50 protein-coding genes and 1 pseudogene (1 of these 51 cut by a window edge) are annotated in these 56,938 nt (G+C 73.9%); 21 read left to right on the top strand and 30 right to left on the bottom strand.

Annotated elements, in window-relative coordinates; translation table 11 throughout:
- A protein-coding gene (gene vanX / locus EKG83_RS05365) for a D-Ala-D-Ala dipeptidase VanX (protein ID WP_033430041.1) crosses the window boundary here: on the top strand, positions 1-58 show its 3' portion. 563 nt of this gene lie to the left of the window's left edge; 58 of the gene's 621 nt are visible here — the last part of the coding sequence; its start codon lies beyond the left edge, outside the window; it ends in the stop codon at positions 56-58.
- On the opposite strand, the gene EKG83_RS05370 is transcribed toward vanX, so the two are convergent.
- Positions 39-1,172: a sensor histidine kinase gene (locus EKG83_RS05370; protein ID WP_033430040.1), complete on the bottom strand. Its 1,134-nt coding sequence runs from the start codon at positions 1,170-1,172 to the stop codon at positions 39-41. The two genes, vanX and EKG83_RS05370, sit on opposite strands and share 20 nt — an antisense overlap.
- 7 nt (positions 1,173-1,179) lie before the next feature.
- A complete protein-coding gene (locus EKG83_RS05375; RefSeq protein ID WP_033430039.1) occupies positions 1,180-1,848 on the bottom strand; it encodes a response regulator transcription factor in 669 nt (222 codons plus the stop codon).
- Positions 1,849-2,011: 163 nt separating this feature from the next.
- Between EKG83_RS05375 and EKG83_RS05380 the strand changes: the two genes are divergently transcribed.
- On the top strand, positions 2,012-2,269 hold the full coding sequence (locus EKG83_RS05380; protein WP_051765346.1) for a WGxxGxxG family protein: 258 nt from the start codon (positions 2,012-2,014) through the stop codon (positions 2,267-2,269).
- A 171-nt stretch (positions 2,270-2,440) separates the two neighbouring features.
- Here EKG83_RS05380 and EKG83_RS05385 read toward each other — a convergent pair whose 3' ends face one another.
- Positions 2,441-3,667 (bottom strand): cytochrome P450, encoded by a 1,227-nt coding sequence (locus tag EKG83_RS05385; protein WP_033430038.1) that lies wholly within the window; start codon positions 3,665-3,667, stop codon positions 2,441-2,443.
- 141 nt (positions 3,668-3,808) lie between these two features.
- Between EKG83_RS05385 and EKG83_RS05390 the strand changes: the two genes are divergently transcribed.
- Both EKG83_RS05390 and EKG83_RS05395 read left to right on the top strand, forming a co-directional pair.
- Positions 3,809-4,732 (top strand): ATP-binding cassette domain-containing protein, encoded by a 924-nt coding sequence (locus EKG83_RS05390; RefSeq protein ID WP_033430124.1) that lies wholly within the window; start codon positions 3,809-3,811, stop codon positions 4,730-4,732.
- Positions 4,733-4,755: 23 nt separating this feature from the next.
- Complete coding sequence (locus EKG83_RS05395) at positions 4,756-5,478, top strand: ABC transporter permease (RefSeq protein WP_033430123.1); 723 nt, start codon at positions 4,756-4,758, stop codon at positions 5,476-5,478.
- On the opposite strand, the gene EKG83_RS05400 is transcribed toward EKG83_RS05395, so the two are convergent.
- Complete coding sequence (locus tag EKG83_RS05400; RefSeq protein ID WP_033430037.1) at positions 5,462-8,575, bottom strand: BTAD domain-containing putative transcriptional regulator; 3,114 nt, start codon at positions 8,573-8,575, stop codon at positions 5,462-5,464. The two genes, EKG83_RS05395 and EKG83_RS05400, sit on opposite strands and share 17 nt — an antisense overlap.
- A gap of 175 nt (positions 8,576-8,750) precedes the next feature.
- On the opposite strand from EKG83_RS05400, the gene EKG83_RS05405 reads away from it, so the two are divergent.
- Genes EKG83_RS05405 through EKG83_RS05420 form a run of 4 tightly spaced genes read left to right on the top strand, consistent with a single transcriptional unit; the run spans position 8,751 to position 14,678 of the window.
- Positions 8,751-9,341 (top strand): TIR domain-containing protein, encoded by a 591-nt coding sequence (locus EKG83_RS05405; protein WP_033430122.1) that lies wholly within the window; start codon positions 8,751-8,753, stop codon positions 9,339-9,341.
- Positions 9,341-10,969: a tyrosine-protein kinase family protein gene (locus EKG83_RS05410; protein WP_033430036.1), complete on the top strand. Its 1,629-nt coding sequence runs from the start codon at positions 9,341-9,343 to the stop codon at positions 10,967-10,969. The genes EKG83_RS05405 and EKG83_RS05410 overlap by 1 nt, the downstream gene beginning before the upstream one ends.
- Positions 10,970-10,980: 11 nt before the next feature.
- Positions 10,981-11,589, top strand: a complete 609-nt coding sequence (locus EKG83_RS05415) for a hypothetical protein (protein WP_033430035.1) — start codon at positions 10,981-10,983, stop codon at positions 11,587-11,589.
- Positions 11,586-14,678, top strand: a complete 3,093-nt coding sequence (locus EKG83_RS05420) for an ATP-binding protein (protein WP_033430034.1) — start codon at positions 11,586-11,588, stop codon at positions 14,676-14,678. Before EKG83_RS05415 ends, EKG83_RS05420 begins: the two co-directional genes overlap by 4 nt.
- Positions 14,679-14,741: 63 nt before the next feature.
- On the opposite strand, the gene EKG83_RS05425 is transcribed toward EKG83_RS05420, so the two are convergent.
- On the bottom strand, positions 14,742-15,638 hold the full coding sequence (locus EKG83_RS05425; protein WP_033430033.1) for a toll/interleukin-1 receptor domain-containing protein: 897 nt from the start codon (positions 15,636-15,638) through the stop codon (positions 14,742-14,744).
- A 243-nt stretch (positions 15,639-15,881) separates the two neighbouring features.
- Between EKG83_RS05425 and EKG83_RS05430 the strand changes: the two genes are divergently transcribed.
- On the top strand, positions 15,882-16,055 hold the full coding sequence (locus EKG83_RS05430) for a hypothetical protein (protein WP_153277893.1): 174 nt from the start codon (positions 15,882-15,884) through the stop codon (positions 16,053-16,055).
- A 111-nt stretch (positions 16,056-16,166) separates the two neighbouring features.
- Positions 16,167-17,390 (top strand): helix-turn-helix domain-containing protein, encoded by a 1,224-nt coding sequence (locus tag EKG83_RS05435; RefSeq protein WP_033430032.1) that lies wholly within the window; start codon positions 16,167-16,169, stop codon positions 17,388-17,390.
- 43 nt (positions 17,391-17,433) lie between these two features.
- On the opposite strand, the gene EKG83_RS05440 is transcribed toward EKG83_RS05435, so the two are convergent.
- Positions 17,434-20,364, bottom strand: coding sequence for an AfsR/SARP family transcriptional regulator (locus tag EKG83_RS05440; protein WP_033430031.1), 2,931 nt, complete (start codon positions 20,362-20,364; stop codon positions 17,434-17,436).
- Between the two features lie 162 nt (positions 20,365-20,526).
- Between EKG83_RS05440 and EKG83_RS05445 the strand changes: the two genes are divergently transcribed.
- The gene (locus EKG83_RS05445; protein WP_033430030.1) at positions 20,527-21,108 is read left to right on the top strand and encodes a vWA domain-containing protein; all 582 of its coding nucleotides are present in this window, start codon (positions 20,527-20,529) and stop codon (positions 21,106-21,108) included.
- Between the two features lie 61 nt (positions 21,109-21,169).
- Positions 21,170-22,090 (top strand): hypothetical protein, encoded by a 921-nt coding sequence (locus tag EKG83_RS05450; protein ID WP_051765344.1) that lies wholly within the window; start codon positions 21,170-21,172, stop codon positions 22,088-22,090.
- 22 nt (positions 22,091-22,112) lie between these two features.
- On the opposite strand, the gene EKG83_RS05455 is transcribed toward EKG83_RS05450, so the two are convergent.
- Together EKG83_RS05455 and EKG83_RS05460 are read right to left on the bottom strand one after the other, a co-directional pair.
- Positions 22,113-22,757: a response regulator transcription factor gene (locus EKG83_RS05455; protein ID WP_033430029.1), complete on the bottom strand. Its 645-nt coding sequence runs from the start codon at positions 22,755-22,757 to the stop codon at positions 22,113-22,115.
- Positions 22,754-23,869, bottom strand: a complete 1,116-nt coding sequence (locus EKG83_RS05460; protein WP_051765342.1) for a sensor histidine kinase — start codon at positions 23,867-23,869, stop codon at positions 22,754-22,756. The genes EKG83_RS05455 and EKG83_RS05460 overlap by 4 nt, the downstream gene beginning before the upstream one ends.
- Before the next feature lie 153 nt (positions 23,870-24,022).
- Between EKG83_RS05460 and EKG83_RS46735 the strand changes: the two genes are divergently transcribed.
- On the top strand, positions 24,023-24,556 hold the full coding sequence (locus EKG83_RS46735; RefSeq protein WP_170191803.1) for a VanZ family protein: 534 nt from the start codon (positions 24,023-24,025) through the stop codon (positions 24,554-24,556).
- Here the strand turns inward: EKG83_RS46735 and EKG83_RS05470 are convergent.
- From EKG83_RS05470 to EKG83_RS05525, 12 genes are all read right to left on the bottom strand, one after another.
- On the bottom strand, positions 24,504-25,649 hold the full coding sequence (locus EKG83_RS05470) for an HAAS signaling domain-containing protein (RefSeq protein ID WP_051765338.1): 1,146 nt from the start codon (positions 25,647-25,649) through the stop codon (positions 24,504-24,506). The two genes, EKG83_RS46735 and EKG83_RS05470, sit on opposite strands and share 53 nt — an antisense overlap.
- On the bottom strand, positions 25,646-25,969 hold the full coding sequence (locus EKG83_RS05475) for a PadR family transcriptional regulator (RefSeq protein ID WP_033430028.1): 324 nt from the start codon (positions 25,967-25,969) through the stop codon (positions 25,646-25,648). Before EKG83_RS05475 ends, EKG83_RS05470 begins: the two co-directional genes overlap by 4 nt.
- A gap of 202 nt (positions 25,970-26,171) precedes the next feature.
- Complete coding sequence (locus EKG83_RS05480) at positions 26,172-27,275, bottom strand: hypothetical protein (RefSeq protein ID WP_033430027.1); 1,104 nt, start codon at positions 27,273-27,275, stop codon at positions 26,172-26,174.
- Positions 27,272-29,560 carry a hypothetical protein gene (locus EKG83_RS05485; protein ID WP_033430026.1) on the bottom strand — a complete coding sequence of 763 codons (2,289 nt, stop codon included), beginning with the start codon at positions 29,558-29,560 and terminating at the stop codon, positions 27,272-27,274. Before EKG83_RS05485 ends, EKG83_RS05480 begins: the two co-directional genes overlap by 4 nt.
- Complete coding sequence (locus tag EKG83_RS05490) at positions 29,557-30,270, bottom strand: hypothetical protein (protein WP_153277894.1); 714 nt, start codon at positions 30,268-30,270, stop codon at positions 29,557-29,559. Before EKG83_RS05490 ends, EKG83_RS05485 begins: the two co-directional genes overlap by 4 nt.
- Positions 30,271-30,312: 42 nt before the next feature.
- Positions 30,313-31,095 (bottom strand): protein DA1, encoded by a 783-nt coding sequence (locus EKG83_RS05495; RefSeq protein ID WP_033430025.1) that lies wholly within the window; start codon positions 31,093-31,095, stop codon positions 30,313-30,315.
- A complete protein-coding gene (locus tag EKG83_RS05500; protein ID WP_033430024.1) occupies positions 31,020-31,994 on the bottom strand; it encodes a hypothetical protein in 975 nt (324 codons plus the stop codon). Before EKG83_RS05500 ends, EKG83_RS05495 begins: the two co-directional genes overlap by 76 nt.
- Entirely contained in the window at positions 31,991-32,986 is a 996-nt protein-coding gene (locus EKG83_RS05505) for a protein phosphatase 2C domain-containing protein (protein ID WP_033430023.1), read from the bottom strand. The genes EKG83_RS05500 and EKG83_RS05505 overlap by 4 nt, the downstream gene beginning before the upstream one ends.
- Positions 32,986-33,699, bottom strand: coding sequence for a vWA domain-containing protein (locus EKG83_RS05510; protein ID WP_033430022.1), 714 nt, complete (start codon positions 33,697-33,699; stop codon positions 32,986-32,988). Before EKG83_RS05510 ends, EKG83_RS05505 begins: the two co-directional genes overlap by 1 nt.
- A gap of 14 nt (positions 33,700-33,713) precedes the next feature.
- Positions 33,714-35,207, bottom strand: coding sequence for a DUF4407 domain-containing protein (locus EKG83_RS05515; RefSeq protein ID WP_051765332.1), 1,494 nt, complete (start codon positions 35,205-35,207; stop codon positions 33,714-33,716).
- Entirely contained in the window at positions 35,204-36,595 is a 1,392-nt protein-coding gene (locus EKG83_RS05520) for a protein kinase family protein (RefSeq protein WP_033430021.1), read from the bottom strand. The genes EKG83_RS05515 and EKG83_RS05520 overlap by 4 nt, the downstream gene beginning before the upstream one ends.
- 639 nt (positions 36,596-37,234) lie before the next feature.
- Positions 37,235-37,858 carry a GTP cyclohydrolase II gene (locus tag EKG83_RS05525; RefSeq protein WP_033430020.1) on the bottom strand — a complete coding sequence of 208 codons (624 nt, stop codon included), beginning with the start codon at positions 37,856-37,858 and terminating at the stop codon, positions 37,235-37,237.
- A gap of 92 nt (positions 37,859-37,950) precedes the next feature.
- Here EKG83_RS05525 and EKG83_RS05530 point away from each other — a divergent pair, with 92 nt between their 5' ends.
- The 4 genes and pseudogenes from EKG83_RS05530 to EKG83_RS47460 form a co-directional block, all read left to right on the top strand.
- A complete protein-coding gene (locus EKG83_RS05530) occupies positions 37,951-38,349 on the top strand; it encodes a 6-pyruvoyl trahydropterin synthase family protein (protein WP_033430115.1) in 399 nt (132 codons plus the stop codon).
- On the top strand, positions 38,346-39,308 hold the full coding sequence (locus tag EKG83_RS05535; protein ID WP_033430019.1) for a glycosyltransferase family 4 protein: 963 nt from the start codon (positions 38,346-38,348) through the stop codon (positions 39,306-39,308). The genes EKG83_RS05530 and EKG83_RS05535 overlap by 4 nt, the downstream gene beginning before the upstream one ends.
- Entirely contained in the window at positions 39,305-40,069 is a 765-nt protein-coding gene (locus EKG83_RS05540; protein WP_033430018.1) for a class I SAM-dependent methyltransferase, read from the top strand. The genes EKG83_RS05535 and EKG83_RS05540 overlap by 4 nt, the downstream gene beginning before the upstream one ends.
- A 41-nt stretch (positions 40,070-40,110) precedes the next feature.
- A pseudogene (locus EKG83_RS47460) lies at positions 40,111-40,467 on the top strand (lysylphosphatidylglycerol synthase domain-containing protein); the annotation flags it as partial.
- 387 nt (positions 40,468-40,854) lie between these two features.
- On the opposite strand, the gene EKG83_RS46745 reads toward EKG83_RS47460, so the two are convergent.
- A complete protein-coding gene (locus tag EKG83_RS46745; protein ID WP_033430114.1) occupies positions 40,855-41,538 on the bottom strand; it encodes a creatininase family protein in 684 nt (227 codons plus the stop codon).
- Between the two features lie 29 nt (positions 41,539-41,567).
- Positions 41,568-42,530, bottom strand: a complete 963-nt coding sequence (locus EKG83_RS05550) for a zinc-dependent alcohol dehydrogenase (protein ID WP_033430016.1) — start codon at positions 42,528-42,530, stop codon at positions 41,568-41,570.
- Between the two features lie 45 nt (positions 42,531-42,575).
- Here EKG83_RS05550 and EKG83_RS05555 point away from each other — a divergent pair, with 45 nt between their 5' ends.
- Together EKG83_RS05555 and EKG83_RS05560 are read left to right on the top strand one after the other, a co-directional pair.
- Entirely contained in the window at positions 42,576-43,289 is a 714-nt protein-coding gene (locus EKG83_RS05555; protein ID WP_033430015.1) for a CDP-alcohol phosphatidyltransferase family protein, read from the top strand.
- The gene (locus EKG83_RS05560; RefSeq protein ID WP_051765330.1) at positions 43,274-43,669 is read left to right on the top strand and encodes a DoxX family protein; all 396 of its coding nucleotides are present in this window, start codon (positions 43,274-43,276) and stop codon (positions 43,667-43,669) included. Before EKG83_RS05555 ends, EKG83_RS05560 begins: the two co-directional genes overlap by 16 nt.
- On the opposite strand, the gene EKG83_RS05565 is transcribed toward EKG83_RS05560, so the two are convergent.
- Positions 43,651-44,319, bottom strand: a complete 669-nt coding sequence (locus EKG83_RS05565) for a RibD family protein (protein WP_033430014.1) — start codon at positions 44,317-44,319, stop codon at positions 43,651-43,653. The two genes, EKG83_RS05560 and EKG83_RS05565, sit on opposite strands and share 19 nt — an antisense overlap.
- Between EKG83_RS05565 and EKG83_RS05570 the strand changes: the two genes are divergently transcribed.
- Positions 44,305-45,858, top strand: coding sequence for a sulfatase-like hydrolase/transferase (locus EKG83_RS05570; RefSeq protein ID WP_033430013.1), 1,554 nt, complete (start codon positions 44,305-44,307; stop codon positions 45,856-45,858). The two genes, EKG83_RS05565 and EKG83_RS05570, sit on opposite strands and share 15 nt — an antisense overlap.
- Before the next feature lie 97 nt (positions 45,859-45,955).
- Positions 45,956-47,350 carry a serine hydrolase gene (locus tag EKG83_RS05575; RefSeq protein WP_033430012.1) on the top strand — a complete coding sequence of 465 codons (1,395 nt, stop codon included), beginning with the start codon at positions 45,956-45,958 and terminating at the stop codon, positions 47,348-47,350.
- Between the two features lie 240 nt (positions 47,351-47,590).
- Here EKG83_RS05575 and EKG83_RS05580 read toward each other — a convergent pair whose 3' ends face one another.
- The 7 genes from EKG83_RS05580 to EKG83_RS05610 form a co-directional block, all read right to left on the bottom strand.
- The gene (locus EKG83_RS05580; RefSeq protein ID WP_033430011.1) at positions 47,591-48,139 is read right to left on the bottom strand and encodes a nuclear transport factor 2 family protein; all 549 of its coding nucleotides are present in this window, start codon (positions 48,137-48,139) and stop codon (positions 47,591-47,593) included.
- Between the two features lie 103 nt (positions 48,140-48,242).
- Positions 48,243-50,378 (bottom strand): 1,4-alpha-glucan branching protein GlgB, encoded by a 2,136-nt coding sequence (gene glgB / locus EKG83_RS05585; RefSeq protein WP_153277895.1) that lies wholly within the window; start codon positions 50,376-50,378, stop codon positions 48,243-48,245.
- The gene (locus EKG83_RS05590; RefSeq protein WP_033436054.1) at positions 50,375-51,772 is read right to left on the bottom strand and encodes a maltokinase N-terminal cap-like domain-containing protein; all 1,398 of its coding nucleotides are present in this window, start codon (positions 51,770-51,772) and stop codon (positions 50,375-50,377) included. The genes glgB and EKG83_RS05590 overlap by 4 nt, the downstream gene beginning before the upstream one ends.
- Positions 51,769-53,460, bottom strand: coding sequence for a maltose alpha-D-glucosyltransferase (treS, locus tag EKG83_RS05595; RefSeq protein ID WP_228122511.1), 1,692 nt, complete (start codon positions 53,458-53,460; stop codon positions 51,769-51,771). Before treS ends, EKG83_RS05590 begins: the two co-directional genes overlap by 4 nt.
- A complete protein-coding gene (locus EKG83_RS05600) occupies positions 53,457-55,412 on the bottom strand; it encodes a maltotransferase domain-containing protein (RefSeq protein WP_033435610.1) in 1,956 nt (651 codons plus the stop codon). Before EKG83_RS05600 ends, treS begins: the two co-directional genes overlap by 4 nt.
- A gap of 31 nt (positions 55,413-55,443) precedes the next feature.
- Positions 55,444-56,319 carry an ankyrin repeat domain-containing protein gene (locus EKG83_RS05605; protein WP_051767005.1) on the bottom strand — a complete coding sequence of 292 codons (876 nt, stop codon included), beginning with the start codon at positions 56,317-56,319 and terminating at the stop codon, positions 55,444-55,446.
- 156 nt (positions 56,320-56,475) lie between these two features.
- The gene (locus EKG83_RS05610; RefSeq protein WP_033435611.1) at positions 56,476-56,916 is read right to left on the bottom strand and encodes a nuclear transport factor 2 family protein; all 441 of its coding nucleotides are present in this window, start codon (positions 56,914-56,916) and stop codon (positions 56,476-56,478) included.
- Positions 56,917-56,938 lie beyond the last annotated feature (22 nt).

Below are 56,938 nucleotides of genomic sequence, written 5' to 3' on the forward strand. Positions count from 1 at the left end.
GGGTGAACCGCACCCGGACTCGTACTTCGACTTCCCGATCACGTGGTCGGGTCCGTGAGGCGCGTGGGCGGTGGTGCGGCGGGTAGCCGCACCACGGCGCGGAGGCCGCCGTCGGGGCGTGGGGTGAGGGTGAGGGTGCCGTCGTGCGCTTCGGTGATGCTCCTGGCGATCGCCAGGCCCAGGCCGACGCCCGGGTGACCGGTGCGCGTGCGCGCGCTGCCGCGTTGGAACGGTTCGGTGAGGGTGGCGACCAGTTGCGGGGTGAGTTTCTCGCCGGTGTTCTCCACGGTGAGGACCACGGTCCCGGGGTCCGCGCTGGTCGTGACCCACACGGTGCCCTGGTCGGGCAGGTTGTGGACGATCGCGTTGTGCACGAGGTTCGTCGTCAGTTGCAGCAGCAGCGCGTGCGAGCCGACGGTGGGGGCGATGTCGCCGGAGGTCTCCACGGTGAGGCCGCGCTTCTCCGCCAGGGGGAGGAGCGTTTCCGTCGCCTCCTCCGCCGCGAGGGACAGGTCCACGTGCTCCCTGGCGAACGACCGCTGGTTGGCGCGGCTGAGCAGGAGCAGCGCCTCGATGAGGTCGATGGCCCGGGTGTTGACGAAGTGGAGGCGGTCGACGAGTTCGCCGGTGTCGCGGTCCAGGTCGTTGCGGGCCACTTCGAGGAGGGTCTGGGTGATCGCCAGCGGGGTGCGCAGTTCGTGGGCGGCGTTGGCCGCGAACCTGCGTTGTTCCGCGTCGTGCGCTTCGAGGCGCGCCAGCATGGTGTCGAAGGCGTCGGCCAGCTCGCGGAACTCGTCCTCGCGGCCCTCCAACTGGATGCGGTGGGCGAGCGAGCCGTTGGCGGCGAGCCTGGTGGCGTTGGTGATCCGGGTCAGGGGCGCGAGCATGCTCCCCGCCAGGACCCAGCCCCCCACCAGGCCGAACAGCAGCAGGAACCCCAGCATCGCGGTTGCCTTCGGGGCGAAGGCCCGCCACAGCTCGAAGCGGTCGGGGATGTAGATCGGGACGTCACCGGGGCCCGGCCGGCCCGGCGTGGTGGCGATCACCTCGGGCACGTAGCGCAGCAGGAACACCCACACGACCGCGAGCAGCAGGGCGCCCGCGAGCATGAGGAACCCCAGGTAGCTGAGGGTGAGCTTGGAGCGGGCGCTCAGGCCGGGCTGCCTGTCCACGGGCCCCTTACCCGCGCCCGGCGTCGATGCGGTAGCCGACACCGGCCACGGTGGCGATGACCCACGGTTCGCCCAGGCGCTTGCGCAGGGCCGAGACGGTGATGCGCACGGCGTTGGTGAAGGGGTCGGCGTTCTCGTCCCACGCCCGTTCCAGCAGCTCCTCGGCGCTGACGACACCGCCTTCGGCGCCGACGAGGACTTCGAGCACGGCGAACTGCTTGCGGGTGAGCGGGACGTAGCGGCCGTCCCGGTACACCTCGCGGCGGAACGGGTCGAGCCGCAGGCCCGCGATCTCCCGCACGGGCGGCCTGTGGTGGGCGCGCCTGCGGTCGAGCGCCCTGAGCCTGAGCACCAGCTCCCGCAGCTCGAACGGCTTGGTGAGGTAGTCGTCGGCGCCCAGGCCGAACCCGGTGACCTTGTCGTCCAGGCGGTCGGCGGCGGTGAGCATGAGGATCGGCATGCCGCTGCCGGAGGCGACGATGTGCTCCGCGATCTCGTCACCGGTGGGTCCGGGGACGTCCCGGTCGAGCACGGCGATGTCGTAGGCGTTCACGCCCAGCAGCTCCAGGGCGGTGTCGCCGTCACCGGCGATGTCCGCGGCGATCGCTTCCAGGCGCAGGCCGTCGCGGATGGCCTCCGCCATGTAGGGCTCGTCCTCGACGATCAGCACGCGCATCCCCCGATGCTATGAGCCGGTGCATATCGCCGGCATATCGGAATTCGGGTGCGTGCCGGGCGTGGGTGTCACTCGAACGTGTTGGGTTTGCCGGTCGGTGCGTGAACGGTCGCCCAGGCGGTACCCGTGACGTCCTGAACGACGACTGTCCGGAGGTAACGTCGTGGGTACCGCCAAGCGCCTCATGGCATCGCTCGTCCTCGGTGCGTCCCTCGTCGGTGTGCCGGCGGCTTCGGCCGCCACCGACGAGGCCGCCCCGCGCGTCACGACCGCGGTGACCGCCCAGGACGACAACAACGACAACGACGACAGCAGCAGCGGCAACTGGGGGCTGCTCGGCCTCCTCGGCCTGCTTGGCCTGGCCGGTCTGGCGGGTCGGAAGAGGAACCAGGTCACCGACCACCGCACCGCGGGGCGGTGACGCGGACGGGGAACCCGGGGGTCGGTCGTGCGCCCGGGCGGCACCGGGGTCGAGTTCCTCGGCGGTCGCGCGGGGTGCCTGACGATGCTGGTGGTCTCGGTGCTGTTGTCGGTCCTGCTCACCGTCCTGCTGAACGTCCTGCTCTGACGCCGGTGCGGCGCGACCGGCGGCCTACGGCGCGGTTCCCGCCCAGGTGACCGGCAGTGCGTGGACGCCGTAGATGTTCATGTCGGTCTTGAGCTCCACCTCGTCGGCGGGGACGGCCAGGGCGAGGCTCGGGAAGCGGCGCAGCAGGCCGGTGAAGCCGGCGCGCATCTCGATCCGGGCCAGCTGCTGGCCGAGGCACTGGTGGACGCCGTGGCCGAAGGACAGGTGGCCGCGGGACCTCCGGTGGACGTCCAGGGTGTCCGGGGCGTCGAAGCGCGCGGGGTCGTGGTTGGCGGCCAGCAGGGAGACGACGACCGTCGAGCCCGCGGGGATCGTCTCGCCGGCCAGCTCGACGTCCTCGGTGGCGTAGCGGTAGAAGATGTCCGCGATGGTCAGGTAGCGCATGAGTTCTTCGACGGCGTCGGGCAGCAGGCCGGGGTCGGCGCGCAGCTCGGCGAGCTGCTCCGGGTGCTCCAGGAGCGCGAAGGTGCCCAGGGCCAGCATGTTCGCGGTGGTCTCGTGGCCGGCGAGCAGCAGCAGGAACGAGATGCCGGTCAGCTCCTCGACGGTGAGGTCGTCGTGGCGGGCCAGGTCGGACAGCAGGTCGTCGTCGGGGGTGGCGCGCTTGCGCGTGACCAGTTCGGCCAGGTAGCCGGTGATCGCGCCGTACGCGGCCATCTTCTCGTCCAGCTCCACGTCCTTCTCCAGGAACTTCGCGGAGTTGACCTGGAAGGTCTCCCGGTCGGCGTAGGGGACGCCGAGCAGTTCGCAGATCACCAGCGAGGGCACCGGCAGCGCGAAGTGCTCGACCAGGTCGACCGGCGGCGCGAGGCGCGTCATCTCCTCCAGCTGCCGCTCGACGACCTCGACGATGTGCTCTTCGAGCTGCCTCATCCGCTTGACCGTGAAGGCGCCGGTGAGCTTGCGCCGCAGCCGGGTGTGGTCCGGCGGGTCCATGGCGATGAACAGGCCCGGGATCTGCGGTGACGGTTCGGTGGCCGCGGGCATGCCGGGGGTCTCGTAGGGCACGTGGAGGACGCCGAGGTCCTGGCGGGAGCTGAACCGGGTGTCGGCCAGGAGCTGCCGGACGGCGTCGTAGCCGGTGACGACCCAGCCCTCGTGGCCGTCGGGGAAGGTCAGCGGGCTGACCGGGCGGGTCTCGCGCAGCCGGGTGATCGCGCTGGGCGGGTTGAAGGGGCCGGCGTCGCGCTCGGTGGGCAGGCCCTGCGGGAACTGGACGGTCTCGGTCACCGGGTTTCCTCTCTCGGGGTTCGTGGTGACCACGATCGGCGGCGGGCCTGACACGCCCCTGACACGGCCCTGACACCGGCCGCGCGACGGGGGCGGCGGCCGGTCGGGGACGTGTCAGGGGCCGCGTCGACAGTGGTGGCCATGACAACGGCGATCGAGGTTTCCGGGCTGCGGAAGGCTTACGGGGACAAGGTCGTGCTCGACGGCATCGACCTGGATGTCCGCGCGGGTTCGATCTTCTCCCTGCTCGGCCCGAACGGGGCGGGCAAGACGACGACGGTGAACGTGCTGACCACCCTGGCGGAGGCCGACGGCGGGACGGTGCGGGTCGCCGGGCACGACATCGCCACCGACGCCGGGGCGGTGCGCGCGGCGATCGGGGTGACCGGCCAGTTCGCGGCGGTGGACGACCTGCTGACCGGGCAGGAGAACCTGCGGCTCGTGGTCGACCTCAAGCGCGCGGACCGGCGGGTGGTCGCGGAGCTGCTGGAGCGGTTCGACCTGGTGGAGTCGGCGCGCGAGCCCGTGTCCACCTACTCCGGGGGCATGAGGCGGAAGCTGGACCTGGCGATGACGCTGGTCGGCGCCCCGCGGGTCGTCTTCCTGGACGAGCCGACGACCGGGCTGGACCCGCGCAGCCGCCGCACCACGTGGTCGGTCATCCGGGACCTGGTGGCCGACGGGGTGACCGTCTTCCTCACCACCCAGTACCTGGAGGAGGCCGACCGGCTCGCCGACCGCGTCGCGGTGCTCGACCGGGGACGCCTGGTCGCCCAGGGCACCCCCGACGAGCTCAAGCGCCGGGTCCCCGGCACCCACGTCCGGCTCCGGTTCGCCACCGCCGCCGAGCTCGACGCGGCCGCGCGGGTGCTCACCGACTCCGCGCGGGACGACGAGCCGCTGGTCCTGCGGGTCCCCGGCGACGGCGGGACCAGGTCGTTGCGCGCCCTGCTGGACCGGCTCGACGAGTACTCGATCGGCGCCGAAGAGCTCTCCGTCCGCACGCCGGACCTCGATGACGTCTTCCTCGCCCTGACGGGCCGCACCCCGGAGGTCGCGCGGTGAACGCCCGGTCCCACTCGGTGGTCATGCTGCGCCGCAACTTCACGCACCTCGCCCGGAACCCGACGTCGGTGTTCAACGCGGTCCTGATGCCCGTCATCGTCATGCTGATGTTCGTCTACATGATGGGCGACGCCTTCGACGTCGGCGTCGACTACATCGACTACGCGACGCCGGGGTTGATCCTGCCGGCCGTCTGCTACGGGCTGGGCGCCACCGCCACGGCGGTGAACTCCGACATGACCAAGGGCATCATCAACCGGTTCAAGGTCATGGACGTCTCCCGCGGCGCGGTGCTGACCGGGCACGTCGTCGCCGGCGTGCTGACCAACCTGGTCGCCGTCGCGGCCCTGCTCGGGGTGGCCTTCCTGCTGGGGTTCAGCCCGGCGGCGGGGCCGGCCGGGTGGCTGGGCGTGGTCGGTGTGGTGCTGCTGCTGGGCTTCGCGGCCGGCTGGTTCACCACCGCCCTGGGCCTGGCGGCGAAGTCGCCGGAGACGGCGGGCATGGCCGCGGTGCCGCTGGTCATGCTGCCGTTCTTCAGCAGCGCCATCGTGCCGGCCGAGAAGATGGGGCCGGGCCTGCGGGAGTTCGCGCGGTACCAGCCCTTCACGCCGGTCATCGAGACCATCCGCGGGCTGCTGTCCGGCGCGCCGGACGGCGGTGACGCGGCCGCCGCCGTCGCCTGGTGCGCCGGGATCGCCCTGGTCGGGTACCTGTGGTCGGCCGCCTCGTTCAGGAAGCGAGCGTGACCTCGACCAGCCGCTCCCAGCCCGTTCCCGCGCCCTCCCGGGCCGCCTCGGCGAACCCCTGGTCGCCGAGGCGGTCCCGCGCCGCCCGCTCGACCCGGGCCGCGTCCGGGTGGGCGCGGTCCGGCAGGCCGCGCACGGCGGTGCCCGCCGCGAGCAGCCGGGCGGCCTGGTCGTGCCGGTCGAGGCGCAGGGCCAGGTCCGCGACGCCGACGAGGACCTGCGCGACCACGGGCGCGTGCCCCGCCTCGGCCGCCGCCCGGCACGCCGCCCCGCGGTGGGCGCGGGCCTCGTCGAGGTCGTCGGCGAGGTAGCCGAGCAGGTCGTGCGTCATCGCGCGGACGTTCGGCTGCCCCGCCTCGTCGCCCAGCGCGGCGGTCGCGACGCCGAGCTGCCGGCGCGCTTCGGCGGCGTCGCCGTTCCAGCGGGCGAGTTCCGCCTTCGTGAAGGCCGTCGCGGCCAGCGTGCCCGGCCAGGTGACCCGTTCCGCGTGGCGCTGCGCCTCGGCCATGGCGGCGGCACTGGCGTCCTCGTCGCCCGTGAGCCAGTACAGCTGGGCCTGCCGGGCGCGCAGCCGGATGACGTCGTCGACGGCGCCGATCTCGGTGAGGACCGCGATCGCCTGCTCGCAGTGCTCGACCGCGCCGGCGAAGTCGCCGCGCGTGGCGATCCGGTCCGCCAGCTCGGTCCGGGCGAACGAGATCCCGAACCGCTCGCCGACCGCCCGGAACTCCGCGAGCGCCCCCTCCAGGAACGCCTCCGCCCCGTCCCGGCCCAGCATGATCCGCATCTTGCCCAGGTGCAGCCGGGCCAGCGCGCGGACCCACGGGTCCTCGCTGCCCAGCAGCGGCTCCCACGCGGACAGCGACGCGCCCGGCTCGTCCAGCATGCGCACCATCGGGACGACCAGCTCCAGCAGCGGGTTGCGCAGCCGGCCGCGTTGGCCGATCCGGTACGCCCTGCGGTACCACTGCGCCGCCTGGTGCTCGTCGCCCGGTCCGGAGCTGACGAACACCGAGATCAGGGCGTACACCATCGCGCGGACCTCGTCGGGCACCTCGCCGGGCAGTTCGGCGGCGGCGGTGATCAGCTCCATGCCCTCGGCCTTGTGCCCGCCCAGCCACCAGTACCAGCCGGCGCCCGCCGCGAGCCGCATCGCCGCGCGGGCCTCGCCGGCCGCGAGCGCGCCGCGCATCGCGGCACCGATGTTGTCGTGCTCGGCGTTGAGCACGGCGAGCCACTCCACCTGCTCGGCACGGCGCAGGTGCGGTTCCGCGGTCTCGGCCAGCTCGGTGAAGTGGGCCAGGTGCGCGTGGCGCGCCAGGTCCGACTCGCCCGCCTCCGCGAGCCGGTGCGCGGCGTACTCCCCGATCGTGCCGAGCATCCGGTAGCGCGGCGCGCCGTCACCCCCGGCGACCAGCAGCGACTTCTCGGTCAGCGAGGTGAGCAGTTCGAGCACCTCGTCCGGCTCGACCCCGTCGCCCGCGCAGACCCGCTCGGCCGCCTCCAGGCCCGCCCCGCCCGAGAACACCGACAGCCTGCGCAGGACCACCCGCTCGGCGTCGGTGAGCAGTTCCCAGCTCCAGTCGACCACCGCGCGCAGCGTCTTGTGCCGCGGCAACGCGGTGCGGCTGCCGCCGGTGAGCAGGCGGAACCGGTCGTCGAGCCGGTGGGCGAGCTGGTCCGGGGACATGGTGCGCAACCTGGCCGCGGCCAGCTCGATCGCCAGCGGCATCCCGTCCAGCGCCCGGCAGACGCGCGCCATCGTCGCCAACGCGCGGTCGTCGACCACGAGGTCCTTGCGCACCGCGGCCGCCCGGTCCCGCAGCAGCCGGACGGCGGGCGCGGCCCCGACCTCCTCGGGGGAGGCGTCCGCCGCGGGCAGGGCCAGCGGCGCGACCGGCCACAGCGCCTCGCCCGTGATGCCCAGCGGTTCCCGGCTCGTCGCCAGGACCCGCAGCCGCCGGCACTCGCCGAGCAGCCGGTGCGCGAGCGCCGCCGCCGCCTCGATCACGTGCTCGCAGTTGTCCAGCACCAGCAGCGCGTCCCGCTCGCGGATCGCGGCGACGAGCCGGTCCGCGGGCTCCGCGCTGGGCGCCTCGCCGAGCAGGGTGTCCCGCAGGCCCAGCCCGGCGAGCGTCGCCTGCGCCACGTCGCCGTCCGCGCCGATGGCCGCCAGCTCGACCAGCCAGGCACCGTCCGGCAGGTCGTCGAGCAGCGTGCGCGCCGTCTCCGCGGCCAGCCTGGTCTTGCCCGAGCCGCCCGGCCCGATCAGCGTGGTGAGCCGGTGCCCGGCGACGAGGTCGCGGACCGCGGCGACGTCGGCGTCCTTGCCCACGAAGCTGGTCAGCTCGGCGCGCAGGTTGGTCCTCCGGCCCTCCGGCCGCCCCAGCTCGCCCCGCAGCAGGGCGACGTGCAGCTCGGACAGCTCCGGTGAGGGGTCGACGCCCAGCGCGTCGGCCAGGGCCTCCCGCGCGCGCTGGTACACCAGCAGCGCCTCGGTGTTGCGGCCGGCCGCGGCGAGGGCGCGCATCAGCGCGGCGACCAGCCGTTCCCGCAACGGGTTCGCGGCCACCAGGTCGGTCAGCTCGGTGACCAGCTCCGCGCCGCGGCCGGCCTCCGCGTCGAACAGGTCCTCGGCGGCGGTCAGGCGCAGTCCTTCGAGCCGGGTGGCGGCGGCGTCGAACGCCTCGCTGTCCTGCAGGCCGACGTCCTGCATGGCCGTGCCGCGCCACAGGGCGAGGGCTTCGCGCAGCAGGCGCGGGTTCTTGGTGGCGCGGGCCCGGTCGAGGAGGCGTTCGAAGCGCGTGGCGTCGACGGCGTCGGGGGGCAGGGTCAGGCGGTAGCCGTCGGTCAGGCCCTCGACCGACTTCTCCGGCAGCGCTTTTCGCAGGCGGGAGACGAGGCGTTGCAGGGCGTTCGTCGCGTCGGCGGGCGGGTGCTCGCCCCAGATCCAGTCGACGAGCGCGGCCTTGGGGACCACGTGACCCGGTTTGAGGGCGAGGGCGATCAGCAGGCCGCGCAGCCGCGCGCCCGGCACGTCGACGGTGGTGCCGCCGTCCGCGCGGACTTCGAACGGGCCCAGCACCGTGATCTGCACCCGGCCGATTTTGCCACGGGTAGTCGGTGCGTTCGGGGCGATCGGAGGCACCCGGTCGACCGGCCCGCGCCACCGCGGCGCCGCACCCGGATTTGTCCACTTTTTGGCCCGTAGCGCTCCGATTGCCCACTTTTTTGTCTTTTTTGCCCTGTCTCCGGTGCATATTATCGGCCGCGTGTCCGGTTACCAGTTCGATTTGTTCATCAGCTACGCCCGTCGTGGCAGCGTGCAGAAATGGCTGTTGAACCACTTTCACCAGAAACTTCTGGAGTGCCTGGCAGACCAGTTGGCGCCGACGCCGAAGGTGTACGTCGACAGGACGATGCCGCGCGCTGTGCACTGGCCCTCCAACCTGCGAGACGCCCTGCGGCACAGCAAGATCATGATTCAGCTGCTCACGCCGCACTACTTCCAGTCGCAGTGGTGCAGGGCCGAGTGGTACAGCATGTTGGAGCGGGAGAGGATGCTCGGGCTGGCCAGTTCGGGGAGTTCGCAGGGGCTGGTCTACCCGATCCTGTACTCGGATTCGGACAACTTCCCGCCGGAAGGGAAATTGCGCTCCTGGCTTGACTTCAAGGAGTTCGCCCACCCGGATCCGCCGTACCAGCAGACCAGCCACTTCGTCCTCTTCCACCGCGAGGTCAACAAGGTCGCCGCCGACCTCGTCCAACTGATCCAGCAGGCGCCTCCCTGGCAACCCGACTGGCCGGAGGTGGACCCGCCCGACCCCGTGCTCCCCCCGACACCTCCACTGCCGAGGTTCTGATGACACCCGGGACAGTCGTCACGTTCTACTCCTACAAGGGCGGGGTGGGGCGGAGTTTCACGCTGGCCAACGTCGCCGTGCTGCTGGCCCGCTGGGGCTACCGCGTGCTCACCGTCGACTGGGACCTGGAGGCACCCGGCCTGCACCACTACTTCAGGTCGGTGATGTCCGAGGAACCAGAGGGCGGCGTGATCGACCTCGCCCACGACTTCCTCGCGGGTGCGGAAGGCCCCCGTCCGCACGCCGTGCGGGTCGACGTCGAGGGCAACACCCTCGCGCTCCTGGCCGCGGGCCGGGTCGACGGCTCCTACACGGAGCGGATGCAGCGCATCGACTGGGAAGACCTCTACCGGCGCGGGTTCGCCGACTTCCTGGAGCGCTGCCGGGAGGAGTGGACCGAGGACTACGACTTCGTGCTGATCGACAGCCGGACCGGGATCTCGGACATCGCCGGCATCTGCACCGCGCAGCTGCCCGACCGGCTGGTCGTCCTGTTCACCGCCAACGAGCAGAACCTCAAGGACGTGGTGGACGTCGTGCGGCGCGCGGACATCGCCCGGGACCGGCTGCCCTACGACCGGCCCCGGCACCTCGTGCTGCCGATCCTGTCCCGCCTGGACACCCGGGTGGAGTACGAGCGGGCCGAGCAGTGGCGCGGCAGGTGCGCCGAGGTCGTCGCGCCGCTGTTCGGCAACTGGCTGGTCAAGACCGTGCCGGAGGACCTGATGCTGCGGCACCTGACGGTGCCCTACATCTCGTACTGGAGCTTCGGCGAGCAGCTTTCCGTGCTGGAGGAGCACGTCCCGTCGGCGGACCAGGTCTCGTTCGCCCTGGAGACGGTGGCGGCCGTGATCGCGCAGCAGTTCGACCGCACCGACCTGCTCGCCGACAACCGGGACGCCTACGTGGCGTCGGCACGCGACCGCCATCGGGACTTCGCCCTGGACCTGCTGGTGTCCAGTCCGCGGTCCGCACTGCGCATCGCGGACCAGCTGATCGAGGAACTGCGCGCCCTGGACGTGCGGGTCGAGCGGTCCTCGTCCGGTGACCCGGAAATCCTGGAGCAGGCCAGCGAGCTGGCCGAGCACCTGTGCCTGGTGGTCGACGGCGGCCTGAGCCGCTGGCAGGTCACCGAGGTGGAGCGCTTCCTGCGCCACACGATCGGCCCGGACGGCGGTCAGCGGCGGCTGTTCTGCGTGCTGACCGGCGACACCGACCAGAGGAGTCTGCCGGGCTTCCTGCGCAACCTGCGCCACCTGCGGTTCGAGCCGGGCGTGCGCCCCGCCGGCGTGGCCCGGGAACTGCACGACCTCATCACCGGCACGCCCGCCGGTGAGGTGGACCGGGACCTGGAAGCCCTGCGGAACACGGCGTCCGCGTTGCGCGCCGTGCCGGACCGGGTGCCCTCCGCCGGGCGGTTGTCGCTGGTCGAGCAGACCGTGCGCGGCATGTACGCCGCGTTGGACAACGGCGACCTCGCCGCGTTGCGGGACCTGTCGGTGGACCTCGACGTGCTGTCCAAGTCCCACTCGAACGGCACCGGGTTCAGCCTGTCGCCCGGCCTGCTCACCGACGTCCACACCCTCCTCGACCGGATCGACCGTCGGATCGACGCGTCCACGAACTGAAAGGCGGCGCAATGCCGGAGCAATTCGCGAACGACGAACGGGCAGCGCTCATCGTGCTGATGCTGGAGAACCGGGATGTGCGCAACAAGGAGCTGACCGAAGACCTCAAGACCAGGCTCGGCAAGCAGGGCCGTGAGCGGTTGAACGATCTCGGGCTGCTCCATTCGTGGAAAGAGAAGAGCGGGATCGTGCACCGGATCACCGATGAGGGGATCACCTGGTGCCTGAAGGACTTGGTGGCGGGTGGACCGCCGACGAGGTCGGGTTCCCTGTCCCGGGCGCACTTCGCGGTGCTGAGGACCTTCATCCAGTACCACCAGCGGCAGGGCACCCTGGCCGAGGTGATCCGCTCCGGCGCGGACCTGGAGTCGGTCATCCGGGCCGCCTACCTGGAACTCTCGGCCAAGCCGCAGGACTGGGTCCGGCTGGCCAGGCTCCGCCCCCGGCTCAACGGCGCCGACCGGGACGAGGTCGACGCGGTCCTGCTGGAGATGGTGCGGACCGGCACGGTCCACCTGGCCCCGGACTCCAACCGCAAGGTGCTGACCGAGGCCGACCACGCCGCCGCGATCCGGATCGCCGGCGAGGACAACCACCTGGTGGCGATCGAGGAATCATGACCGAGCAGCAGCGCAAGGCACTGGCCACGCTCCGCTTCAACTCCGCCGAGACGCCGGACGACGTGTGGCAGACCTCGCCGTCGCACGTGGACGGGTTGCACGCCAGGGCGGAGGAGCGGATCCGGGCCGGTATCGCGGATGCCAGGGCCAGCACCGGTCCCAGCCCCATCGGCCTGGTGCTCCAGGGCCGGAAGGGGGTCGGCAAGACCCACCTGCTGGGGTCGGTGCGCCGCATGGTGCAGCGCGAGGGCGGCTACTTCTTCCTGGTCGAGCTGACCACGGGCCAGGAGTTCTGGGCCGACGTCGCCGAGGCGATGCGCAGCGAGCTGCGCCGGACCACGGACGACGGCGAGCTCCAGCTCACCGTGCTGCTCCGGCAGCTGTGCGACATGGCGGGCGTGCCCGCGACGGTGGCGGGGGCGATCACCGGCACGGCGGCGTTGACCCCTCACCACCTGGACGTGTTCCTGAACCACCTGCGCGAGGTGGACGGCCGGATAGCGTTCGAGTGCGGGGACACGATCCGGGCGCTGGTGCTCTACGCGTCCGAGCACGCGGACGTCGGCATGGCCCACCTCCTCGGCCTGGGGGAGGGAAGCCGGGAGTGGGGCCTGCTGCCCATGGCGAAGCAGCCGCTGACGCTGGTGCGGGACATCTCGCGCGTCCTCGCCATGACCGGCCCGTGCGTGATCGCCGTCGACCAGCTGGACACCCTCGTCGGTCTGAGCCAGGACGAGTTCGACGCGGAGGTGAGGAGCGCCGAGGTGAGCCGGGAGCTCTCGCTCATCGCCGACGGGTTGATGAAGCTCCGGGAGAAGACCAGGCGGACGCTGTCGATCGTGGCCTGCCTGCCGAACACCTGGAAGATGCTGCACTCCATCGTGAGCGACACGGTCACCGACCGGTTCACCGAAACCCCGATCCTGGGTTCGATCGTCGACCCGGCGATGGGACGCGCGCTGGTGGAGCGGTGGCTCGGGGCGGTGTACCGGCGCAACGACGTGACACCGCCGCACCCGACCTGGCCCGTGGCGCCCGGCGCCTTCACCGACGGGTGGGTCTCGCGGACGCCGCGCCAGTTGCTCAGGAGCATCCACGCGCACGCCGAGTCGTGCCTGCACGGTGAGATCCGGGAGCTGCTCTCCTTCGACGAGAAGCCCGTCGAGGCGCCCCCGCCCGCACCCGTGCCCGAGGGACCGGAACCCGAGTACCTCCAGGAGTTCGACGCCCAGTTCCAGCGGCTGCGTGAGAAGGCGGAGATCTCCGCCGCCGCGTTGCAGCGGCACAACGAGGACGACGTGATGCCGGCGCTGCTGCTGGCCGGGCTGAAGTCGTGGATCAACGAGGTCGGCAACGACGACCTGGCGTGGAAGGCCGAACAGCTCCAGGGCGGGAGCGACGCGCACGCCCAACTGCTCCACACCGTGAACGAGGACCTGGACACCGACGAGCGCTGGGGGTTCCGCCTCATCGCGAGCGCCCACGGCAACCACGTGTTGCGCCGAATGCGCAGGGTTCGCGATGCGGCCCGCTTCGGCACGCACAACCGGCACCTGGTCCTGCTCCGCAACGGCGACGACGGGTGGCAGGGGGCGAAGACCAAGGAGGAGCTCGCCGAGCTGGAGCAGTCGGGAACGCGGCGGGTCGAGATCTCGGACGACGACCTGCGGACGTTCAGCGCGCTCAAGGAGATGCTGCCCACCCAGACGCACCAGCTGCTGGCCTGGCTGGTGGCGCGGAAGCCGGCCAGCCGGGGGACGTTCCTGCGGGAGGTCCTGCCCGGGCCGGAGCGGGCCGCGGTCGGGCACCAGGAGACCCGGCCGCCGCCGGCGGGGGGACCGGCCGCACCGACCGCACCGCCCTCGCCGACCGAGGTCGTGCTCGGCATGGACGGGGAGATCCGCATCGAACTGGAGTCGCTGCGCAAGCACGCCATCGTGTTCGCGGGTTCCGGCAGCGGGAAGACCGTGCTGCTGCGGCGGATCGTCGAGGAGTGCGCCCTGCGGGGGGTGTCGGCGATCGTGCTGGACCCGAACAACGACCTGGCGCGGCTGGGTGACGCGTGGCCGCGGCCACCGGCCGACTGGCTGCCCGGTGACGAGGGCCACGCCGCCGAGTACCTGGCGAACACCGAGGTGGTGGTGTGGACGCCCGGCCGCGCGGGTGGGCGGCCGCTCAGCTTCCACCCGCTGCCGGACTTCGCCGAGGTGCTCGAGGACGTCGACGAGTTCACCGCCTCGGTCGAGGCGGCGGTGGCCCGCCTCATCCCGCACGCCAGGGTCGGCGGCGGTTCGAAGGGCGCCGTCCGCGGCCAGGCCGTGCTGCGGGAGGCCCTGACGCATTACGCGCGCAAGGGCGGGCGGGACCTGGCGGAGTTCATCGAGGTGCTGGACGACCTGCCCGAGGGGGTGAGCAAGCTCAGCACCGCCCGGGCGACGGCGGCGGACCTGGCGGAGACGCTGCGGGCCGCGATGGTCAACGACCCGCTGCTCGGCGGTGCGGGTGAACCCACCGACCCGGCCGTGCTGCTGACCCCCGCGCCGGGCAAGCGGGCGCGGATCTCGGTGATCAGCTTCGTCGGGCTGCCGTCGGAGGTGCAGAAGCAGGGGTTCGTCAGCCAGCTCCAGCTGGAGGTGTTCGCCTGGGCCAAGCGCAACCCGGCGGTGGACCGGCCGCTCGGCGGCCTGGTCGTGATGGACGAGGCGCAGACGATCGCGCCGTCCACCGGCTGGACGGTGAGCACGCAGAGCACGATCCTGCTGGCCTCGCAGGCCCGCAAGTACGGGTTGGGCCTGCTGCTGGCCACCCAGGCGCCGAAGGGCGTGCACAACCAGGTCGTCGGCAACGCGACGACGCAGTTCTACGGCAGGCTGAACACCTCGGCGCAGATCGCCGCGGCGACCGAGATGGCCAAGGCCAAGGGCAGCTCGGTGGGTGACATCGCGCGGTTGGAGCGCGGGCAGTTCTACGTCACCGGGGAGACCTTCGGGTTCCGCCGGATGCGGACGCCGCTGTGCCTGAGCCACCACCCGTCGAGCCCGCTGCGCCTGGAGGAAGTGCTCGACCGGGCGCGCAACGGCCGGCACTGATCCCCGGCACGGCGAAACGCGCCCCCCACCCGGGAACGGTGGGGGGCGCGCTTCGCCGCGCGGTCAGCCGACGGTCGACGCGAGCGTCGCGTCGATCCGCTCCCAGAGCGCGGTGAACAGCTCCTCCCGGCGGTACGCGCGCGGCGCGGCACCGCCGCCGAGCACCGAGAAGTCGTGCACCTCCAGCACGGCCGCGCCCGCGTCGGTGTCGTAGACCGGGCGCGCCCAGCCGTTGGTGAGGGGGCCGCTCCCGTCGTTCCGACCGACCACGAAGTTGACCGTCTCGTCACCGCCGATCCCGCCGCGCTGGACGTCGAGCGCGTACACGGTGTCGCCCGCCCGCTCGACCCGCACGGCGATCCGCGTCTCGCCGACGTGCGCGGTGCCGACGAACCCGCGCCGCTCCAGCCGCGGGAGGGCCGCGGCGAACTGCTCGCCCAGGTAGCGCAGCGTCGCGTCCTGCTCGGCGTAGCGGCTGAAGGTGGCGGGCACGACCGGCTCCGCCTCCTCCGCCGACGCGAGCCCCTTGACCCCGCCGACCACCTCGGTGACCGGCGTGAACGCCTGCCCGACCGCCTCCGCGGCCTCGACCCGGGCAGCCAGCGCCTCGGTGAGCCGGTCCGCCCGGTCCGCCGTGCCGCGCACGTAGGCCACGTGCGGGTGCAGCAGGTCCGGGGGCACGCTCACGTCGCCGAGCAGCACGGGCAGCACGTGCTCGTCCCCGGCCTTGACCGCGCGCAGCGCGGCCGTGGTGAAGTCGTCCACCGCCGACACGAACGGCACGAAGAACCGCACCCGCGCGTCCGGCAGGTCGCCGCCCTCCTTGTGGGACCACCACTCGTGGGTCAGCTCGGGCCCGTGCAGCACGGTCAGCCCGCGCTGCTCGAACGCCTCGACCACCTTCCCGACGGCGGAGCGCTGCTCCTCGCTGAACGACACGGCGACGTCGTACTCGCTCACAACCGAACCTCCTGTCCACACCGGCGCGGCCGCCGGCTGTCCTGTGTGCGCGCAGCGTCCCGGCCGCGTGTCGACCGGAGGTGGACCAGGAGTGGATGCCCCGCCGTCCCCCGTTGCCGCACCCGACGGGAAACGGGCAACACCTGGTCGGGCACCGCACGGTGATGAATCATTGTTGGTACGGGCGAAACGAACGGTCAAATGCCCGGAACGAATTCATCGATTTCCTGTGGAGGATTCGCCGTGTTCAAGTCCATGCCTTCTTTCGCGGCCAGGGTCGGCGCGTTGCTCGCCGGTTCGTGCGCCATCATCGCGGTGTTCGCGTCCGGTAGCGGCGCCGCCGCCGCGTCGTTCGACGAGTGCCCGCCGCCCGTCACCGTCACCGTCGGCCCCGACGGCAACCCGTGGCACGGCTGACCGCGCCGCAAATGCGCGCCCGACCGTTCGCGGTATTCCGCGGTCGGTCGGGCGATTGCGCCGGACCGGGCGCGGTGGTGTACTCGAAGTCGGCCGGATCAGGAGGTTCGGGTGGGTGGGTCGTTCGGTGAATTACTGCGTGAATGCCGGGTCGCCGCGGGGCTGTCGATAGGCCAGCTGGCCAAGCGCGTGCACTACAGCAAGGGCTACCTCAGCAAGGTCGAGAACGACCTGAAGCTGCCGCACGAGACCATGGCGCGGCTGTGCGACGGCGTGCTGGACGCGGGCGGCAGCCTCATCGAGGCGGCCCGCTCGGCGCGCGACCGGGTCGTCGACCGGGCCGCGGACGCCGGGCTCGCGCTCGACCGCCGCCAGGTGCTGGTCGCGGGCACGGGCACGGTGCTCGGCATGGCGCTCGCGGGCGGGCCGCGGCCGGTGCCGGACGAGCGGGTGGTCGTCGGGATGCGGACCTCGTTCGAGCACCTGCGCACCCTCGGCATGCAGACGAGCCCCGTGGTGGTCCTCGAACCACTGGTCGCCCTGGTGCGCACGGTGCACGCGCTCGCACAGGAGAACCCCGAGCCCATCAGGGCGCGGCTGCTGCTGCTCGCCGCCCGGGTCGCCGAGTACACGGGGTGGATGAACCAGGAGGCGGGCGACGGGCAGGGCGCGCTGTCGTGGACGCGGCACGCCTCGGAGCTGGCACGCGCGGGCGGCGACCGGGAGATCGTGAGCTACGCGTTCGTCCGGGAAGCCGGGCTCGCGCTCTACCGCCAGGACGCGGTGGGCACCGTCGAACTGGCCCGACAGGCCCAGCGGGTCGACCGGGCGAGCCCGCGGACCCTCGCCCTGGCCGCCCGGCGGGAGGCCCAGGGGCACGCCCTGGCCGGCGACCGCGACTCCTTCGACCGCGCGCTGGACCGCGCCGTCCACCTCCTCGACGCCTCCGCCCCGGACACCCGGGCCTACCCCCTGCTCGGCTCGACCGCGCCCGACCCCGCCGAACTGGCCAGGGGGTGGTCGCTGTGCGACCTCGGGCGGACGGCCGAGTCGGCGGAGGTCCTGGACCGGGAGCTGGCCCGGCTGCCGGTCGCCTCCCGCCGCTCGCGGGCCCGGTTCGGCGCCCGCCGCTCGCTCGCCCACGCGCTCGCGGGCGAGGTCGACCAGAGCTGCGCCACCCTGGTCGGCACGCTCGACGACGCGGCGCACGTCGACTCGGAGACCGTGCGCACGGACCTGCGGGAGCTGGCCAGGACGCTGGGCCGGTGGCACAACCACGGCGCGGTCCGGGAGGTCTACCCCGAGCTGCGGCGCGTGCTGCGGCAGCGGTACTGACCGGGGTGCCCGGCGGGTGGCCACCGCGACCCGCCGGGCCGGTTCAGCGGCACGCGCAGGTCAGGGCCGAGTGCTCGGCCCTGACCTGGTCGGCCTCGGGCTGGCCGAGCGCGGCGAACCCGGACTCCGCCGCGTCCCAGTGCCCGGCGGCGTTGGTGTGCTGCCCCAGCGCGTGCAGCACCCGCGCGACGCCGCGGTGGGCGTGCGCGCCGTGGCCGCGGTTCCCGGTGCCGGTCGCCAGGTCCAGCGCCGCCCGGTACGAGTGCAACGCACCCGCCCGGTCGCCGCCGGCCTGCGCGGTCGCGGCCCGGTCGAGGTAGAGGCGCGTGTGCAGGTCGGGGTCGGACACCTCGGCCGCCACCACCCTGGCCCGCTCCTGGCAGTGCACGGCCTCGGCCAGCCTGCCCCGCGACCGGTGCGCGTTGCCGGCGTAGTTCAGCGCGTAGGCCGCCAGGCAGTCGTCGCCCAACCCGACGGCCAGCTCGTGGGCCTCCTCGTGGGCGGCCAGCGCCTCGTCCACGAGGCCGAGCCGCTGCTGCACCGAGCCCAGGTTGTTCAACGCGTGGGCCAGCCCCTGCACGTGGCCGACCTCGCGCAGCATCGGCACCGCGGCCCGGTGGCGGCGCAGGGCGGCGTCGAGGTCGCCGCGCTCCTCGTCGAGCACGCCGAGCATGCTCAACGCGTGCGCCTGGCCGCGCGGGTCACCGCACCGCTCGTACTTCTCCAGCGCGGCCCCGAAGTGCCCGATCGCCTCGTCGTGCCTGCCCAGTTCCATCAGCGGGATGGCGATCGCGCACAGCGTGGCCGCCTCGCCGGGCACGTCGCCGAGCCGCCGCCACGCCGCCAGCGCGCGGGTGGCCAGCTCCAGCGCGTCCTCCAGCCGCCCGAGCCGGTCGTAGGCGGTGGCCAGCCGGAGCAGCACGTGTGCCCTGCCGTAGTCGTCGTCCAGGTCGGCGCAGACGAGCCCGCGGGCCAGCTCCATGGTCTCGACCCAGTCCTCGAACCGGCTCGTGGTGTGGAAGTGGCGCCAGATCAGCACGGCCAGCCGCCACGCGTGGTCGGGCAGGTCGTGCTCGGCGGCGTAGCGGATGGCGGCCACCAGGTTGTCCCGCTCGGCGGCGATCCACGCCCTCGCCTCGTGCTCGTCCCCGAAGACGGGGACCACCCGGCTGGTGCGGTGCAGCGCGGGCAGCTGCGCGCGGTCGAAGGGGTAGGCGGTGCCCACCGCCTCGGCCAGGCCCACCAGGTAGAAGTCGAGCAGCCGCAGCAGGGCGTCCGCGCGCTCGGTCGGCGTGGTGGGCGACGGCTCCGCGGCGGCGAACTCCTTGAGCGGGTCCAGCATCCGGTAGCGCTCCGGCGCGACCTCCTCCAGCAGGCACACCTCGTGCAGGTCGTCGAGCACCACGCGGACCCCGGCGACGTCGCGGTCCGCCAGCGCCGCCGCGCCGACCACGTCGAGGTCCGGCCCCGGCAGGTGGCCCAGCAGCCGGAACACCTCCCGCTGCGGCACGTCGAGCTGCTCGTAGGACACCCGCACCGCGGCGGCGCCCGCCACGTCGTCGGTGTCCGCGCGCCACGGCCCGCTCTCCTCCAGCAGCCGCAGCAGGTGCTCCAGCGGCCACCGGTCGTGCCTGCGGAACAGCGCCGCGGCCACCCGGATCGGCATCGGCAGGTACCCGCACCGCTTCACCACCCCGGCCACCTCGGCCGACCTGCCGCGCAGGCGCGGTGACCCGGCCAGCGCGCGGAACAGCGCGAGGGCGTCGTCCGGCGGTAGCGGGGACAGCCGGACGTGCTCGCCGGTGTCCGGGTCGCCCACCCGCCTGCTGGTCACCACGGCCAGGCAGCCCGACGCCTCCGGCAGCAGCGGCCGCACCTGCTCCGGCGAGTGCGCGTTGTCCAGCACCACCAGCGTCCGGGTGCCGTACAGCTCGGTCTGGTACAGCGTGAACTTCCGGTTCACCGAGGCCGGGATCTGCTCGGGCGGCACGCCCAGCTCGACCAGGAGCTGGGTGAGCGCGTCGGAGACGGTCACCGGGGACAGGTTCGGCGTGTACCCGTTGAGCCGCACCAGCAGCTGCCCGTCGGGGAACCGGTCCCGCAGCCGGTGCGCCGCCTCGACGGCCAGGCCGGTCTTGCCCACGCCCGGCGCGCCGCTGACCCACACCGCGCGGCGCTCGCCCGGCGCCGCGGCGACCGCCTCGATCGCGCCCAGCTCCGCGCCGCGGCCGGTGAACCCGCCCGGCCGGGACGGCAGCGAGCTGGCCGGTTCGCCGCGCTCCGCCCGCGCGACGAGCTTGCGCAGCAACGGCCCCGGCTCCACGCCCTCCTCGGCGAGCGCGGCCGCGGTGCCGTGGAAGACCCGGACCGCGCCGACCCGGTCACCGCACGCGAGCAGCGCCCGCATGAGCAGTTCGGCGTGCCTCTGCCGGGCCGGGTCGGTGCGCACCACCGGGCGCAGCCGGTCCCGCGCCGACCGGTGGTCGCCCGCGTTCAGCTCCAGCTCGGCCAGGTCCCCGACCGCGTCGTAGTAGCCCTCCTCCGGGGACGTCACCCCGGTGCCGCCGACCCGGTCGACGTCGATGTCCTCCAGGAACCGCCCGCGCCACAGGTCGACCGCGGCGCGCAGCAGCCCGATGGCCCGGTGCGGGTCCTCCGCCCGCACGGCCTCCTCGCGCAGCCGCTCGAACCGGGCGGTGTCGAGCTGGTCCTCGTCGACCTGCAGCAGGTAACCCGTCGGTGTGGTCTCGATCGACACGTCGTCGGCTTCGCGGAACGCGTTGCGCAGCTTGTTGATGTAACCGCGCACGAGGGACCGGCGCTCCGGGTTGCCGCCCCAGACGATCTCCGTCAACCTCTCGGTGGACACCGGCCTGTTCGCGTGCAGCAGGAGCACCACGAGGACGAACCGCTGCTGCTGGTCGCCCAGCGGCACCCGGGTACCGCCGTGCCACGCCTCCAACGGACCGAGCATCCGAAATTCCACGCTGCCTCCCGGATCGCGAGCTTGATGTCTGCGGCAGATGTCGCACAAGCGGCCGTCTGTGTGTCGGAATCCGCTTTGGATCCACCTTCGGTAGACAAACACCGGCCACGCTCCGACTTGTCCGCAAAAGGCGTGAGAAGGAGGAGTCGAATGGGTTCCGATGTGCTGCCGTGTTACGTGGTGTGCGACGTGTCGCCGTCGATGACCGACCACATCGACGAGGTGAACGCGGGCCTGCGCGAGTTCCGCGGCGCCGTCCACGCCGACCCGTCGGCCGCCACGCGGATCAGGGTTTGCGTGGTCGGGTTCGCGGCGGCACCCACCGTGTTGCAACCGTTGCGCCCCGCGACGGAACCCGTCGAGCTGAGCGCGTCGGGAACCCGCGCGGGAACCAATTTCGCCCCCGCGTTCACCCTGCTGCGCGAGCTCATCGCCGACGACGTCCGCACCCTGAAGGCCCACCGCCTCCGGGTCCACCGCCCGGTCGTGTTCTTCACCTCCGACGGCCGGTCGGCCGACCCGGCGACCTGGCCCCGGGCCTTCGCCGCGCTGGCGGACCCCGCGTGGCCGGCCCGCCCGACCGTGGTCGCCTTCGGCCTCGGCGCCGCCGACCGCGGCACGCTGGACCGCATCGGCACGTCCCGCGTCTTCCTCGGCCAGGACGGCATCCGCCTGGGCACCGCCCTGGCGGTGTCGGTGACGTGGACGGCGCGGAGTTCCGACCGCGTCTAGGCCATCCACAACGTGTCCACTTCCGCTCCACGGGCCGGCCGCACCCTCCCGGGAGAACACCGTGGAGATCGACGGGGGTGAGCCGATGAACGCGTACGCGGAGCTGGTCCGGGAGCTGAAGTCGCTCCGCAAGGGCCGCGGCGTGCTGGCCGGCCGGATCGGGGACCGGGTGGGGCCGACGCTGCGCGCCACCTGCGGGGTGACCGAGGGCGACGAGCCGGGCGCGATCCGCCGGAAGGTGTCCGCCCGGCTCGCCGAGCTGGCCGGGCGGCTGCCGGCGGACCTGCGCCTGGCCACGCTGGCGGCCTTCGCCATCGACGACGACGCCCGGCAGCTGCCCCTCTACCAGGACCGGGTGCACTGGGCCGCGGTCCGGATGGACCGCGACCCGCGCACGGTCCGCCGCCGCGTCGACGAGGCCATCAACCACCTCGCCGAACTGGCCGCCGACGCACCCCGCGACCAGCCGCCCGGGCGGGCGGGCGGCTGGCGCACCACCGGGCTGCACGCGGTGCTGACCCTGGACCGGCCCCGGCCCGAGGTGATCGAGCGGCACCAGGTCGTCGCCGACGGGGACGGCCTGCGCGAACTGCCCCTGACGCCCCCGCTCCCGCTGGACCGGTCCGACCTCGACGCCAGGGTGCTGTACGGCGGGACCCTCGCCGGCCCGACCCTGGTCCTGCCGGTCCCGGTCCGCGAGGGCCACCCCCACGACTTCGCGGTCCGCTTCCGCCCGCCGACCGCGGACGCGATGCGGTCCCACCTCGTCTACGTGCCGCGGCACCCGTGCGACCTGCTCGACCTGAGGGTCCGCTTCGGCCGCACCACCGCCCCGCCGCGCGTGTGGGCGCTGCACGGCGCGGACCGCCACGACGGCGCCCACCCCGGCCGGCGGTACCCGGTGGACCAGGCCGGTGAGGTCCACCTGCGGTTCCGGCACCTCGCCCCGGGCCTGGCCTACGGGGTGCGGTGGGAGGTGTAGGCGGTGGCGCGCCCGCCCCGTCCTACCGCTCGCCGCCCAGCAGGCCGGATTCCCAGGCCCAGGCGGCGATCTCGACGCGGTTGCGGGCGCCCAGCTTGCCCTGGACGCTCGCCAGGTGCGTCTTGACCGTGCCGACGGTGACGTGCAGGGCGCTCGCCACCTCCGCGTTCGTCCGCCCGCGCGCCACCAGCAGGACCACGTCCAGTTCCCGCGGTGACAGGGGGACGTCGCGGGGGGCGGGGCGGCGGGCGGTCAGGCCGCGCAGCATCCGCACCGTGATGGCCGGGCTCACCAGGGCCTCGCCGGACGCCGCCGCTCGGATGGCCTCCACCAGGAGCGTCGCGCCGGAGGTCTTGAGCACGAAGCCGCAGGCGCCGTGGTCCAGGGCCTCGCGCACGTGCTCGTCGTCGTCGAAGGTGGTGACCACGACCACCTTCGGGCCGCCGGTGGGGCGGGTGATGCGGCGCAGTGCCGCCAGGCCGTCCAGGCGGGGCATGCGGATGTCCATGAGCACGACGTCGGGGTCCAGGTCGCGGGCGGCGGTGACCGCCTCCACGCCGTCGACCGCTTCGCCCACCACCTCGATGTCCGGTTCCGCCGACAGGATCATGCGGAAGCCCGTGCGGACCATCGCCTGGTCGTCGGCGATGAGCACCCTGATCGTCATGGGCCCTTCCCCGCGGGCAGGGTCGCCTCGACCGCCCAGCCGCCGTCGGGGGTCGGGCCCGCCGTCATGGTGCCGCCGGCGGCTGTGACGCGTTCTCGCAGGCCCAGCAGGCCGAAGCCGGTCGAGGGGGCGGTCCGGGGGTGCCCGTCGTCGGTCACGCGGACCTCGACGTGGGTGTCGGTGCGGTGTACCGACACGGTGACGGCGGTGGCGTCGTGCGCGTGCTTGCGCGCGTTGGTCAGGGCCTCCATCACCACGCGGTAGGCCGCGGCGGAGGTCGTGGGGTGGGTGTCGGTGAAGGGGCCGTGCACCGTCAGGGTGGTGGGGAACGGCGCGGTGCGGCGGAAGCGCTCCACCAGGTCCGGGATCTCGGGGATGCCGGGGGCGGGGTCGTCCTCGGGGCGGCGCAGCAGGCCCACCGCGCGGCGCATCGCGTCGACCGCCTCGACGCCGGCCCGCTCGATCTCGCGGAGCGCGGGGAGCACCAGTTCCGGGTGGGTCGGGGCGACCGCGGCCGCGCCCTGGGCCCGCACCACCATGCCCGTGACGTGGTGGGCGACGAAGTCGTGCAGGTCGCGGGCGAACTCGGCGCGTTGCGCGGCGCGGGCGCGTTCCGCCTGCCTGGTCCGGGCGGCGGCGGTGTGGCGGACCGCGAGGCCCGCGCTCGTCGCCACGGCGACGCCCAGCGCCAGCACCAGGACGCCGACCAGGGGGCGCGGGCCGTCCAGGTCGCCGCGCAGCGGCTGGAGGAGGACGGCGGCGGCCAGGGGTGGGGCGGTGAACGCGGCCCAGCGCGGGTTTTCCCGCCACACCAGCAGGCCGAGGGTGGTCAGGAGCGCCGCGGTGGCGGAGAGGGTGAACGGGAGGCCGACCGTCGGGTCGTGCCTGGTCGCCCACCACGCCACCGCGGCGCCGAGTGCCTGGAGGACGGCCGGGACGTGCGGGCGGCCCGGCCGGAGCGCGACCGCGCAGGCGGCCACCGCCCACGACAGGCGCGCGGGGCCGTCGGCGCCGCTGAACTCGCCCAGCCACAGGTCGACCAGGCCGAGCGTGGCCAGCGCGCACGCGGTGACCAGCCAGAGGACCGCGGTTGGGGTGGAGGACGGGCGCACGTCGCCAGCGTAGGTGGGGTGGCGGTGCCGCCGGATCCCTCGCCCGGGGGTCTGCCGAAAGGAGGAGGCGGGTGGGCGGGACCCGTCCCCGGGCGGAGGTCCGACCGGTGCCCGGGGGCGCACGCTGCCCCGGTCGAACCGAGGAGGTCGCTGGTGTGGGATGACGTGGGTTACGCGGGCATCGGGGTCGAGTCGTGGTACGTCCTGGGGCCCGCGCTCCTGCTGTACGCGGTGGTGTGGTGGCGCGGGCCGCACCTGGTGGTGAAGGGCGTGGCCGCGCTGTACGCCGCGGGGGTGCTGCACTTCACGCTGTTCCCCATCGACGTGCAACGCGGCCCCTACGCCAACCGGACGCCGTGGTACGAGCAGGTCAACTTCGTGCCGCTGCTCACCGCGGACGTGGTCACCTTCGGGCTCAACGTGGTCATGCTCGTGCCGTTCGGGGTGTTCCTGGCCACCCGGCCGACGAGCGCGGCGCGGGTGGCCCTGTGGTCGCTGGCGTTCAGCGCGTCGATCGAGCTGGCGCAGCTGCTGGTCTACGTGCTCGCCCGCAGCGCGCGCAGCGTCGACGTCAACGACCTGGTCGCGAACACCCTGGGCGGCGTCCTGGGCTTCCTGGCCGCCCGCGCCGCGCTCAGGTGGTGGGCACGACGGTCACCGTCGAGGACGGCGGCGGGGTGCTCGTGACCGGGGGCGCGGTGGTGGTGGTCGGCGCGGTGGTCGTGGACCCCGTGGTGCTCGCGGGGGCGGTGCTCGGGATCACCACCGCGAACGGGGCGCCGCGGACCTCCTCGCAGCCGTTCTCGCCCTGCGAGACGCGGGGCTTGGGGTACTGGTTGTCCGGGCGGCCGCGGTTCTCGCCGCAGCCGTACCACGGCGAGTCGAGCGGGCGCCCGTTCTCGTCGTAGAGGTACACGTCCGTCAGCGGCTTGCCGTCCTTGTCGAACACGTAGACGTTGTCCGGCAGTTGCGGCTGCGGGTTGTAGGACACCTGGGTGGGCGCGGCGGAGCGGAACAGCACCGAGCCGACGAGGGCCAGCAGGAAGCCGATGACGATGCCGGTCGCGGGCAGGGTGATCCACAGCCACCGCCGGTCCGTCCTGGCCTTGACGCCGGCCACCAGCGACAGGGCGGCGAGCGCGAGGGACACCAGCAGGACGACCGGCGAGCCGGACAGCAGCACGCCCAGCGCCGCGATGACCACCGCCCGGACCAGCCACCAGACCGGCTGCAGCGCGCGCAGCGGGGCCACGGCGCGGCCCGCGTCGGACTGCGCGACGCGCCGGAGACCGTCCCGCAGCGCCACCGCCTCCGGCAGCGCCGTGACCTCCCCGACCAGCGGGCGGTGCGCGAACACCAGTCCGGCGGCCACGGCGCCGACCAGGCAGGCGAGCACGAACAGCTCCATGCCGTCGTGGTCGCGGGTGATCGGCACGGCGAGCGCGACCAGGGTGCAGGCGACCAGGGCCCACAGCGTGAACCGGGGCGCCAGCGCCGCGGTGCCGCTCGGCCGCTCGGCGGTGAGCACCGGGTAGCCCGCGGCGGTGAGCACCGGGTAGCCCGCGGCGGCGCGCAGCTCCCGCGCGTACGCCTCCGGCGTGCCCAGCCGCCCGGTCAGTGCGGCGGCGGAGAACTCGTCGCCCATCTCCTCGGCGACCTCGGCCACGTGCGCGCCGGCGTCGTCCACGATCTCGCCCACCTCGGCGGCGGGCAGGTCGGACAGCTCCTCGCGCATCCGGTCCAGGTAGGCCCGCACCGCGGGGTCCAGCTCCGGGCTCATGCTTCCTCCCCCACCAGGTCGTCGAGCGTCCGCGCGAACGACCTCCAGATCCGACCCGATTCGAGCAGCCGCGCGCGGCCCGGCTCGTTGAGGCTGTAGTACTTGCGGTGCGGTCCCTCTTCGCTGGGCACGACGTAGGACGTGAGCAGGCCGGCGTTGTAGAGCCGGCGCAGGGTGCCGTAGACCGACGCGTCGCCGACGTCGCCCAGGCCGCCCTGTCGCAGCCTGCGCAGCACGTCGTAGCCGTAGCCGTCCTCCTTGCGCAGGACCGCGAGGACGGCGAGGTCCAGCACCCCCTTGAGCAGTTGACTGGTGTCCATGGGCTCCCCTTGGTGGTGTGCCGTGAACACTACTACGGAATACGCAGTACTGTGTAGGAGGGGGTAGTTGATCGCGGTTGCCCGGCGGCCCCGCCGAGGCGCGGTGGAGGGGGCGGGAACCGGGACGGCCCCGGCTGCGTGCGTGGTGACGTCGTCGGCGGGCCGGCGATCCGGCGGGCCGCCGACGACGTCACCACGCACATCACTGCCAGTCGTCTTCGTCGTCCTCGTCGAACTCCTCGTCGAACCGCAGCGGGTCGAGCGGCCGCGCCGGGGCGTCGGCCACGACCTCCGCGGTGAGGGGTTCGTCGGTCCGGTTGCCCGGGAGGGGCAGCGAGGCGGGGGCCGGGGTGAGCCGGACGGGTGCCTCGGCCATGCTGTCGGTGATCACCGAGGTCGCGTTGTCGATGATGCCCGCCACGTCGCTGCGGTTGACCAGACCGTGTTCGAGCATGGTGCCCAGCAGGCCCTGCGCGCCGTCCCACTGCACCTGCTTCTGCTTGAGCAGCATGGCCATGACCTCGTTCGCCCGGCCCGGGTCGTCGGCCAGGAGCATGGCCAAGACGTTGTTCGGGTCCTCCGCCATCGCGCTGTTGTAGAACCGCACGCGCATGTGCCTCATCTCCAGCTCGTGCTGCTGGCGCATGCGCTCCAGCTGGATCTTGTGCTCGTCGCGCAGTGCGTCGAGGTGCTGCCGGGCGCTCTGCTCGACCCCCGCGCGCGCCAGGTCCTCCTTGGTGATCTCGTGGGTGCGGGCCTTCTCGACCCGCTTCCTGATGTACCCGGCGGTCGCGGAGTCGAGGGACAGGGTCGCGTCGCACTCCAGGACGGACAGGCCCTGCGCGACCGACTGCTTGCGCCGCGGCGCGAACGCCGCCGCGATCGCCCGCTCGGCCGCGGTGCCCTCCTCGATCGGGAACGCCGCGCTCACGTCCCGCAGCACGCGTTCCAGGTGCGGGCGCAGCACCGGGTCGGCGTCGGTCAGGTGGGTCTTCGCCGCTTCGACCGGGTCGGTGACGCGCCAGCGCGCGCTGACCTTGGCCTGGAAGAAGAACGCCTGTTCCCGGCTGGGCAGCTGGAACTGCAGCTCACGGATGTGCACCGAGGTGTCGACCAGGAACAGCGCCCGGTACCCGGCGACACCGCCGACGGGCACCTGCTCGGTCAGGTGGTGGTAGTGGCCGTACCGGTCGAGCCACACGGTGGCGCGGTCGTCGCTGGGCGCGGGCCGGTTGCGGAACACCATCTCGCCGAACTTGACGTCGACGCGGGTGACCAGCGGTTCGGTGGGCTTGCGTTGGTTCACGGTCGGACCTCCTCACGGTCGAGGTGGGCGAGCAGCGCGGTGGCGGTCGCGGTCGGCCCGCGGCGGGCCCGCGCCCACTCGCCCAGGTAGAAGCGCAGCGCGGAGCGGTCGCCGGTGGTCGCCACGACGTCGGCCAGCAGCGCGCCGAGCGGCTCCCGCTGCGAGGGGTCGCGCTCGGCGGTCTTCACCCACCGGTGAATGACGTCGAACGTCTCAGGCATGAAGTACTGGGCTTCCAGGGCCCGCGCGACGAGCGCGACGACGGCCTCCCAACGGGTGAGCCGTCGCGACCCGACGGCGACCCGAGGGGTGGGTGCCGCGGCGTGCCGGTCGAGCTCGGCGGCCCACAGCAGCCCGGGCCACGGCTCGACGCCGCCCTCCGGGGTGGCCTCCAGGAACACGGTCAGCTGCAGCACGCAGTGCAGGGCCGTGGTCCGCAGACCGACCTTGACCGACCAGCTCCACTGCAGCAGCGCGCCCAGCACGAGGTCCAGCCGATCGGGGTCCAGGGCCAGGTTCGTGACGCAGTCGGCGACCGCGATCACCATGCGCGGCGAGGCGGTGTCGGCGGCCCTGCGCAGCCGCTTCAGCACCTGCTCCGCCGTCATCACCGGCAGGGCACCGAGGGCGTCCACGGCGGCGACCCGCGTGCCGGAGGCCGTCTTGCCGCGCAGCCAGCGGTCGATCATGCGGACGATCAGCGGTTGGAGCTCGGGCTGCAGGGCGGGCAGCCGCAACGCGCCGATCACGGCCTGCCGCTCCCAGTACTTGTTCTCGCCCGCCCACGGCTCGATCACGTGTCGCCGGGCGTGCTCGAACTCGGACAGGCTCAGCAGGCCGACGGCGACGCCCGCCCGGATGCGCACCTGCCGGTCGGGCGAGCTGCCCAGTTCGCGCAGCCACCTCCGCACCACGCGGTGCGCCTCGGTGTACTCGCGCCATACGTGCTCCAGGACCTGGCGCGTCCGGTGCGGGTCGCGGTAGCGGACCACTTCCAGGGTCAGGCTGCCGAACTCGCCGTCCTCGACCGCGGAGGTCAGCTCGGCCTCCACGCGCTCCACCAACTCCAGCGTCCGCACCGCGAACAGCGCGCGGGTGCGGGCGTTGGCGTCCGGCACCTCCGCGGCCTGGATGAGCTCGGCCAACACCGTGGCCGCCTCGGCCACGGTGGCCAGTGGCATGCCGTCGAACACGGCGAGCGCGATGGCGAACGCCCGGTGATCGTGGTCGGGCAGGCCGCGGAACCACTCGCGCAGCGCCGTCTCGGCGTTGCGGGCGTAGCGCCGGCGCACTTCCTCGACATCGCGCTCGCCCCGCACCACCAGGCAGAGGCCGCGGCCCAGGTCGGCCAGGTCGCGTGCGCGCAGGCTGCGGCCGGCGACCTCTTCCACCAGGTCGGCGCACTCGGGGAACTCGGCCAGGTCGCGCTCGGGCTCGCCCAGGTCGCGCAGTCCCACCCGGAAGTGGCTGAGCACCAGCGCCAGGTCGTCGGTCCGCGGCGCGCCGTCCACCAGGTACGCGGCAGGCTCCCGGTTCCGCAGTGGCGTGTCCGTGCCGACCAGCACCACCATCCGCGCCCCCGCGTCGGCGAGCCTGCGCGCCCACAGGTCGAGCGCGAACTCGGTGAGGCCCGCCGCCTGGTCGTACTCCAGGGACTCCAGCAGGTAGCCGTGATCGGCGACCAGGTCGACCGGTGCGGTCGGCGAGCGCAGGTCGGTGTCCGGGCTCAGCTTGTCCACGCCGTCCGCGCACTCGACGCCGAGCAGGTTCAGCGCGGTGGCCGTGCGGCCCCACCCGGCCGGCGCGCGCAGCAGCACCAGCCGCCGTTCACGCAACCGTTGCCGCAGGTCGCGGTAGTTGGCGGGGGCGACGAACGCGGCCAGCACCGAGTTGAGCGTCTCCGGTGGGATGGGGCCGGTCGGCACGGTGCGGCGGTGGACCTCGCCCGCCCGCGGGCGGCCCGCGTCCACCAGGCCGATGGTGTTGGCCACGAACACGTTGCCGATGCCGGCGCCGCGCTCGCCCAGCAGCGCCGCGACCGCGTCCTCCATCGCGCGGTTGTCCCGGTGCAGCTTGCGCGCATTGGCCGGGTCTGCCGCGTTGGCCTTGGGATTCGGCGCGTCGGGGTCCGCGTCGGGGTGCTCCGGACCGGTCTGCGGCTGTTCCCCGGCAGCCTGCCCACCCGCCTCCGGCTCCTCGGCGGGCTGCGCTCCGGCGGGCTGCTCGGTCCCGGGCTGCCCGGTCCCGGGCGGTTCCGGCGGCTCTGCCTGCCGCCCGTCGCTCACGACCGCTCGCCCAGCGTCGTGCGGGCGTCGACGTGGCCGATGCTGTCGACGGTGAACGCGTTGCCGTTCGCGTGGACGTGCACGACCTTCGCGGGAGGCGGTTCGACGGCGGGCGGCCGGTCGCCGGCGTACCCGGCGGGCACGGGCGGCTCGGCGTAGCCGGGGACCCGCACCCACACGACGCGGCCGTCGTCGACCAGCCGACGGTAGGCCGACGGCTGGATGCCGCGATAGCCGTGCCGCACCACCGACTCGTGCACGGCGTCGGACACCGCCACGACGGATTGGGCCCGTTCGGCGGCTTTGAGCACCGCCTTCACGCCCGCGCCGTTGACCACGCGGAACGCGGTGGTCATGGCGTCACCCACCCAGCCGTGCGAGTCGCGCGCCACGAGCCCGAAGTGGACGCCGAAGCGCAGCCGCAGCCACCCGGGCGGCGGGACCGCGGCGTTGTGCCTGGCCAGCGCGTCGACCGCGACGTCCAGCAGCGGGTCGAGCACGGGCAGCACCTCGCAGTCGACCACGGCGAGCACGCCGTCGCCCAGGTCGTCCAGCCGGCACGCCCCACCGGGCAGCCCCGCCGCGTCCAGCCCCTCCCGGAGCACCCGGTACAGCGCGTCGCGCAGCACCGCCTTCTCGGTGTCGACCCGGTCGCTGGACTTCTCCACGTCCACCACCAGGATCGATCGGCTCACTGGTTCGAGGCCCACGGCCCCCTCCTCGTCGGTTCGGTGTTCACGGCAGGTCGGTGTTCACGGCAGGCGGCCGCGCCGGCACAGCGCGTCGAGCACGGCGGTGATGCCGTGGACCACCACGGCACCGCGCACCAGGCGATAGCCCGCGCCGTACACCTCGTCCGGGTTGTCCAGCGCGGCCTGCCGCAGCTCGGCGGCGAACGCCGTCCGCCGCCGCTTGAGCCAGGCGCCGGAGAACAGTTCGCACACGCCCTCCTCCAGCCGGTGCGGCAGTGGGGGCGCACCGCGCTGGGCCAGCCACGCGTGGCCCATCTCGTGCGCGACGGTGGCGCCGAAATGGGTCCCGGTGAGACCTCGGGCGATCTCGATGCCGAGCACGTCGGTCACGGACGTGTCGATCCACGTGCGCTTGAGCGTGCGACCGAGGCACAGGCCCCGGCTACCGGTGACGAGCGCGTCGGGCTCGACCAGGGTGACCCGCACCCGCTGGTCGAGCCGGATGCCGAGCGCCGCCATCTCCGCGCGCACGGCGGGGATGTGCCGCCGGGCCTCGCCCGGGTCGTCCACGGCCTGGGCGGCGCAGGTCGGGCAACGGGTCGTGGTGGCGGTGAACGGCGACCAGCCGGGCTCGCCGCGGTGCCGCGGGCGGGCGCACAGCGCGCACGAGCCGTCCACCGGGTGCCGGGAGCAGGTCACCTCGCCGTGCATCGACCGGAGGTACCGGTCGACCGGGGGTGCTCCGCACACGGTGCAGGCGCGGTCCGTCACGTCACCGGCACCCAGCGGCCGGTGCCCGGGTGCCGCCGCCACCCGGGCGTGCCGCTCGGCGCGGACGGGCACCCGACCGGGGCCACCTGCCGGGCCGCGGCCTCGGTCGTGCCGGTCAGCAGCGCGTCGAAGTAGTGCCCCCACTCGCGTGCGGTGGTGCGCGCGCCCGGGACGTGCCCCAGCGCGGCGCGCAGCAGCCGCGGCCCCTCACCGGGGAGCACGGCGTCGAGCCGGGCCGGGTCGCGGGCCACCGAGGCGAACGGGCCCGGGCTGAGGCAGCGCAGCACGAACAGGCCGAGCTTGTACCGGTCGCTGGCCTGGCTGAGCACGCTCTCCGGCGGTTCCCAGTCGGGTGCGTTGAGCTGCCGCACGACGGCCGCCGCGCCCTTGACCCGCACCGCGTCGCAGTCGACCAGCATCACGCACGGCCTGCCGTCGAGCCGGAACACCGCGTTCTTGGCGTTGAGATCGCCGAACACCAGGTCGTTGCGGTGCAGCAGGTGCACCGCGGAGGCCAGGTCCCGGCACACCAGCACGCGTTCGGCGAGGGAGGGCGCGGGCATGCCGAGGCGCACGGCCCGGGCGGGGTCGACGAACAGGTGCTGCACCTCGCGCAACGTGCGCACGGGCGTGCCGCTGGGCAGCACCCGGTCCGCGAAGTAGGCGTCCGGGATCAGCGGCAGCAGCACGCCGCGCACCACACCGCCCTCCTCCACCGCCCGCACGGGCCACGCGGCGCAGCGGTCCAGCCGCTGCCGGGTGGCCGGGTCCATCCGCAGGCGCCGCGCCACCACGCCGACCAGGCCGTGCGGCGGCTCGTGCCCCGGCTTGTACCGCTTGTAGACCAAGGGGCCGGGCACGTCGGGCAGCACCGCGTGCGGTGCGTGGTACACCCTCGCCTGCCCGCCGGCGCCGAGCAGCGGTCCCAGCGGCCCGACGGCGTCCGGACCGACGACGCCCCCGCCGTTCACGACCCGCCCGGTTCGCCGATCGGCCAGAACGCCACAGCCGTGCGGTCGTCGTCGAAGCTCTTGCGCGCGAAGCCGACCTGCGCGGCGAACTCCAGCCCGGTCGGCGGCGGCGCCGACCACACCTCGGCCAGGTAGCGCCCCACGTCACCGTCGCCCGCGCCGAGCGGGTCGCCGACGCCGTCGGTCATCAGCACCAGCGCTTCACCGGGGCCGACCCGCGTGCGCACCGGGACCGGCTCGGTGGGCGGGGGCAGGGGCAGCGCCCGCACCGCCGACGACGCGAGCACCGCGTTCCCGTTCTTCACCGCTGTCCGCGGCTCCCAGCACCCGCCCGGGCGCAGCACCCACGCCGAGGTGTCGCCGACCGCCACCAGGTGCGCCTCGTGCGCACCGCGCGCAGGCGCCAGGTCGATCACCGCGTACAGCACGGTGGTGGCCAGGTGGTCCGCGATCTCACGGGTCGACCGGGCGTGCGCGTCCGCTTCACCGAGGTCGCGCAGCAGGTCGCGTCCGCGCTGCTCGATCCGGTCGGCCACCGCCGCCAGCAGCCGTCCCCACGGGAAGCGCTCCGGCCCGACCGACGACAGCGCCGCGGCGAGGTTCGCCACGCCCCAACGAGCCGCGAGGACGGCGGCGCGGTGCGAGTGCCTGCCCGACGACACCCCGTCGGCCACCCCGATGACGAAGTAGCGGCCGTCGGTGGTGCGGCGGAAGGCGTACTCGTCCTGGCGCACGGTGCCGTAGGCCCGGTGGGACAGTCCCCGCACGCTCGCCGCCCGCACCTCGGCGAGCGTGCGCCGCCCCTCGCGCAGCGCGATCCCGTCCAGCACGGTGTCCCGCCGGTCCCAGCCGTCCGGGTCCGGCACGGGCACGACCCGCGCGGCGGCGCGGCCGGGGTCGCCGACCAGGAACGGCTCGAACCGCCCGCGCCAGGTGGCTGCCGGCAGCGGTGCCCCGACCCCGGGGCCGGGCTCCTCGGTGGTGGCGTCCATCAGACGAAGTCGTCCGAGGAGTGGGCGGAGATGCCGGCCGGCAGGTCCTGCTTGTCCGGCAGGATGAGGCCCGAGCTGCCCTGGGCCATGCTGTGCCCGGAGGCGAGCATGCTGGAGATCAGGATCTCGGCGATCATCGCGATGGCGTCCGCCGGGTTCTGGCCCTGCTCCATCAGGTACATCTGCATGGCCTTCGGCCCGGACGACGGGTGGACGAGTTGCGCCAGGACCTTCGGGTCGGCCTGGTCCACGCCGCAGGGCACCAGGTTGGGATAGGTCGGGAAGTCGTGGGTCAGGTCGCGCAGCGCGTCGCGCCAGACGTCCTCGCGGTCGGTCGGTTCGCCGTCGCTGATGAAGAACACGGCCGGGCGGTGCACCTGGAAGCCGTCGGCCTTGAGCTGCTTGACGTTGCTCTCGATCTCGTCGCGCAGCAGTCGGAACGCCGCCGCGTACGACGTGGCGCCGCGCACCGAGAGGGCGGGCAGGGTGACGTTCTCGTCGAGCAGGTCGCACAGGGGCAGGCGGACCTGCGCGTCGGTGCCGAAGTCGATCACGCCGAAGCGGACCTTGTCGGACAGGATCGGCGCGTCGGCGAGCGCGTCGACCACGGCGGGCATGATGTTGTTGGCCTGGGCGAGCTTGGCGCCGGACATCGACACCGAGACGTCGACGGCCAGGTAGAACGGCAGGAGCTTGGCGTTCTGGTTTTCCACGTGCGGTTCTCCCGTCAGGGGTGGGGGATCGGGCCGGAGGTGCCGGGGCGGACGCCGTTCACGCCGGGGAGCGGCGTGAACGGGATCGGGGTCGTGTGGTCGGCGGTGCCGGTCGGGCCGAAGCCGCCGACGGGCTTGAAGGGCACGGTCATGTCGAAGCCGTTGGCCGCCGGGCGGGTGGTGGGCGCGGCGGCGGCCCGGCCGCCGTGCTGCCGGATCCACTGGTCGAGCTCCTGGTCGGTGCGCTGCTGCGCGAGCCGCGCCCAGACGTCGATGGCCTTCTTGGCCATCTCGAACTGCTTGTCGGCGACGAGCTGGGTGGTCCTGGCGTGCGCCCGGGTCTGCGCGTCCAGCTCCTGCCGCTGCATGGCGAGCTTCTGGTCGGCGCGGTCGACCGCCAGGTCCCGGTCGCGGTCGGCCCACAGCTTGTCGTCGGCGTCCGAGCCGTCGTCGGTGCGGCGCAGCATCCGGTCGTAGAGGGTTTCGGGTCCGATGCCCGACAGCAGCTTGACGATGACCGGCAGCAGTTCGATGCACAGGAACAGCAGGAACAGCGCCAGGTGCGCCTGCCCGCCGCTGCCGCGGCCCTCGGTGATCCGGTCGAGCGCCTCAAGCCTGGCCAGCAGGCCCGTGTCGGAGGCGGTCGCGGTGCTGCCCCGCTTCTCCATCTCCTCCCGCTCGCCGCGCAGGCGTGCCAGGTCGGCCTGCACCTCGGGCAGCCGCTTGCGCGCGTTCTCGGTGTCGGTGGCCTTGCCGCTCTCCAGGCGCCCGCTCACCTTCGCGGTGGTCTCGTCCAGGGCCGCCCGGGCCCGGTCGCGCGTGGCCCTGGCCTCGTCCGCGGCCCGCTTCTTCTGCCGGTAGGACTCGCCGTCACCGGGCACGCCCGTGCCGCAGGTGCCGTCGTACTCGCACTGCGCGGAGGCCGCCGCGTCCTGGTAGGTCTTCTCCGCGGCGTCCAACTCGGCCTTGCGCGTCTTCACCTCGGGGTCGTCGGTGACGGACGTGGCGGCGCGGCCGGAGACGACGGCGAGCAGTTCCGCCTCGACGCCCTCCAGCTCCTTGATCCTGCCGTACGCCTCGTCGTACTTCTGCTGCTTCGCGGTCGTGGCCTCGGCCTGCATCACGACGAGCTCGCTGTTGATCTCCGGTTCGAAGATCCGCAGCACCAGGGGCATCGAGATGATCGAGCCGATCACCAGGGCCAGCCCCACCCGCGGGAGGGCGGCCAGCAGGTTGAGCAGCAGGCCGTGGCCGCGCGTCATCGTGACGACGAGCATGCGGTCGAGGTTGAAGATGACCACGCCCCACAGCAGCCCGACGGCGACCGCCGCGGCGAGCGGCAGTTCGAGCACGGAGTGCAGGGCGAAGAACGCCGACACGGCGGCGACGCCGGCCGTGCTCAGCAGCACGCCGCCCATCGCGGCGTGCTTGTTCACGTCGCCCGGTGCCTTCTGGAGGATCGAGGTCCTGGCGCCGGACAGCCTGGCCAGCCACAGGGAGAAGCTCATCGGCCCGCTCCTTCGCCGTCGCGGGACCAGAGGGCGATCCCGGGTGATCCGGTCAACATCGCCCGCAGGTCGAGTGGGAACGCCATCGCGCGCGGCACGGGCAGGGCGGGCGGGTCGACGGCCCGGGTGCCGTTCGGGACGGGGGCCCGCGTCCCGGGGCGCAGGTCGAGCACCGGTAGCGGTGGCAGGCCGGGCGTCGGCGGCGGGGGTGCGGTGAACGAGGGCCACCCCACTTCGGGCACGGGCACGGTCAGCGGTTCGAACCGCGGCGGCGGCACCACGGTGACCGGGCCGACCTCGCGCTCGTCGGCACCGAGGTCGTTGCGCACCCGGACGCGGACCGGGCCGGTCGCGTCGAGCACCACCGGCGTGCTGCCCCGGCCGGGCCGGCCGTCCACCCTGGACACCCGGCCGGCCGCGACCACCTCGACCTCGTGCGCCTCCTCCGCCTCCCACGCGACCTCGACGGGCCACCCGGCGAGGACGAACGCGCGGTCCAGCCGCACGTCGACCAGGCGCGGCGGGGCGGTGGCCTCGCCCAGCAGGCGTCGCAGCCGCTGCTCCCACTCGCGGGCGGTCGGCCGCGCGGCGGGGTCGGTGCCCAGCGCCCGCCGGAGCATCGCGAGCCCCTCGGCGTCCAGGACCCCGGCGGCCCGCCCGGGGTCCCGGTTGGTCGAGCCCTGCGGTCCCGGGGTGAGGCAGCGCAGGACGAACAACCCCAGCTTGTAGTGGTCGGTCGCCCGGGACAGCACGTCGCGCTCGGCCCCCGGCGGGTCCCAGTCGGGGGCGTTGAGCTGGCGCACCACCGCGACCACGCCCGCCGGGCGCACCGCGTCGCAGTCGATGAACATCACCATCGGCCGGGCGTCGAGCCGGAACACCGCGTTCTTCGCGTTGAGGTCGCCGAAGACGACCTTCAGCTCCTCGTGCAGGAACGCCAGGCCGCTCGCGAAGTCCAGGCACACGCGCAGGCGCTGCCGCGCGTCCGGGGCGGGTCGGCCGACCTTGAGCGCGCGGTCCGGGGCGACGAACAGGTTCTGCACCTCGCGCAGGGAGTGCTTCACACCGGAGTTGCGCAGCACGCGGTCGAAGAAGGGGGCCGGGATGCGGGGCAGGACGACCCCGGCGGCCCGCCCGTGCTCCTCCACCACCCGCACGGGCCACGCGGCCAGGCCGTCGAGCCGGGCGCGCCCGGTGTCGTCGAGGGCCTCGCGGGACGCCACGACGCGTCGCAGGCCGTGCGATTCGGGCGGGGTGCGGTACCGCTTGTAGACCAGCGGGCCCGGCGCATCGGGCAGCGCCAGGTCGGGCAGGTCGAACACGGTCGCCTCGCCGCCCTTGCCGAGCTGGTCGCCGAGCGCGCCCAGGTCGGCGGGTGTGATGGTCATGACGGTGCCGGACGAGGATTTCCCCACGGATTCCCTCTCTGCAATGAACGGCATTGGCTATCGGTCGCCCCGATGGAGGTGACGGAACAGTAGCGGCAAGCCGGGGTCGGATTTCCCGGTGCGCACGGCGCCGGCTGTGGGCCGGTATCACGCCGGCTCAATCGGGTGACGGGCGGCGCTCGTTACCGCCGGATGGTCTGACTTCGGTGAACAGGTCGGCGCCACGGTCCGCGGACAGGCGGGCAACCGGGTGGGACGATGCATCGGGTGCGAATTCTTCGAACGCCGGTAGGAAAACCCCGGCGGGCCCGCTGCCAGCCTGAACGGGCTTCCGGTAACGATGTGGTAGCTAATGTGTCTCGTTTGGCGAGGCGATCTTGCTTGTGGCTTGCTAAGTATTCTCGCCGACTTCGAATGCTACCGACGGTGTGTTTGCCCGGACGCGGGTCAATCCGCAAAAATGAGGTCGCGTAATTCGTGGACCGGTATTTTTGCGACTTCGGGGTGCGGGTCCGCCTCTTGGCGGGAGTGCTCGATGTCCGAATCGACTCCCGGTGTGCGGGAAACCACGGCGGGGAGTCGCGCCGCCGGGGCGCGGCGGCCCACCCGGCACCGGGCCCGGTGCCGGGTGGGCCGTGCTCAGCCGGTGGCGAAGGTGTCCACCTGGGGCAGGTCGTGGCCGAGGCGGTCGCGCTTGGCGGTCAGGTAGCCGATGTTGTGCGGGTTCGGCGGCGTCAGCAGCGGGACGCGGGCGGCGACCCGGACGCCGTGCGCCTCCAGGGCCTCGACCTTGTCCGGGTTGTTCGACATCAGGCGCACCGAGCGGATGCCGAGGTGCCGGAGGATCATCGCGGCGGGCGCGTAGTCGCGGACGTCCACCGGCAGGCCGAGGCTGGTGGCCGAGTCCAGGGTGTCCAACCCCTGCTCGTCCTGGAGCACGTGGGTCCTGACCTTGGCCACCAGGCCGATGCCCCGGCCCTCGTGGCCGCGCAGGTACACCAGCACCCCGCCGCCCTCGGTGACGATCCGGTCCAGCGCGGCGTCGAGCTGGTCGCCGCACTCGCAGCGCATGGCGCGGAAGATGTCGCCGGTCATGCACTCGGAGTGCACGCGCACCAACGCGTTCCCGGTCCGGGGTTCGCCGTGGACGAGGGCCATGTGCTCGTGGCCCGCGATCCGGAACGCCACGGCGCGGAACACGCCGCGTCGCGTCACCAGCTCGGACTCGGCCACGTCGTCGTCGTTGAACAGTCGTTCGCGCATCCGGCTCCCTCGTCACCCCAAACCGGCCGGGCAATCACTACGCTCGGTCGGCACAACTTGCACCGTAACCCGCTCGCGTGGTGGAGGTCACCCTGTTCAGCATCACCGTACGTGATCACGTCATGGTCGCCCACAGCTTCCGCGGCGAGGTGTTCGGCCCGGCACAACGCCTGCACGGGGCAACGTTCGTGGTGGACGCCCGGTTCAAGAGGACCGATCTCGATCCGGACAACATCGTCGTCGACATCGGACTGGCGACGCAACGGCTGCGGGCCGTGCTCGACGGGCTCAACTACCGCAACCTCGACGACGAACCCGCGTTCGCCGGGGTCAACACCTCCACGGAGTTCCTGGCCAGGCACATCGCGGACCGGCTCGCCGAGGACGTGCTGGCGGGCGAGCTGGGCGAGCACGCGCGCGGGCTGGCCGGGATCGAGGTGACCCTGCACGAGTCGCACGTGGCCTGGGCGTCCTACGAACGGGCCCTGTGACGGTCCACTTCGTCCTGCCCGAACCGGTGGTGCCCAGCGGCGGCAACGCCTTCGACCGCCGGGTCGCGGACCTGCTGGGCCTGCGCCCGGTCCACGTCGGCGGCCGGTGGCCGCGCGAGGGGGACCGGGCGGGCTTGGCGCGGGCGCTGGCGGGCGTGCCGGACGGGGGCGTGGCGCTGCTGGACGGCCTGGTCGCGTGCGGGGTGCCGGAGCTGGTCCGGCCGCACGTCGGCCGGGTGCGGGTGGCGGTGCTGGTGCACCTGCCGCTGGTCCGGGAGGTCGGGCTGCCCGCGCCGGTCGCGGCCGACCTCGACGCCCGCGAGCGCGAGTGCCTGCGGGCGGTCGACGCGGTGGTGGCGACCAGCCCGGACGCGGCCCGGTGGCTGGCCGCCCACCACGGGCTGCGCGACGTGCGCGTCGTCCCGCCGGGCGTGGACCCGGCGCCGCTCGCGCCCGGCACCGACGGCGCGTCGCGGCTGCTGTGCGTGGCCTCGCTGACCCCGCGCAAGGGCCACGACGTGCTGCTCACCGCCCTCCGCACCGTCGACGCGCCGTGGACCTGCGCGTTCGTCGGCCCCGGCGAGCCGCCGCCCGGCCTGGACGACCGGGTGGAGGCGACCGGTCCGCTGGTCGGCGCGGACCTCGACGCGCAGTACGCGCGGGCCGACCTGTTCGTGCTCGCCTCCCGCGCCGAGACCTACGGCATGGTGGTGACCGAGGCGCTGGCGCGGGGCCTGCCGGTGATCGCGAGCGCCGTGCCCGACGCGCTGGGCGACGGCGGGGTGCTCCTGCCGCCGGGGGACGCGGCGGCGTTCGGGCGGGCGCTGCGGCACTGGTTCGCCGACGCGGCCTGGCGCGACGAACTGCGCCTGCGCGCGCGCCGCCGTCGCACCCGACTGTCCACATGGGACGAAACAGCGGCCGCGCTGGCCGAGGTGCTGGCTAGTCTGCGGCCATGAGCGCCTTCTCCCCGGCGTGGCTGCGGCTGCGCGAACCGGCCGACGCGGACGCCCGCGCGGTGGACCTCGTCGACGCCCTCAAGATCCATCTGAACCCACCACCCCTGGTGGTGCGTGATATCGGGTGTGGAACGGGTTCTCTGGGGCGGTGGCTCGCCGGGCGGCTGCCCGGCCCGCAGCACTGGGTGCTGCACGACCGCGACGCCCGGCTGCTCGCCCTGGCGCGGTCCGAGGTGACCGGGCCGGGCGTGACCGTGGAGGCGCACGTGGGCGACCTCGCCGCGCTGACCGCCGCCGACCTGGCCGGCACCTCGCTCGTCACCGCGTCGGCGCTGCTCGACGTGCTGACGGCCGGGCAGGTGCGCGGGCTGGCGGCGGCGTGCGCCGGGCGGCCGGCGCTGTTCGCGCTGTCGGTGGTGGGCCGGGTGGAGTTCGCCTCGCCCGAGCCGCTGGACGCGCGGTTCCAGGCCGCGTTCAACGACCACCAGCGGCGCGGCGGGCTGCTCGGGCCGGACGCGGTGGGCGTGGCCGCGGCGGCGTTCGCGGAGCTGGGCGCGCGGGTGACGACCAGTCCCAGCCCGTGGCGGCTGGGGCCGGAGCGGCGCGGGCTGGCCGCGGAGTGGCTGCGCGGCTGGGTCGGCGCGGCGGTCGAGCAGGAGCCGGACCTGGCCGACGTGGCGCCCGACTACCTGCGGCGCAGGCTCGCCGGCGGGCCGGAGGTCGTGGTCCACCACGAGGACCTGCTGGCGGTGCCCGGGTGAGGCGCTGGTGGCCGTGGCTGCGGTTGGCGCTCGCGGGCGCCGTGCTGGCGGTCCTGGCGTGGCGGCTGGGCACGGACGCGTTCACGGCCGGGCTGCGCGCGGTCGACCCGTGGTCGGCGGCGGCCGCGCTGGGCATCGGGGTGGTGACCACGGTGTGCTGCGCGTGGCGGTGGTGCGTGGTCGCCCGCCGCGCCGGGCTGCCGCTGCGGCCGGCCGCCGCCGTGTCGGACTACTACCGGGGCCTGCTGCTCAACGCGGTGCTGCCCGCGGGCGTGCTGGGCGACGCGCACCGGGCGGTCGACCACGGGCGGCGGGCCGGGGACGTCAAGCGCGGCGTGCGCGCCGTGGTGGTCGAACGCGCGGCCGGGCAGGTGGTGCTGGTCGCCGTCGGCGCCGTGGCGCTGGGGCCGCCGGTGGTCGCGGTGACCGGCGCGGTCGCCGCCGCGGTGGCGCTGGCCTGGTCGCGCGACGTGCGCCGGGTCGTGCTGCTGTCGCTGGCGGCGGTGGCGGGGCACGTGGCGTTGTTCGCGGTCGCGGCGGCCGCGGCGGGCGTGCGGGCCCCGCTCGCGCAACTGGTGCCGTTGGCGGTGCTCGCCCTGCTGGTCATGGCGGTGCCGCTGAACGTCGGCGGGTTCGGGCCGCGCGAGGCGTTCCTGGCGGTGGCCTTCGGCACCGCGGGCCTGGGCGCGGCGCAGGGGGTGACGACCGGGGTCGTGTACGGCGTGCTGGCGCTGGTGGCGAGCACGCCGGGGCTGGTGCCGCTGCTCCGGCCGGGAGGCATCCGCTCAGAACACCCGCAGGTAGGCGGGGAACGCCTCGACCAGGGCGGCGAGCACGGCCTCGCCCTTGCGCGCCGAGGCCAGCGACGGCCGTCCCACCACACCGGACCGCGTGTAGGGCGCCAGGCCGAGGGTGAGCATGTGCCGCCGGTCCTCGGCCAGCTCGTCGGCGGTCTCCCAGCCGGGGCGGACCAGCTCGGGGTTGGTGTGCAGGAGGATCGACGTCTCCAGCTCGCCCGCGTGCATGTCGCTGTAGGACGACGTCTCGATCCCGGCGCGCGCCCGGGCCTCGTGCCAGTCCCCGGAGGCGGGGAACAGGGCCATGCCCTCGGACTCCTGCACCACGTTGGACAGCACGTAGTTGCCGCCGTGCCCGTTGACCAGCACCAGGTTCGGCACGCCGGACCGGCGCAGCGAGTCGGCGATGTCGGTGACGACGGCGTGCAGCGTGCGCGCGGAGATGCTGACCGTGCCGGGCCACGCGGCGTGCTCGTGCGAGCAGGAGATGGTGACGGGCGGCAGGAGCTGCACCGGGTGGGCGTCGGCGACGGCGCGGGCGATCGCGCACGCCACGACCGCGTCGGTGGCCAGCGGCAGGTGCGGGCCGTGCTGCTCGTGACTGCCGACGGGCAGCACGGCGACGGTCGCGGCGCGGTCCCGGGCGTCGGCGGTGGTGTCGGGCGGGAACATGACCGGCACGGTAGCCAACCCCGGGGATTTCAGCCCCCGTAGTCCACGCGGTGGCACAGGGCGGGCAGCTCGCCGCTCGCCAGCCGCGGCAGCACGTCGGGCAGCTCGTCGAACCGGCTGGACCCGGTGACCAGCGCGTCGAACACCGGGTCGGCCAGCAGGTCCAGCGCCAGGGCCAGGCGCTGCGCGTGCGTGCGGTCGGGGCGGGCGACCGCGCCGACCTGGCTGCCGACCACGCGCAGCCTCCGCGAGTGGAAGAACTCGCCCAGCGGCACGGCCACGCGCCGGTCGCCGTACCAGCTCAGCTCGACCACGCGGCCGCCCGGCGCCAGCAGCTCCAGCGACCGCGCCAGGCCCGCCTCGGTGGCGCTCGCGTGCACCACCAGGTCGCACGAGCCCAGCGCCCGCTCCGGTGACGCGAACTCCACCCCGAGCGCCGCGGCGAGTCCGGCACGCGCCGGGTCGGCGTCCACCAGTTGCAGCCGCACGCCCGGGAAGCGGGCCAGCAGGGCCGCCGCGCTGCCGCCGACCATGCCGCCGCCCACCACCGCGATCCGGTCGCCCACCAGCGGCGCGGCGTCCCACAGGGCGTTGACCGCCGTCTCCACGGTGCCCGCCAGCACCGCGCGCGGCGCGGGCACCGCGTCCGGCACGGGCGTGACCGCGGCGGCCGGCACGACGTAGTGCGTCTGGTGCGGGTACAGGCAGAACACCGTGCGGCCCAGCAGGGGACCCTGCTCGACCACGCCGACGTTGAGGTAGCCGTACTTGACCGGCCACGGGAAGTCGCCCTCCTGGAACGGCGCCCGCATCACGTCGTGCTGGTTGGCGGGCACGCCACCGCGCAGCACCAGGGACTCGGTGCCGCGGCTGATTCCCGTGTGCAGGGTCTTCACCAGTACTTCGTCAGGTCCGGGTTCGGGCAGTGCGACATCCCGAATCGCGCAATTTCCCGCGGAGGTGAACCAGAGGGCCCTCGCCGTGCGTGTCATGTATCAAAACCTCCGAGAGCGGGGCCCACTGCCACGAGGGGCGCGATGACCACACTTCAGCACAGCGCGGCGCCGACCGTGCGGGAGCCCGCCGCGTGGGCGGGCGCGCAGGTCCTGCTGCTCGGCCTGCTGGAGGCCGCGGTGGGCCTCGGGCCCGTCGGCTGGCTCGCCGGCGCCGCCTACGCGGTGGCCAACCAGGCGCTGCTGGGCGACGCGGTGCAGCGCGCCGGCCACCGGCTGGGTCCCGCCGACCGGGTCACCTCGGCCCGCGGCCTGCTGGTGGGCGGGGTGACCGCGCTGGTGGCGGGCCGGTCGGCGGAGACGGCCGTGGTCGTCGCGCTGGCGGCGGTCGCGCTGGCGCTGGACTTCGTGGACGGCCGGGTGGCGCGGCGCACGGGCACCGCGTCGGCGCTGGGCGCGCGGTTCGACATGGAGGTCGACGCGTTCCTGATCCTGGTGCTCAGCGCGCACGTGGCCGGGCTGCTCGGGCCGTGGGTGCTGGCGATCGGGTTGCTGAGGTACGCGTTCGTGGCCGCCTCGTGGGTGTGGGGTTGGCTGCGCGGTGACCTGCCGCCGAGTTCCGCGCGCAAGGTCGTGGCCGCGGTGCAGGGGGTCGTGCTGGTGGTCGCGGTGTCGGGGCTGGTGCCCGGCACCGGTGCCCTGGTGGGGCTGGCCCTGGCGGCGCTGGTGTGGTCGTTCGGGCGTGACGTGGCGTGGTTGTTCCGCAGTGGGAGGGAAGGGTCGTGTCGGTCCAGGTGAGCACCGCGCGCACCGCGGCGGTGTGGGTTCTGCGGGTGGCGTTGGGCGCGTACTTCGTCTACAGCGGCCTGTCGCTGTTCGGTGACGGTTTCGTCGGCAAGTTCGACCGGATCGGCTTCGGCCAGGGCCTGCGGTACGTGACCGGGGTGTTGGAGGTCGCGGGCGGGCTGGGCCTGCTGGTGCCCCTGCTGGGCGGGCTCGCCGCGCTCGGGCTGGCGGCCGTGATGACCGGCGCGGTCATCACCGAGCTGATCATCCTCGGCGACCCGGAGGCGGCGGTGCTGCCCGCGCTGCTGCTGGCGCTGTCGGTGGCGACGGCCCTGCTGTGCTGGGACGACGTGCGCGTCCCGGGGCGGCGCGGTCAGCGCTTGGGGAAGTAGCGGAGCACGGCGACGTCGCCGAGCCTGGACACGTCTTCGAGGTGGAAGCGGTGGGCCGGTCCGCCGGGGAACGCGGCAGGGTTGAGGAAGCGCGGTGCGTCGGCCTGGCCGATCAGCATGGGCGCGACGGCCATCCGGATCTCGTCGGCGAGCCCGGCGGCGAGGAACGCGGTGTGGACCTGGCCGCCGCCCTCGACCATGAGGCGCCGCACGCCGCGGGCGCCCAGGTCGTCGAGGAGCGCGCCGAGGTCGAGGGTGGCGCCGAGGGGCACCAGGTCGGCCAGGTGGGCCACGGCCCGCGCGGCGACCGCGCCGTCGTCGGTGGTGTAGACGAGCTTCCCGCCGCCGCAGTGCCAGAACGCGCGCTCGGGGTCGAGGGCGCCGGTGCGGGTGACGGTGACCTTCAGCGGGTGCTCGGGCCGGCCGCCGGCGACCCGCTCGGCCCGGCGCCGCGGGTTGTTGACCAGCAGGCGGGGGTTGTCCCGGCGGAGGGTGGCGGCGCCGACCAGGATCGCGTCCGACTCGGCCCGCAGGCGGTCGACGTGGTCGAAGTCCTCGGCGTTGGACAGCGGGAAGCGCGCCACGTCCCGGTCGTCGATGTGGCCGTCCACGCTGACCGCGACGCTGAGCAGCACGTGCGGTCGGGTCATGCGACCACCGTACTGGCGGCCCTGCTGGTGCTGTTCGCCCTGGTCGCCCCGACCGACCTGGACCTGTTCACGCCCGCGGCGCTGCTGCGGGTGCCGGTGGAGGCGCTGCTGGGCGCGGTGCTGCTGCTCGTGCTGCCGCGGCGGTGGCGGCGGCCCTTCTCGGTGGGCTGCGGCGCGTTGCTGGGCGTGCTGCTGGTGGTGAAGCTGCTCGACATCGGCACCGACTACGTGCTGTTCCGGCCGTTCGACCTGGTGCTGGACTGGCCGCTGCTCACGCCCGCGGTCGACTACGTCGACGTGACGCTGGGCCGGGCGGCCGCGGTCGCCGCCGTGGTGCTGGCGGTGGTGCTCGCCGTCGCGCTGGTGGTGCTGGTGACGCGTGCCGCGGTGCGGCTGGGCGGGTTGGTGGCCGCGCACCGCACGACGGCGACGCGGGTCGTGGCGGCGGCCGCGGTGTGCGCGCTGAGCGCGCCGGTGGCCTCGCACGGCGCGCTGACCATGCTGCGCGACCACGGGCGCGCGGTGGCGGTGGGGCTGCGCGACCGGTCCGCGTTCGAGGCGGAGTCGGCGGTGGACGCGTTCGGGGACGTGCCGGGCGACGAGCTGCTGACGGCGTTGCGCGGCAAGGACGTCGTGCTGGCGTTCGTGGAGAGCTACGGGCGCGACGCGGTTGACGACCCCGGCGTGGCCGCGGCCCTGGACGGCGGCACGCGGCGGCTGGCCGGCCTCGGCTACCGGTCCCGCAGCGGGTTCCTGACCTCGCCGACGGCGGGCGGGGGCAGCTGGCTGGCCCAGGCCACGCTGCTGTCCGGGCTGTGGGTGGACAACCAGCAGCGGTACCGCACGCTGGTCTCCGGCGACCGGCTGACGCTGGGCGGTGCGTTCCGGCGGGCGGGGTGGCGGTCGGTGGGCGTGGTGCCGGGCATCACCCGGGCCTGGCCGGAGGGGGAGTTCTTCGACTACGACCGCATCTACGACTCCCGCGAAGTCGGCTACGCGGGACCCAGGTTCGGCTACGCGACCATGCCCGACCAGTACGCGCTGGCGGCGGTGCAGCGCCTGGAACGCGGGCCGCGCGACGAACCCGTGATGGCGGTGGTCCCGCTGCTGTCCAGCCACGCGCCGTGGGCGCCGGTGCCCTCGGCGGTGCCGTGGGACGAGGTGGGCGACGGCTCGGTGTTCGGCGCGATGGTCGCGGGGGAGGAGTCGCCGGACAGCATCTTCGGCCGCGACCCGGCGGAGGTGCGCGCGGACTACGGGCGGTCGGTGGCGTACTCGGTCGACACGCTGGTGTCCTACGTGGAGACCTACGGGGACGACGACCTGGTGCTGCTGTTCCTCGGCGACCACCAGCCCGCGCAGCTCGTCACCGGTCCCGGGGCGGGGCACGACGTGCCGGTCACCGTCGTCACCCGGGACGCGTCGGTGATGGCCCGCACCGACGGCTGGGGGTGGACCGAGGGGCTGAAGCCCGCGCCGGACGCGCCGGTGGCCCCGATGAGCACCTTCCGCGACCGGTTCCTCGACGCGTTCCGCTGAACAGCCCCCCGCGGTCGGTTTTTTCCCGACAGGTTCACGCATTCGTGCCCGATGCTCTACGGTCGGGTGCTCGGGCGGATCGACAGGGGGTTACTGCATGACTGCGTTCCGACGTGCGGCGACGGCGCTGACCGCCGCGACGGTCCTGGTCGGGAGCACGACGACGGTGTCCGCGGCCGAGCCGGGGCACGGCCGGCTCGCGGAACGGCTGCGCCAGGCCGTGGTCGCCCAGGACTTCAAGGACGTGCTCGACCTGACGCCGCCGGAGCTGGTCGCGGCGTCCCGGGCGGGCGCGCCGGAGAAGTACGACTCGGCGCCCCCCGCGGAGCCCCGGCTGGGCGCCGCCGCGGCCAGGCCGCTGCACCAGACGCCGAACCTGGACCTCGCGGTCATCGAGCTCGACCGGTTCGGCCGCCCCGCCGCCATCGCGGACGTGCTGCTCAGCCCGCAGTACCCGCAGGGCGTCGTGGTCCCGGTGAACAGGGTGGAGCTCGCCACCGACCAGGTCCGCTACCGCTGGTGGGACGACACCGAGTGGGACGTCAACGGCGGGCGCGGCACGCGCGACGTGCTGCCCGGCCGGGAGGGCGCGCCGATCGACTTCTCCTCGCCCTACCCGGCGTCGGTGCTCAAGCTGATGGTGGGCTTCGGCGTGCTGAGGCTCGCCGACGCGGGCCGGGTGGACCTGGACGCGCCCTACGACTACCGGCCGGTCACGGTCAACCCGAACTGCGGCGGCGCGCAGACCAAGCCGGTCCGGCGGTTCTTCGACGAGATGATCACCCGGTCGCAGAACGAGTCGACCTGCGCGCTGATCAAGATGATCCACGACCTCGGCGCGTGGGACGAGGTCAACCGGACCTTCGCCGAGCTGGGCATGCCGACCCTGATGGTGACCGGCACCAACCCCGACAACGGCGGCCGGTGGATCGGCTCGAACATGAGCGCCCTCGACACCGCCAAGCTGCTCCTGCTGGTCAACGGCGGCCACGGCGTGCTGTGGGTCACCGACGCCGGCCGGCCGGTCACCCGGGACGCGCTCAGCGCGTCGTCGCGCGAGTTCTTCCGCCGGACCCTGGACGACCAGGGGCACAACGAGATGCTGTCCACCACCAACTGGTGCGGCCGCGAGTACCCGGTCCAGGGCATCCCGCAGGTCACGCCGCCGCGGTGGGTCCAGCCCGACGGCACGGTCACGGTCGGCGACGCGGTGTACGACCGCGACGTGCGCCCCTGCGACGCGGCCGCCGAGGTGACCTACGGGCACAAGAACGGCTGGGTCGACACCACCGGCAGTGACGCGGGCATCGTCAAGTCGTTGCCGGGCAAGGCGAAGCGCAACTACATCGTGGCGGTGTTCTGCAACCTCGGCACCGACTACGTCGACACCTACCGGCCCGCCGACCCGCCCGGCGTGTTCCCGGTGCTCTACACGGAGAAGTACGCCAAGCTCGGCAGGGCCGTCGACCGGATCATGACCCGCCTGCGCTGACGTCCAGGTGTCGTGGGAGCCCGCCGACCTGCCCGGTCGGCGGGCTCCCGTCGTTCCCGGCAGCGCGCAAACGATTGCTGTGCGCTGGACCTGCCCACTTGACGATCGCGGTCGGCAACCGCGAGCAGTCGGCCGACCCGCCAGGGGTGGTCGCGGACCTTTCCGCCACGCCGCCCACGAGGTCGTGGACGTGGCCACCGGCGAGCGGGCCACCGCCGACCCGGCCACCCGGCCGGCACCTCACCGGCGGTGGAGCCGGTCCGGGAGGGGCGCCAGCCGGTAGGCGTCCCAGAAGTACCGGTCGGCCGCGTGCTGGTCGGACGCGAAGTTGACCGCCTCCACGATCCGCCGCGCCCGGATGCGGAACGCCAGGGCCCACGTGATGTCCAGGCCCTCGGGCCTGGTGCTCCAGCCGCGGTGCAGGTCGATGACCCAGTCGCCGTCCGCGGCCAGGGAGATGGGCTCCGCGCGGAACCCGGCCCGGCCCAGCTCGGCGAAGAACGCCAGCACCTCCTCCACGCCGACCTTGGTGCCCGACAGCGGGTGGTGGCCGGGGATGGTCCACCGGATGTCGTTGGCGAAGAACCGGCGCAACCGGTTCAGGTCACCCGAGGCGTACGCCTCGTAGTAGTCCTTGATCAGCTTGACGTTCGGGTGCTCCTGCCCGCCGGTGGAGGCGGTCGCGGCGCCGGTGCCGAGCAGCGAGCCCGCCGCCACGCCCACCGCGGTCATCCCCGCGCCGCGCAGCACATCGGCCCGGGACACACCTGCACGGTTCTGCGTCGTCATGCTCACTCCTGGTCGAGGGGGCGCGGATCCCGTCGGGGTGGGGGATCCGCCGGCACCTCGAACGTACGGTCGCCGAGCGTGACCAGTCCAATACTCGCGGCGATTACACATGCGCATGAGTATCGGGCGTCAGGTACAAAACGCCCATCGGCGGCAGGGTGAGGACCGCTGACGCGGGCTGGCCGTGGTACGGCGTCGCGTCCGCGACCACCGCCCCGGGGTTGCCCGTGCCCGACCCGCCGTAGTCGGCGCCGTCGGTGTTGACCACCTCCCGCCAGGCGCCCGCGCGCGGCAGGCCGACGCGGTAGTCGGGCCGGGCGGTGTCGGTCAGGTTCGCCACGCACGCCACCACGTCGTCGCCGCCGCGGCGCAGGAACGCCAGCACCAGGTCGTCGGCGTGCACCCAGGCGAACCCGGCCGGGTCGGTGTCCAGCTCGTGCAGCGCGGGGGAGGCCCGGTACACCGCGTTCAGGTCCGCCACCAGCCGCCGCACGCCCGCGTGCAGCGGGTCGTCGAGCAGGTGCCAGTCCAGCGACCGGGACTCGGACCACTCGCCGCGCTGGCCGAACTCGCCGCCCATGAACAGCAGTTGCTTGCCGGGGTGCGCCCACATGAACGCCAGCAGCGACCGCAGCGACGCCGCCTTGAGCCGGTCGTCGCCGGGCATGCGCTGCCACAGCGAGCCCTTGCCGTGCACGACCTCGTCGTGCGACAGGGGCAGCACGAAGTCCTCGCTCCACGCGTAGCTCAGCGAGAACGCCACCTCGCCCTGCCTGGCCGCCCGCCGCTCCGGTTCCAGGCCGAAGAACCGCAGGTCGTCGTGCATCCAGCCCATGTTCCACTTGAACCCGAAGCCCAGGCCGCCGTCGTCGGCGGGCCGGGTCACGCCCGGCCAGGTGGTGGACTCCTCCGCGATCACCACCACACCGGGGTGGTGCTCGCGGACGGCCGCGTTCAGCTCCCGCAGGAACCGCACCGCCTCCAGGTTCTCCCGTCCACCGTGGACGTTCGGCTCCCACTCGCCCTCGGCGCGCGAGTAGTCCAGGTAGAGCATCGAGGCCACGGCGTCGACGCGCAGGCCGTCGACGTGGAACTCCTCGATCCAGTACAGGGCGTTGGCGACGAGGAAGTTGCGCACCTCGTTGCGGCCGAAGTCGAACACCAGCGTGCCCCAGTCGGGGTGCTCGCCGCGCCGCGGGTCCGGGTGCTCGTACAGCGGCGCGCCGTCGAAGCGGCCGAGCGCCCACTCGTCGCGGGGGAAGTGCGCGGGCACCCAGTCCATGATCACGCCGATGCCGCGGCGGTGGAGGTGGTCGACGAAGTAGCGGAAGTCGTCGGGGGAGCCGAACCGGGAGGTGGGGGCGTAGTAGGAGGTGACCTGGTAGCCCCACGACCCGCCGAACGGGTGCTCGGCCACGGGCATCAGCTCGACGTGGGTGAACCCGTGCCCGGTGAGGTAGTCGGCCAGCTCGTCGGCCAGCTCCCGGTAACCCAGGCCGGGCTTCCAGGAGCCCAGGTGCACCTCGTAGACCGACATCGGCGCGCGGGACCAGTCGGTCGCGGCCCGCGCGGCCAGCCACTCGCCGTCGCCCCACGCGTGCGCCGGGGCGTGCACCACCGAGGCGGGCGGCCGGGCCGCGAACGCCACCGGGTCGGCCTTGTCCCGCCACACCCCGTCCGCGCCCAGCACCCGGAACCGGTACTCCGCGCCCGCGCCCACTCCCGGCACGAACAGCTCCCACACCCCGCCGCCGAGCCGCCGCATGGGCAGGTCGAACACCCGCACGCCGCGCGCGTTCGGCGCCCACACCGCGAACGCCGTGCCGGGCACGCCGCCCAGCTCGCGGGGGTGCGCGCCGAGCACGTCCCACAGCCGCTCGTGGCGGCCCTCGGCGATCAGGTGCAGGTCCAGCTCGCCCACGGTCGGCAGCCACCGGTACGGGTCGTCCACCAGCTCGACCCGGTCGCCGCGGACCACCTCGAACCGGTACCGGTCCGGGCGCACCGGCAGCACGCCGGAGAACAGCCCGTCCCGCAGCCCGACCAGCGGGAACCGGCCCCGGTCGGTCACCGCGGTCACCGCCGACGCGCCCGGCTGCCACGCCCGCACCACCGCGCCCGCCGGCCGGGGGTGCGCGCCCAGCACCAGGTGCGGGTTGGTGTGCGTGCCGGCCAGCAGCCGGTCCACCGCCGCCGGGTCCGGCGCCCCGACGTCCAGCAGGGACAGCTCGACGGTCATTCCGGTTCCTCCCCCAGCAGCCGCCGCACCGCGCGCAGCGGGATGTCGACCCAGTCGGGCCGGTTGCGCGTCTCGTACACCGCCTCGTACACGGCCTTCTCCAGCTCGAACGCGGTCAGCAGCCGACCGGTCGGGTCGAACCCCGCGGCCTCGGCGTACCCGGCGGTGAACGCCTCCCGGTTGTGCGCGGTCCACTGCCGGGCCCGCCGGCGCAGCTCCGGCGTGGGGTGGAACAGCCGGAGCTGGTGCTGCGCGGCGTAGTCCAGCGACCGGAGCACCCCGGCGACGTCGCGCAGCGGCGACTGCGGGGCGGTGCGCTCGCTGATCGGGGCGGCCGGCTCGCCCTCGAAGTCGATCAGCAGCCAGGTGGCGGGCGTGCGCAGCACCTGCCCCAGGTGCAGGTCGCCGTGCACCCGCTGGACCGGAACGGCGCCGGGCAGGTCGGCGACGGAGGCGAACGCGGCCCGCAGCCGGTCGGCGTGCGGCGCCAGCTCCGGCACCGCGGCCAGCGCCGCGTCCAGGTGCGCGAGCATCCCGGCGCCCAGCGCGGCCGGGGTGGCGGTGCCGGTGCCCAGCTCGCGGGCCAGGTCCGCGTGCACCGCGGCCACCGCGCCGCCCAGCCGGCGCGCCTCGGCGGCGAAGTCGGCCCCCGCGCCCCCCGGCGGCGCGTCCGGGTCGGCGAACAGGTCGCGGACGCTGGTCATCGCCATGGCCCAGCCCTCGGCCGCGTTGGCCGCGAAGGTCTGCACCATGCCGAAGGTGGCGGGCGCGCCGTCCACCTCGCCCTCGATCGAGCCGAGCAGGGCGGCGATGTGCCGGGACCGGGCGCGCCGCAGCGCCCGGTGCGCCTCCAGGTCCGGGTTCACCCCGGCCGCGAGCCGCCGGTACAGCTTGAGGATGTACCGGTCGCCGTACACGATCGAGGTGTTGGACTGCTCGGCGCCGAGGGGCCGCCCCACCAGGCCGCGCCTGCTCGACCCGGCGAAGCCGGCCTCGGGCGTGAACGCGACGCCGTCGCGCGTGGCGCTTTGCCCGACCAGGCGCAGCAGCACGGCGTTGAGGTCGGCGTCCCCGGTCGCGTCGTACACCACGCAGCCGTCGAACCCGGCGATCACGGCGGGCGCGAGCCGGTCCGGCAGCGTGGTGCGCACCCCGATCGGCACCTGGTAGCGCTCGGCGCCGCCGCCGTCGGCGAACCGCACCGACACCACCACCAGCAGGCCCAGGGGCCCGCCGGACGGGCGCTCGTCGACCAGCTCGGTCGTCCGCTCGACGTCCACGCCGGCGACCGGCCTGCCCTTCCCGCCGAACCAGCGCTGCCACGGCAGCCAGGCGGCCAGGGCCCGGGCCAGCCGGGGCCGCAGGTCGGTGCCGGTCTCCTCTCGTGCGGTCATCGGGCCTCTCCCATGCGGTGGACGGCGAACCAGTAGAAACCGTGACCGGGCAGGGTGAGCCGGTACGGGTCGGTCCCGATCGGCGCGAACACCACGCCGCCGGTGAGCTCCACGGGCAGGCTGCCCGCGAAGTCGGCCAGGTCGAACTCGGCCTGCTGCGGGAACCGCGACAGGTTGTTCACGCACAGCACCAGGTCGTCGCCGTGCACCCGCAGGTACGCCAGCACGCTGGGGTTCGCGCAGGTCAGCTCGGTGAACGTGCCCAGGCCGAACGCCGGGTGCGCGCGCCGCACGGCGAGCATCCGCCGCGTCCAGTGCAGCAGCGACGAGGTGGTGCGCAGCTGTGCCTCGACGTTGACGCCCTGGTAGCCGTAGACCGCGTCGGCGATGGTGGGCAGGTACAGCCGGCCGGGGTCGGCGTGCGAGAAGCCGGCGTTGCGGTCGGGGGTCCACTGCATGGGGGTGCGGACGCCGTCGCGGTCGCCGAGCCAGATGTTGTCGCCCATGCCGATCTCGTCGCCGTAGTAGAGCACGGGCGAGCCGGGGAGGGACAGGAGCATGGCGGTGAAGAGTTCCTGCTGGTTGCGGTCGTTCTCCAGCAGGGGTGCCAGGCGTCGGCGGATGCCGATGTTGGCCTTCATCCGCGGGTCCTTGGCGTATTCCGCGTACATGTAGTCGCGTTCTTCGTCGGTGACCATTTCGAGGGTCAGCTCGTCGTGGTTGCGCAGGAAGATGCCCCACTGGGCGCCCGAGGGGATCTCAGGCGTCTGCGCCAGGATCTCCGAGATCGGGATGCGGGACTCGCGGCGCACGGCCATGAAGATGCGCGGCATGAGGGGGAAGTGGAACGCCATGTGGCACTCGTCGCCGCCGACCTCGGGGTTGCCGAAGTACTCCACCACGTCCGCCGGCCACTGGTTCGCCTCGGCCAGCAGCACCCGGCCGGGGTACTCGTCGTCCACGACCTTGCGGCACAGCTTCAGGAAGTCGTGCGTCTTCGGCAGGTTCTCGCCGTTCGTGCCCTCTTCCTCGAACAGGTAGGGGACGGCGTCGAGGCGGAAGCCGTCGATGCCCAGGTCGAGCCAGAAGCGCAGGACGTCGAGCATGGCCTCCTGGACGGCCGGGTTCTCGTAGTTGAGGTCGGGTTGGTGGGAGAAGAAGCGGTGCCAGTAGAACTGGCCGCGCACCGGGTCGTAGGTCCAGTTGGAGGTCTCGGTGTCGACGAAGATGATGCGGGCGTCGGCGTACTTCTGGTCGTCGTCGTTCCAGACGTAGAAGTCGCCGTACGGGCCGTCCGGGTCGTTGCGCGACGCCTGGAACCACGGGTGCGCGTCACTGGTGTGGTTCATGACCAGGTCCGTGATCACGCGGATGCCGCGGCGGTGGGCCTCGTCGAGCAGGTGCACGAAGTCTTCCACGGTGCCGAACTCCGGGAGGACCCGCCGGAAGTCGCTGATGTCGTAGCCGCCGTCGCGCAGCGGCGAGGCGTAGAACGGCGGCAGCCACAGGCAGTCCACCCCCAGCCACTCCAGGTAGTCCAGCTTGGCCGCCAGGCCGCGCAGGTCGCCGGTGCCGTCGTCGTCGGCGTCGTTGAACGCGCGGACCAGCACCTCGTAGAACACGGCGCGCTTGAACCACTCCGGGTCCACCGGCAGCGGCCGGGCCTTGCCCTCGTCCAACGCGGTCACGCCTCCCCCACCGACACGATGTGCGCGACCGCGGTCGCCGGGTCGAGCCTGACCCGGTTGGTCGCACCCCAGTCGAAGACCTCGCCGGTCACCTCGTCGCGCCCGGTGAACCGCGCGCCCGGACCCAGGCCGAGCGCGGTGAGGTCCAGCTCGACCACGCCCTCCTGCGGCCGGTCCGGGTCGAGGGTGACCACGCAGACCACCGCGCGGCCGGTCGCCGGGTCGGTCTTGGAGTAGGCGATCAGCCGGTCGTTGTCGGTGGCGTGGAACCGCAGCGTGCGCAGCTGCCGCAGCGCCGGGTGGGCGCGCCTGATCTGGTTGAGCCTGGTCAGCCACGGCGCCAGGGTGTCGCCGGTGAAGTCGCGGGGCCGCAGCTGGTACTTCTCCGAGTCCAGGTACTCCTCGCTGCCCGGCCCGACCGGCTCGTGCTCGAACAGCTCGTAGCCCGAGTACACGCCCCACGACGGCGACAGGGTCGCCGCCAGGGCCGCGCGCAGCGCGAACATGCCCGGACCGCCCGTCTGCAGCGACTCGTGCAGGATGTCCGGGGTGTTGACGAACAGGTTCGGCGTGCCCTCGTCGGCGTGCTCGACCAGGTCCCGGCCGAACTCCTCCAGCTCCCGCTTGGCGGTGCGCCAGGTGAAGTAGGTGTAGTGCTGGGTGAAGCCGAGGCGGGACAGGCCGTGCAGGCGCGCCGGCCGGGTGAACGACTCGGACAGGAACAGCACGTCCGGGTCGGTCGCCTTGACCTCCCAGATCAGCCGGTGCCAGAAGTGCGGCGGCTTGGTGTGCGGGTTGTCGACCCGGAAGATCCGCACGCCCTGGGCGATCCAGTGCCGCACCACCCGCAGCACCTCCCGGTACAGGCCCCGCGGGTCGTTGTCGAAGTTGAGCGGGTAGATGTCCTCGTAGCGCTTGGGCGGGTTCTCCGCGTACGCGACCGACCCGTCCGGCAGGGTGGTGAACCACTCCGGGTGCTCGACCACCCACGGGTGGTCGGGCGCGCACTGGAGCGCCAGGTCCAGCGCCACCTCCAGGCCGTGCTCCCGCGCCCGCGCCACGAAGCGGCGGAAGTCCGCCACCGTGCCCAGCAGCGGGTGCACCGCGTCGTGGCCGCCGTCCTTCGAGCCGATGGCCCACGGCGAGCCGACGTCACCCGGCTCGGCGGTGGTGCTGTTGTTGCGGCCCTTGCGGTTGACCTCGCCGATGGGGTGGATCGGCGGCAGGTACAGCACGTCGAAACCCATGTCGGCGATCCGCTTGAGCTCCGCCTCCGCCGTGGCGAACGTGCCGTGCACGGGCTCGCCGTCGGCGTCCACGCCGCCGGTGGAGCGCGGGAACAGCTCGTACCAGGCGGAGAACCGCGCCTCGGGCCGGTCCACCCACACGTGGTGCGCCCTGCCCCTGGTGACCAGCTCCCGCACCGGGTGCCGGTGCATCACCCCGCCCACCGCGTCCGACAGCGCCGGCTCGACCCGCCGCGCCAGGCCGTGCCCGCGCTCCCGCAGCGCCGCCGCGGCCAGGCGCAGCAGCGGCCGGTGCGCGTGGCGGCGCAGGCGGCGGGCGGCGCGGTCCAGCAGCCGCGCCCCCGCCTCCAGGTCGTTGGCCAGGCGCTCGGCGTCGTGGCCCGCGGCCAGCTTCGCCACCACCGACCGCCGCCACGTGGTCCACGGGTCGCTCCAGGCGTCCACGCGGAACGTCCACAGGCCCACCCGGTCCGGCACCACCGTCGCGTGCCACCGGTCCAGGCCCGGCTCCGCCGGCGCCATCCGCACCTCGGTCCGGCCGGCGCCGCCCGGCCCCTCCCAGACCACCGTCGCGGCGACCGCGTCGTGGCCCTCCCGCCACACCGTGGCGACCACCGGCACGTGCTCGCCGACCGCGGCCTTCGCCGGGTGGCGCCCCGAGGCGACCTCCGGGGTCACGTCGTCGACCACCAACCGCCCGCTCACTGCAGCCCTCCCCTCGGGTCGATCCGGTCGCTCAGGCGAACAGCGCACGCACGACCTCCGGCGCGAGCAGCTCGCGCGCCAGGTCCAGCGGGGTGCGGCCGAGGTGGTCGACCAGGTCCGCGCGGGCGCCCGCGGCGAGCAGGGCGCGGGCGGCCTCGGCGTTGCCGTGCCGGACCGCGACGTGCAGCGGCGTCTGACCGGTGGTGGCGACCGGCGCGTCCACGACCGCCCCCGCGCCCAGCAGGGCGCCGACGACCTCGGCGCTGCCCTGCTCGGCCGCCTTGTGCAGCGCGGTCTGCCCGGAGCGCTCGGTGACCAGCACGTCCGCGCCGCCGCCGAGCAGCGCCCGGACCGCCGCGCCGTCACCGCGACCGGCGGCCACCTGCAACGCGGTCAGGCCCGTGCCCCGGTCGTGGTGGTTCGGGTCGCCGCCGAAGGACAGCAGGTCGCGGACCTCGTCGAGGTCACCCGCGACGGTCGCCGCGTGCAGGCGCTCCTCGCGGTCCGCGTTGAAGGCGTTGACCTCGGTGTTCGGGTCGAAGTACACCTTCCAGTGGGTGATCTTGCCCTGCTCGTTGAGGACCACCTTGTGCATGTCCTCGATCTCGAACAACACCTTCGTGCGAGTGTGCCGCCCCTTGGTGTAGACGACCGCGCACGCCGTGTTGCCGTCCACGAACAGGCCGCGCAGCCCGTAGTCGAGCACCTCGGTGGTCTCGGCGCGGACCCGGAACGCCTCGGCCACCTCGTTCAGGCCCACGTGCGTGCCCAGGTACGGGATCACCGCGTTCCACTGGTCCTGCGGCAGCTCCAGCACGATCGACGGCGACAACCCGGCCGTGATCGCCTCCATGTCGCCGCGGCCGATGGCGCCGTACCAGTCGTCCACGATCTTGCGGGTGTCCATGCGGATTTCCTTTCAGCGATGGCGAAATCCCCTTCGCCTCCAGGCTGGCAGCGATCCACACAGGACACGAGGAACCGGCCGCTACTGCGGCAACATGCCCAAAACGCGCGAGACCCGCCGCGTCCTCGCGCGGCGGGTCCCGTGCTGCCGACCGGACTAGCTGTAGCGGCCGATGACGTCCTGGATCAGCCCGTCCCGGACCAGGTAGTCGTAGTAGAAGACCTCCTTGCCGCCGTGCCCGGTGTCGTAGTCGTACTCGACGCGGTAGCGGTCGCCGTACCAACCCGACCCGGTCACGGTGTACCTGCCGCCCGCCTCGATCACCTCGGGGTCGAGGAACCGGTCCATGATGTCCCGGCGCGACGGGTAGATCCGGCCCACGCTGTCGAACCGCGCGTCCTCGGCGAACAGCGCCGCGACCGCCGCCGAGTCACCGGCGTTGGCCGCCTGGAGGAACCGCTCGGCCAACCCGGGCGCCGCGGCCCGGTCGGCGTCGGACACGGGCACGGCCTCCGTGCTCGGCGTCGGGGTCTCCGGCCCGGTCTGCGGGGGCTCCGCCCCGCACGCGGCCACCGCCGCCAGGACTAACGCGGCCAAGCCGATTCGTCGGTGCATGGTT

The organism is Saccharothrix syringae, from assembly GCF_009498035.1.
GTDB lineage: Bacteria > Actinomycetota > Actinomycetes > Mycobacteriales > Pseudonocardiaceae > Actinosynnema > Actinosynnema syringae.

Bases quoted from the DNA above. Each gene is read 5' to 3' on its own strand.
- EKG83_RS05375 (WP_033430039.1), bottom strand. From the start codon at position 1,848: ATGCGCGTGCTGATCGTCGAGGACGAGCCCTACATGGCGGAGGCCATC.
- EKG83_RS05390 (WP_033430124.1), top strand. From the start codon at position 3,809: ATGACAACGGCGATCGAGGTTTCCGGGCTGCGGAAGGCTTACGGGGAC.
- EKG83_RS05395 (WP_033430123.1), top strand. From the start codon at position 4,756: ATGCTGCGCCGCAACTTCACGCACCTCGCCCGGAACCCGACGTCGGTG.
- EKG83_RS05410 (WP_033430036.1), top strand. From the start codon at position 9,341: ATGACACCCGGGACAGTCGTCACGTTCTACTCCTACAAGGGCGGGGTG.
- EKG83_RS05415 (WP_033430035.1), top strand. From the start codon at position 10,981: ATGCCGGAGCAATTCGCGAACGACGAACGGGCAGCGCTCATCGTGCTG.
- EKG83_RS05420 (WP_033430034.1), top strand. From the start codon at position 11,586: ATGACCGAGCAGCAGCGCAAGGCACTGGCCACGCTCCGCTTCAACTCC.
- EKG83_RS05440 (WP_033430031.1), bottom strand. From the start codon at position 20,364: ATGCTCGGTCCGTTGGAGGCGTGGCACGGCGGTACCCGGGTGCCGCTG.
- EKG83_RS05445 (WP_033430030.1), top strand. From the start codon at position 20,527: ATGGGTTCCGATGTGCTGCCGTGTTACGTGGTGTGCGACGTGTCGCCG.
- EKG83_RS05455 (WP_033430029.1), bottom strand. From the start codon at position 22,757: ATGACGATCAGGGTGCTCATCGCCGACGACCAGGCGATGGTCCGCACG.
- EKG83_RS05470 (WP_051765338.1), bottom strand. From the start codon at position 25,649: ATGAGCCCGGAGCTGGACCCCGCGGTGCGGGCCTACCTGGACCGGATG.
- EKG83_RS05475 (WP_033430028.1), bottom strand. From the start codon at position 25,969: ATGGACACCAGTCAACTGCTCAAGGGGGTGCTGGACCTCGCCGTCCTC.
- EKG83_RS05505 (WP_033430023.1), bottom strand. From the start codon at position 32,986: ATGGACGCCACCACCGAGGAGCCCGGCCCCGGGGTCGGGGCACCGCTG.
- EKG83_RS05515 (WP_051765332.1), bottom strand. From the start codon at position 35,207: ATGAGCTTCTCCCTGTGGCTGGCCAGGCTGTCCGGCGCCAGGACCTCG.
- EKG83_RS05520 (WP_033430021.1), bottom strand. From the start codon at position 36,595: ATGACCATCACACCCGCCGACCTGGGCGCGCTCGGCGACCAGCTCGGC.
- EKG83_RS05525 (WP_033430020.1), bottom strand. From the start codon at position 37,858: ATGCGCGAACGACTGTTCAACGACGACGACGTGGCCGAGTCCGAGCTG.
- EKG83_RS05540 (WP_033430018.1), top strand. From the start codon at position 39,305: ATGAGCGCCTTCTCCCCGGCGTGGCTGCGGCTGCGCGAACCGGCCGAC.
- EKG83_RS46745 (WP_033430114.1), bottom strand. From the start codon at position 41,538: ATGTTCCCGCCCGACACCACCGCCGACGCCCGGGACCGCGCCGCGACC.
- EKG83_RS05550 (WP_033430016.1), bottom strand. From the start codon at position 42,530: ATGACACGCACGGCGAGGGCCCTCTGGTTCACCTCCGCGGGAAATTGC.
- EKG83_RS05555 (WP_033430015.1), top strand. From the start codon at position 42,576: ATGACCACACTTCAGCACAGCGCGGCGCCGACCGTGCGGGAGCCCGCC.
- EKG83_RS05565 (WP_033430014.1), bottom strand. From the start codon at position 44,319: ATGACCCGACCGCACGTGCTGCTCAGCGTCGCGGTCAGCGTGGACGGC.
- EKG83_RS05575 (WP_033430012.1), top strand. From the start codon at position 45,956: ATGACTGCGTTCCGACGTGCGGCGACGGCGCTGACCGCCGCGACGGTC.
- EKG83_RS05580 (WP_033430011.1), bottom strand. From the start codon at position 48,139: ATGACGACGCAGAACCGTGCAGGTGTGTCCCGGGCCGATGTGCTGCGC.
- glgB (WP_153277895.1), bottom strand. From the start codon at position 50,378: ATGACCGTCGAGCTGTCCCTGCTGGACGTCGGGGCGCCGGACCCGGCG.
- EKG83_RS05590 (WP_033436054.1), bottom strand. From the start codon at position 51,772: ATGACCGCACGAGAGGAGACCGGCACCGACCTGCGGCCCCGGCTGGCC.
- EKG83_RS05605 (WP_051767005.1), bottom strand. From the start codon at position 56,319: ATGGACACCCGCAAGATCGTGGACGACTGGTACGGCGCCATCGGCCGC.